The organism is Duganella fentianensis (assembly GCF_964031615.1).
GTDB classification, from domain to species: domain Bacteria; phylum Pseudomonadota; class Gammaproteobacteria; order Burkholderiales; family Burkholderiaceae_D; genus Rugamonas; species Rugamonas fentianensis_A.
In genome coordinates this window covers 114,156-171,212 of the sequence record NZ_CAXIQN010000006.1, presented here as the reverse complement: position 1 = coordinate 171,212, position 57,057 = coordinate 114,156, and the positions used below count along the sequence as shown (strand labels likewise).

General features: G+C 61.0%; 50 protein-coding genes and 2 tRNA genes (2 of these 52 running past the window's edge). 32 read left to right on the top strand and 20 right to left on the bottom strand.

All coding sequences use genetic code 11. From position 1 onward, the window contains the following. The 3 genes from ABNT42_RS04155 to ABNT42_RS04145 form a co-directional block, all read left to right on the top strand. Positions 1-608: the 3' end of a TonB-dependent receptor gene (locus ABNT42_RS04155; protein ID WP_348694389.1), read on the top strand. Its footprint begins 1,810 nt before the window's first position; the window shows 608 of its 2,418 coding nt (coding positions 1,811-2,418); its start codon lies beyond the left edge, outside the window; the stop codon is at positions 606-608. Between the two features lie 11 nt (positions 609-619). After that, on the top strand, positions 620-2,038 hold the full coding sequence (locus ABNT42_RS04150) for a sulfatase-like hydrolase/transferase (protein WP_348694387.1): 1,419 nt from the start codon (positions 620-622) through the stop codon (positions 2,036-2,038). Positions 2,039-2,314: 276 nt separating this feature from the next. After that, positions 2,315-5,161: a TonB-dependent receptor gene (locus ABNT42_RS04145; RefSeq protein ID WP_348694384.1), complete on the top strand. Its 2,847-nt coding sequence runs from the start codon at positions 2,315-2,317 to the stop codon at positions 5,159-5,161. A 285-nt stretch (positions 5,162-5,446) separates the two neighbouring features. Here the strand turns inward: ABNT42_RS04145 and ABNT42_RS04140 are convergent, their stop codons facing one another. The 3 genes from ABNT42_RS04140 to trxB all read right to left on the bottom strand — a co-directional run bounded on the left by ABNT42_RS04140 (position 5,447) and on the right by trxB (position 7,783). Next, positions 5,447-6,079, bottom strand: coding sequence for a trimeric intracellular cation channel family protein (locus ABNT42_RS04140; protein ID WP_348694457.1), 633 nt, complete (start codon positions 6,077-6,079; stop codon positions 5,447-5,449). Between the two features lie 79 nt (positions 6,080-6,158). Beyond that, positions 6,159-6,827: a Smr/MutS family protein gene (locus ABNT42_RS04135; RefSeq protein ID WP_348694381.1), complete on the bottom strand. Its 669-nt coding sequence runs from the start codon at positions 6,825-6,827 to the stop codon at positions 6,159-6,161. A gap of 2 nt (positions 6,828-6,829) precedes the next feature. Next, positions 6,830-7,783 (bottom strand): thioredoxin-disulfide reductase, encoded by a 954-nt coding sequence (gene trxB / locus ABNT42_RS04130; RefSeq protein ID WP_155433566.1) that lies wholly within the window; start codon positions 7,781-7,783, stop codon positions 6,830-6,832. A gap of 243 nt (positions 7,784-8,026) precedes the next feature. Between trxB and ABNT42_RS04125 the strand changes: the two genes are divergently transcribed. Genes ABNT42_RS04125 through ABNT42_RS04115 form a run of 3 tightly spaced genes read left to right on the top strand, consistent with a single transcriptional unit; the run spans position 8,027 to position 12,398 of the window. Next, a complete protein-coding gene (locus ABNT42_RS04125) occupies positions 8,027-10,399 on the top strand; it encodes a DNA translocase FtsK 4TM domain-containing protein (protein ID WP_348694378.1) in 2,373 nt (790 codons plus the stop codon). A gap of 20 nt (positions 10,400-10,419) precedes the next feature. Continuing rightward, positions 10,420-11,052 carry an outer membrane lipoprotein chaperone LolA gene (gene lolA, locus ABNT42_RS04120; RefSeq protein WP_348694375.1) on the top strand — a complete coding sequence of 211 codons (633 nt, stop codon included), beginning with the start codon at positions 10,420-10,422 and terminating at the stop codon, positions 11,050-11,052. A 41-nt stretch (positions 11,053-11,093) separates the two neighbouring features. Continuing rightward, positions 11,094-12,398: a replication-associated recombination protein A gene (locus ABNT42_RS04115; protein ID WP_348694372.1), complete on the top strand. Its 1,305-nt coding sequence runs from the start codon at positions 11,094-11,096 to the stop codon at positions 12,396-12,398. Between the two features lie 40 nt (positions 12,399-12,438). Here ABNT42_RS04115 and ABNT42_RS04110 read toward each other — a convergent pair whose 3' ends face one another. After that, complete coding sequence (locus tag ABNT42_RS04110) at positions 12,439-14,055, bottom strand: glycoside hydrolase family 32 protein (RefSeq protein WP_348694369.1); 1,617 nt, start codon at positions 14,053-14,055, stop codon at positions 12,439-12,441. A 205-nt stretch (positions 14,056-14,260) separates the two neighbouring features. On the opposite strand from ABNT42_RS04110, the gene ABNT42_RS04105 reads away from it, so the two are divergent. After that, positions 14,261-15,121, top strand: a complete 861-nt coding sequence (locus tag ABNT42_RS04105) for an alpha/beta hydrolase (protein ID WP_348694366.1) — start codon at positions 14,261-14,263, stop codon at positions 15,119-15,121. A 28-nt stretch (positions 15,122-15,149) separates the two neighbouring features. Here ABNT42_RS04105 and ABNT42_RS04100 read toward each other — a convergent pair whose 3' ends face one another. Beyond that, a complete protein-coding gene (locus ABNT42_RS04100; RefSeq protein ID WP_348694364.1) occupies positions 15,150-15,557 on the bottom strand; it encodes a hypothetical protein in 408 nt (135 codons plus the stop codon). Positions 15,558-15,728: 171 nt separating this feature from the next. Between ABNT42_RS04100 and serS the strand changes: the two genes are divergently transcribed. From serS to ABNT42_RS04075, 5 genes are all read left to right on the top strand, one after another. Next, positions 15,729-17,018, top strand: a complete 1,290-nt coding sequence (serS, locus tag ABNT42_RS04095) for a serine--tRNA ligase (protein WP_348694361.1) — start codon at positions 15,729-15,731, stop codon at positions 17,016-17,018. Positions 17,019-17,084: 66 nt separating this feature from the next. Then, positions 17,085-17,174: transfer RNA gene (locus ABNT42_RS04090), tRNA-Ser, on the top strand. A gap of 27 nt (positions 17,175-17,201) precedes the next feature. Continuing rightward, positions 17,202-17,291: transfer RNA gene (locus ABNT42_RS04085), tRNA-Ser, on the top strand. 115 nt (positions 17,292-17,406) lie between these two features. After that, the gene (locus tag ABNT42_RS04080) at positions 17,407-18,081 is read left to right on the top strand and encodes a DUF2238 domain-containing protein (protein ID WP_348694359.1); all 675 of its coding nucleotides are present in this window, start codon (positions 17,407-17,409) and stop codon (positions 18,079-18,081) included. 23 nt (positions 18,082-18,104) lie between these two features. Further along, complete coding sequence (locus tag ABNT42_RS04075) at positions 18,105-18,575, top strand: DUF3592 domain-containing protein (protein ID WP_348694356.1); 471 nt, start codon at positions 18,105-18,107, stop codon at positions 18,573-18,575. Positions 18,576-18,588: 13 nt separating this feature from the next. Here the strand turns inward: ABNT42_RS04075 and ABNT42_RS04070 are convergent, their stop codons facing one another. Continuing rightward, on the bottom strand, positions 18,589-19,101 hold the full coding sequence (locus tag ABNT42_RS04070; protein WP_348694353.1) for a UPF0149 family protein: 513 nt from the start codon (positions 19,099-19,101) through the stop codon (positions 18,589-18,591). 217 nt (positions 19,102-19,318) lie between these two features. On the opposite strand from ABNT42_RS04070, the gene ABNT42_RS04065 reads away from it, so the two are divergent. The 4 genes from ABNT42_RS04065 to ABNT42_RS04050 all read left to right on the top strand — a co-directional run bounded on the left by ABNT42_RS04065 (position 19,319) and on the right by ABNT42_RS04050 (position 23,804). Next, complete coding sequence (locus tag ABNT42_RS04065; protein WP_348694351.1) at positions 19,319-19,507, top strand: hypothetical protein; 189 nt, start codon at positions 19,319-19,321, stop codon at positions 19,505-19,507. Positions 19,508-19,621: 114 nt separating this feature from the next. Then, on the top strand, positions 19,622-19,759 hold the full coding sequence (locus tag ABNT42_RS04060) for a hypothetical protein (protein ID WP_348694348.1): 138 nt from the start codon (positions 19,622-19,624) through the stop codon (positions 19,757-19,759). Between the two features lie 99 nt (positions 19,760-19,858). Then, on the top strand, positions 19,859-20,224 hold the full coding sequence (locus ABNT42_RS04055) for a hypothetical protein (protein WP_348694455.1): 366 nt from the start codon (positions 19,859-19,861) through the stop codon (positions 20,222-20,224). A 73-nt stretch (positions 20,225-20,297) separates the two neighbouring features. Next, on the top strand, positions 20,298-23,804 hold the full coding sequence (locus ABNT42_RS04050; protein ID WP_348694345.1) for a response regulator: 3,507 nt from the start codon (positions 20,298-20,300) through the stop codon (positions 23,802-23,804). A gap of 51 nt (positions 23,805-23,855) precedes the next feature. Here ABNT42_RS04050 and ABNT42_RS04045 read toward each other — a convergent pair whose 3' ends face one another. After that, positions 23,856-25,286, bottom strand: a complete 1,431-nt coding sequence (locus tag ABNT42_RS04045; protein WP_348694342.1) for a pitrilysin family protein — start codon at positions 25,284-25,286, stop codon at positions 23,856-23,858. Beyond that, the gene (locus ABNT42_RS04040) at positions 25,287-26,600 is read right to left on the bottom strand and encodes a pitrilysin family protein (RefSeq protein ID WP_348694339.1); all 1,314 of its coding nucleotides are present in this window, start codon (positions 26,598-26,600) and stop codon (positions 25,287-25,289) included. It lies immediately after the preceding gene. A 143-nt stretch (positions 26,601-26,743) separates the two neighbouring features. On the opposite strand from ABNT42_RS04040, the gene ABNT42_RS04035 reads away from it, so the two are divergent. Continuing rightward, entirely contained in the window at positions 26,744-27,223 is a 480-nt protein-coding gene (locus ABNT42_RS04035; protein WP_229255925.1) for an acyl-CoA thioesterase, read from the top strand. 6 nt (positions 27,224-27,229) lie between these two features. On the opposite strand, the gene ABNT42_RS04030 is transcribed toward ABNT42_RS04035, so the two are convergent. Beyond that, a complete protein-coding gene (locus ABNT42_RS04030; protein WP_348694336.1) occupies positions 27,230-27,979 on the bottom strand; it encodes a methyltransferase domain-containing protein in 750 nt (249 codons plus the stop codon). A gap of 178 nt (positions 27,980-28,157) precedes the next feature. Between ABNT42_RS04030 and ABNT42_RS04025 the strand changes: the two genes are divergently transcribed. The 9 genes from ABNT42_RS04025 to fdhD all read left to right on the top strand — a co-directional run bounded on the left by ABNT42_RS04025 (position 28,158) and on the right by fdhD (position 37,465). Further along, complete coding sequence (locus ABNT42_RS04025) at positions 28,158-28,433, top strand: hypothetical protein (RefSeq protein ID WP_348694452.1); 276 nt, start codon at positions 28,158-28,160, stop codon at positions 28,431-28,433. Positions 28,434-28,455: 22 nt separating this feature from the next. After that, entirely contained in the window at positions 28,456-29,622 is a 1,167-nt protein-coding gene (locus ABNT42_RS04020; protein ID WP_348694333.1) for a diguanylate cyclase, read from the top strand. Between the two features lie 135 nt (positions 29,623-29,757). Next, on the top strand, positions 29,758-31,212 hold the full coding sequence (locus tag ABNT42_RS04015) for a Ppx/GppA phosphatase family protein (RefSeq protein ID WP_348694331.1): 1,455 nt from the start codon (positions 29,758-29,760) through the stop codon (positions 31,210-31,212). A 13-nt stretch (positions 31,213-31,225) separates the two neighbouring features. Continuing rightward, positions 31,226-32,008 (top strand): transporter substrate-binding domain-containing protein, encoded by a 783-nt coding sequence (locus ABNT42_RS04010; protein ID WP_348694328.1) that lies wholly within the window; start codon positions 31,226-31,228, stop codon positions 32,006-32,008. 37 nt (positions 32,009-32,045) lie between these two features. Next, a complete protein-coding gene (locus ABNT42_RS04005; protein ID WP_348694325.1) occupies positions 32,046-34,643 on the top strand; it encodes an ATP-binding protein in 2,598 nt (865 codons plus the stop codon). A 2-nt stretch (positions 34,644-34,645) separates the two neighbouring features. Continuing rightward, complete coding sequence (locus ABNT42_RS04000) at positions 34,646-35,023, top strand: response regulator (protein WP_348694322.1); 378 nt, start codon at positions 34,646-34,648, stop codon at positions 35,021-35,023. A 63-nt stretch (positions 35,024-35,086) separates the two neighbouring features. Then, a complete protein-coding gene (locus tag ABNT42_RS03995; protein WP_348694320.1) occupies positions 35,087-35,692 on the top strand; it encodes a hypothetical protein in 606 nt (201 codons plus the stop codon). 125 nt (positions 35,693-35,817) lie between these two features. After that, the gene (locus tag ABNT42_RS03990; RefSeq protein ID WP_348694317.1) at positions 35,818-36,582 is read left to right on the top strand and encodes a GNAT family N-acyltransferase; all 765 of its coding nucleotides are present in this window, start codon (positions 35,818-35,820) and stop codon (positions 36,580-36,582) included. 70 nt (positions 36,583-36,652) lie between these two features. Beyond that, positions 36,653-37,465 (top strand): formate dehydrogenase accessory sulfurtransferase FdhD, encoded by an 813-nt coding sequence (gene fdhD, locus ABNT42_RS03985; protein ID WP_348694314.1) that lies wholly within the window; start codon positions 36,653-36,655, stop codon positions 37,463-37,465. Between the two features lie 28 nt (positions 37,466-37,493). Here the strand turns inward: fdhD and ABNT42_RS03980 are convergent, their stop codons facing one another. Together ABNT42_RS03980 and ABNT42_RS03975 are read right to left on the bottom strand one after the other, a co-directional pair. Continuing rightward, positions 37,494-39,815 (bottom strand): FdhF/YdeP family oxidoreductase, encoded by a 2,322-nt coding sequence (locus ABNT42_RS03980; RefSeq protein ID WP_348694311.1) that lies wholly within the window; start codon positions 39,813-39,815, stop codon positions 37,494-37,496. A gap of 75 nt (positions 39,816-39,890) precedes the next feature. Beyond that, positions 39,891-40,682: a hypothetical protein gene (locus ABNT42_RS03975; RefSeq protein WP_348694308.1), complete on the bottom strand. Its 792-nt coding sequence runs from the start codon at positions 40,680-40,682 to the stop codon at positions 39,891-39,893. A gap of 91 nt (positions 40,683-40,773) precedes the next feature. On the opposite strand from ABNT42_RS03975, the gene ABNT42_RS03970 reads away from it, so the two are divergent. Continuing rightward, complete coding sequence (locus tag ABNT42_RS03970; protein WP_348694305.1) at positions 40,774-41,367, top strand: DUF1801 domain-containing protein; 594 nt, start codon at positions 40,774-40,776, stop codon at positions 41,365-41,367. A gap of 133 nt (positions 41,368-41,500) precedes the next feature. On the opposite strand, the gene ABNT42_RS03965 is transcribed toward ABNT42_RS03970, so the two are convergent. From ABNT42_RS03965 to ABNT42_RS03945, 5 genes are all read right to left on the bottom strand, one after another. Then, positions 41,501-41,788 carry a hypothetical protein gene (locus ABNT42_RS03965; protein ID WP_348694302.1) on the bottom strand — a complete coding sequence of 96 codons (288 nt, stop codon included), beginning with the start codon at positions 41,786-41,788 and terminating at the stop codon, positions 41,501-41,503. 157 nt (positions 41,789-41,945) lie between these two features. After that, complete coding sequence (locus ABNT42_RS03960) at positions 41,946-42,638, bottom strand: ABC transporter ATP-binding protein (RefSeq protein WP_348694299.1); 693 nt, start codon at positions 42,636-42,638, stop codon at positions 41,946-41,948. Positions 42,639-42,649: 11 nt separating this feature from the next. Beyond that, a complete protein-coding gene (gene phnE, locus ABNT42_RS03955; RefSeq protein ID WP_348694296.1) occupies positions 42,650-43,441 on the bottom strand; it encodes a phosphonate ABC transporter, permease protein PhnE in 792 nt (263 codons plus the stop codon). Further along, entirely contained in the window at positions 43,438-44,271 is an 834-nt protein-coding gene (locus ABNT42_RS03950; protein ID WP_348694293.1) for an ABC transporter permease, read from the bottom strand. Before ABNT42_RS03950 ends, phnE begins: the two co-directional genes overlap by 4 nt. A gap of 106 nt (positions 44,272-44,377) precedes the next feature. Continuing rightward, on the bottom strand, positions 44,378-45,934 hold the full coding sequence (locus ABNT42_RS03945) for a cytochrome C (RefSeq protein ID WP_348694290.1): 1,557 nt from the start codon (positions 45,932-45,934) through the stop codon (positions 44,378-44,380). A 193-nt stretch (positions 45,935-46,127) separates the two neighbouring features. Here ABNT42_RS03945 and ABNT42_RS03940 point away from each other — a divergent pair, with 193 nt between their 5' ends. After that, positions 46,128-47,651, top strand: coding sequence for an ATP-binding protein (locus tag ABNT42_RS03940; RefSeq protein ID WP_348694287.1), 1,524 nt, complete (start codon positions 46,128-46,130; stop codon positions 47,649-47,651). A 15-nt stretch (positions 47,652-47,666) separates the two neighbouring features. Beyond that, positions 47,667-48,413, top strand: a complete 747-nt coding sequence (locus ABNT42_RS03935; RefSeq protein WP_348694284.1) for a response regulator — start codon at positions 47,667-47,669, stop codon at positions 48,411-48,413. A 13-nt stretch (positions 48,414-48,426) separates the two neighbouring features. Here the strand turns inward: ABNT42_RS03935 and ABNT42_RS03930 are convergent, their stop codons facing one another. Together ABNT42_RS03930 and ABNT42_RS03925 are read right to left on the bottom strand one after the other, a co-directional pair. Then, positions 48,427-49,251, bottom strand: a complete 825-nt coding sequence (locus tag ABNT42_RS03930; protein ID WP_348694449.1) for an ATP-binding cassette domain-containing protein — start codon at positions 49,249-49,251, stop codon at positions 48,427-48,429. An 18-nt stretch (positions 49,252-49,269) separates the two neighbouring features. Beyond that, entirely contained in the window at positions 49,270-50,145 is an 876-nt protein-coding gene (locus ABNT42_RS03925) for a putative selenate ABC transporter substrate-binding protein (RefSeq protein WP_348694281.1), read from the bottom strand. A 203-nt stretch (positions 50,146-50,348) separates the two neighbouring features. On the opposite strand from ABNT42_RS03925, the gene egtD reads away from it, so the two are divergent. Both egtD and egtB read left to right on the top strand, forming a co-directional pair. Beyond that, positions 50,349-51,314: an L-histidine N(alpha)-methyltransferase gene (egtD, locus tag ABNT42_RS03920; protein WP_348694447.1), complete on the top strand. Its 966-nt coding sequence runs from the start codon at positions 50,349-50,351 to the stop codon at positions 51,312-51,314. Further along, positions 51,311-52,561, top strand: coding sequence for an ergothioneine biosynthesis protein EgtB (gene egtB, locus ABNT42_RS03915; protein WP_348694279.1), 1,251 nt, complete (start codon positions 51,311-51,313; stop codon positions 52,559-52,561). The genes egtD and egtB overlap by 4 nt, the downstream gene beginning before the upstream one ends. 48 nt (positions 52,562-52,609) lie before the next feature. On the opposite strand, the gene ABNT42_RS03910 is transcribed toward egtB, so the two are convergent. Then, complete coding sequence (locus ABNT42_RS03910) at positions 52,610-54,157, bottom strand: methyl-accepting chemotaxis protein (RefSeq protein WP_348694276.1); 1,548 nt, start codon at positions 54,155-54,157, stop codon at positions 52,610-52,612. 145 nt (positions 54,158-54,302) lie between these two features. Next, positions 54,303-56,000: a 2-isopropylmalate synthase gene (gene leuA, locus ABNT42_RS03905; RefSeq protein WP_348694273.1), complete on the bottom strand. Its 1,698-nt coding sequence runs from the start codon at positions 55,998-56,000 to the stop codon at positions 54,303-54,305. A 496-nt stretch (positions 56,001-56,496) separates the two neighbouring features. Between leuA and ABNT42_RS03900 the strand changes: the two genes are divergently transcribed. Next, positions 56,497-57,057, top strand: partial view of a rhodanese-like domain-containing protein gene (locus ABNT42_RS03900; protein WP_348694444.1) — the 5' portion only. 510 nt of this gene lie beyond the right edge of the window; the window shows 561 of its 1,071 coding nt (coding positions 1-561); it begins with the start codon at positions 56,497-56,499; the stop codon falls past the right edge of the window.

Below are 57,057 nucleotides of genomic sequence, written 5' to 3'. Positions count from 1 at the left end.
AGCTTAACGCCAGCCTGTTCTGGAACGATGTCTCGGGATACCAGAGCAATGCCTATGATCCCGTCAGTGCAACTTCGTATCTGACCAATGCGGGCACGGTGCGCAGCCGCGGGCTGGAACTCGATAGCAGCGTGGTGCTGGCGCGCGGCTTTACCGTCAGTGCCAATGGCTCGTTCAATGACGTCAAGTACAAGGAGTACAAGAACGCGCCATGCCCGCCCGAGCGCGCCGGTACGTTCTGCGATCTGTCCGGCCGTGCCGCACTGGTCAATGCGCCGCGCTGGATAGGCAATCTGGCGGCGCAATATGCCACCGCCGTGGCGGCCAACGTGGAAGCCTATGGCAACATCAACTACGCCTACCGTAGCAGTACCTACGGCACGCTCGATGCATCGGAATATGCGCGGATTCCCGCCTATAGCCTGACCAATCTGTCGGCCGGCGTGAAACTGCGCCAAGGCAGCACGCGCTGGGATGTGTCGCTGTGGGCCAAGAACCTGTTCGACAAGCAGTACTACACCAGTATGTGGAATACCAGCCCGGCCGCCTATAACACGGTGATCGGCACGCCGCGCCAGATCGGCCTGACTGCGCGCGCTGACTTCTAAGGAGCACCAGCATGACTAATACCCGTCGTCGCAATTTACTTAAATCCCTGCCTGCACTGGCGCTGGCCGGCGCGCTACCGCACGCGCTGGCAGCCCGGCAGAAGCAGCCCAACATTGTCTTCATTCTGGCCGACGACCTTGGCCACGCCGATCTGGGCGTGTATGGCCAGACGGAGATCCGTACGCCCCATCTGGACCGGCTGGCCGCGCAGGGCCTGCGCTTTACGCAGGCCTATGCCAATTCGGCGGTCTGTTCGGCTACCCGCTTTGCCTTGATCACAGGGCGCTACCAGTACCGCCTGCGTGGCGGACTGGAAGAACCGATTGCCGGTGCGTCCGATACCATCGGCCTGCCGCCTAGTCACCCGACCCTGCCGTCGCTGCTCAAGCAGCAGGGCTATGGCACGGCCTTGATCGGCAAATGGCATCTCGGTTATCTGCCCACTTTCGGTCCGCTGAAAAGCGGCTACGACAGCTTCTTCGGTAACTATGGCGGCGCGATTGATTACTTCACCCACAAGCCCGGCGTGGGGCCGCATGTGAAGGAAGACCTGTACGAAGGCGAAGTGCCGGTGCAGCAGATAGGCTATTACACCGATCTGCTGGGGGCACGTGCAGTCGAACACATCCGCGCCCAGTCGGCCGATAAACCGTTTCTGCTGTCGCTGCACTACACGGCGCCGCACTGGCCGTGGGAAGGACCGGGTGACGAAGCCGTATCGCGCCAGATCTATAACATCTTCCACTACGATGGGGGCGATCTGGCCACCTATGGCCGCATGGTGGAGGCGCTCGATGCATCCATCGGCCGCGTGCTGAAAGCGCTCGATGAAAAAGGGCTGGCCGAGAACACCATCGTGATTTTCACCAGTGATAACGGTGGCGAACGCTTTTCCAAGACGTGGCCGTTGACGGGGCAGAAAACCGAGCTGCTTGAAGGCGGCATCCGCGTACCGGCGATTGTGCGCTGGCCGGGCCGTATCGGCGCAGGGCAGGTGAGCGAACAGGTGGCCATCAGCATGGACTGGCTGCCGACGCTGCTGGCCGCGGCCGGCGGTGCGCCCGATCCGGCCTATCCGAGCGATGGCCAGAATCTGCTGCCGCAACTGCTGGGACAGGCGTCTGTGCAGACGCGTACGCTGCTGTGGCGCTACAAGGCCAATGCCCAGCGCGCGATTCGCTCCGGTGACTGGAAATATCTGCGCATCGCCGGCAACGAGTTTCTGTTCGATGTTGTAAAAGACCAACGCGAGCGCGCCAATCTGGCCAGACGTCACCCTGATGTCTTTAGACAGCTGAAGAGCCAGTGGGAACAGTGGAACCAGCAGATGCTGCCGATTACGGCGGATGTACGCACCCATGGTGTTTCAGGTCAAATACAGGCAGATCGATATGGGATCAAAGCGGTTAATGGAAAGATTGACGATTAGTTACTGTTTGTAACAAATGTATGCACTGTAATAGGTCAGGAAACTTATTTTTTAGGTAAGCAATTTTGTAACTGTTGTTTATTTGTGAAATTGATTCTGCCTTATTGACGATCCGTTCAGTGCCATGGTTCCATGCGCAGTTAGTAAATTGGCGGGCAGCGGAATACCCTTCCGTGATGCGCGTATCAAGTTGCTTACCATGCGGCCCCGCTAGCGCCTAACAGCGCAACTAGCGGTTATTGTTTAAAGAAGAATTTTGGGTCTGGGAGAAGTGCAATGAAGTTACGTATGAAATCCATGCCGCTTGCAATCCTGCAAGTCGTGGCAAGTGGTGCTCTGACGATGGCTGTAAGCCAGCCAGCGTTCGCGCAGCAAAAAGAAGAAGTCGTGCCACAACGCGTGGTCATTACCGGTTCGCTGATTAGCCGCGCTGATAAGGAAACCGCAAGCCCGGTGCAGGTACTGACCGCTGAAGACATCGCCAAATCCGGCTACACCTCCGTCGCTGAAGTGCTGAGCAACCTGTCGGCCAACGGCCAGGGCGCGCTGGGTAGTGGCTTCTCGGGGGCATTCGCTAACGGCGGCGCCGGCGTATCGCTGCGCGGTCTGACCGTGGGTCTGACCCTGGTGCTGATCGACGGCCACCGCATGGCTCCATATCCACTGTCGGACGACGCCCAGCGTCAGTTCGTCGACGTATCGGCGATTCCATTCGACGCGATCGACCACATCGAAGTGCTGAAAGACGGCGCTTCCTCGGTGTACGGTTCCGACGCTATTGCCGGCGTAATCAACATCATTCTGAAAAAATCGTTCAACGGCACCAGCATCAAGACCGATGCAGGTACCTCGCAGCACGGCGGCGGCACCACCTACAAAACCGCGATCACCCACGGTTTCGGTGACCTGGCGACCGACGGCTACAACGTGTTCGGCTCGCTGGAACTGCGTCACGCCGAAGCGATCAAACTGTCGCAGCGCGACAACCAGATCTGGGCCAACGGTAACTGGTCCGATCGTGGCGGTATGAACCTGACCCGCGGTGTGCCCAATGCACAGAACAGCCGTCTGGTAGCGACCAGCAGCCCGTTCTTCTACAACCCGGCCGGTACCGGCGGCGTGAACAATCCAGCCAACTTCCAGTTCCTGGATCCTAGCTGCAACTACAACAAATACATGGCTGGCGGCTGCGCCGTGCGTGACACCGTTTCGTTCCTGCAACCAGAAACCAAGAACGTCAACGCACTGGTAGGCTTCACCAAGAACCTGGGCGACGACTGGAAACTGGCGGTGAAAGCTTCCGTGTTCCAGCGTGAAAGCGAAAACAACCGCGGCGTGCCTGCGACCTTCTCGCCAACCAGCTTCACCGGTAACACTTCGCTGGTACCAGGCCAGAATCCTAAGATCGTCAACGTCTATGGTTCGACCGTATTCCCAGCTACCTACCCGCTGAACCAGCTGGGTGCACCAGCCCGTCTGTACGGCTACATCCCTGGTCTGGACCCATCGAATACCCAGCGTAACAAAGCCACTTCTAGCCGTCTGGTAGCTGACCTGAACGGTAGCTGGAATGGCTGGGATATCGGCGCTGCACTGGGTTACACCCGCGTGAAAACCAGCATTGACTACAGCGGCTACGTCAACCGTATCGCTCTGTATCAGGCGCTGACCCGCTCGACTAGCCCGTTCAGCCCGCTGGGTGGTAACAGCGCCGCTGACATGGCTGCGATCTCGCCGCACTTCAACAACGAAGCGACCGATACCCTGAGCTTCGCTGACGTGCACGGCGTGCATGAAGTAATGGAACTGCCAGGCGGTACCATGAACTTCGCAGCTGGTCTGAGCTATACCCACAAAAACCTGAACGCCCCGTCGGCCGATCTGCTGGCCCAAGGTACGGTAGGTAACGGTGGTGCTTATGTGTTCGGTAAAGAAACCAATACCGCTGCTTACGCCCAGTTGTCGGCACCTGTGCTGAAAAACCTGGAGCTGGAAGCTTCGGCACGTTACGACCACTACGACACCTACGGCCATTCGTTCACGCCTAAAGCTGGCTTCAAATACAAGCCAGTCGATATGCTGAGCCTGCGTGGTACCTACTCGCGTGGTTTCCGTGCACCGAACGCTGCTGAAAACGGCATCGCCGGTTCGTTCTTCTCGTTCCACTCGATCAACGACCCGATCCTGTGCAAAGACGGCAATCCTAAGACTGCCGGCAACGTACCTGCTGCATGTAACTTCACCCCAGCATTCGTACAGCAGACCACCAAGGATCTGTCGCCAGAGAAATCGAAATCGTACACCTTCGGTGCGATCTTCGAGCCTACCCGCAACTTCAGCACCACCTTCGACTACTACCGTATCGAAGTTAACAACCAGATCAACACCGCAGCCGGTCTGCCAGGCTTCGTACCTTCCTACGTGCGTAACGCGATCTTCCCAGTGGATATCGCTGACGGCAAAGGCGGTACTTATCAGGGCACCCCATCGGTGGGTACCATTGCTTACGGTACCTCGGGTTATGTGAACTCGGGTGGTACCACCACCAGCGGTATCGAACTGGACTTCCTGTACAAACAGAAGCTGGGCGATCTGGGCAATATCAAAGCTGATCTGACCTTCAACCACATGATTTCCTATGTGCTGAGCTCGAACGGCATTGATTACGAACTGGCAGGCACCCACGGTCCATCCGTGATCTCGGGCGACACCGGCAATCCGAAAAACCGTGCTCAGCTGACCCTGGGCTGGGACAAAGGTCCGCTGGCTGTAACTACCACATTCAACTGGGTTGGTTCGTTCTCGGCACTGGATCCATCGGTTGACGTGACCGAGTGCAAAGACGTAGCGTCGGTTTCGGGCCGTGCTTACTTCTACGGCAAAGACACGCCAGCTGGCTACTGCCACGTGCCATCGTTCATGTCGACCGACCTGAACGTGACCTACAAGATTGGTAAAAACTGGATGATCAAAGGTTCGATCCTGAACCTGTTCGACCGCAAACCACCAATCGACGTCGCCACCTACGGCAACGCCAACAACCTGACCTCGTACAATGCTACGCTGCATCAGGCTGGCGCAGTTGGTCGCTTCTTCTCGCTGGGCGCGAACTACACGTTCTAATCTAGCAAGCTAGACCAAGCAAAACGGCACACCCTCGGGTGTGCCGTTTTTTTATTCGGGGTCAGATCTGTCATTCGGACATTGAGGCAGTAACTTTGCGCTAGCTCAAGATGAAGTCGCCCAAAACAGATAGGTAGTGATCAGGCTGTAGCCTTAAAGCGTGCAAGGCAGTGCGCCCTTGCGCGAGCTCGGGCTGGCATCGGATAAGGTGCTGGATCGCAGATGTGTGGTGATTTAAATCAAAGGTGCGAGGTCAATGTCCGAATGACAGATCTGACCCCGAAGTTAATGTTTGCCGATGCGCAGGTCGAAAGACCAGGTCAGCAGGCGGATGATGGTGATGGCAGCCGCGCTGGACCATAGGGCGAAGTCGTCGGAGACGTCGGTGTACTGCAGGCCGATGTACATCCAGCAGCCGAAGAACGCGCAGATGGCGTAGGGTTTGCCATCGCGGAAGACCATCGGCACTTCGTTGCAGACGATGTCGCGCAGTACACCGCCAAAGATGCCGGTGATCACGCCCATCATGGCGGCAATGAATAGCGGCATGTGCGCGGCCTGCGCTTGTGATACGCCGGCCACGGCAAATAAGCCCAGTCCGATCGCGTCTGCAATCACAATTAATCGCTCGGAGAGAATCTGGCGCAGTGTGCGCATCAGCGGCGAGGCCACCAGCGCGAGGATGAAGATCAGAATCGCATATTCCTGATGCATCACCCAGAACAGCGGGCGCTTATCGAGCAGGATGTCGCGCAAGGTGCCACCGCCGAATGCCGTGATGAAGGCCACCGTGAAGATGCCGACGATGTCCATGCGCTTGCGCCGCGCTTCCACGAAGCCGGAAAACGCGCCTACCAGAATCGCGACGATTTCGATGACGGTGATCAGGGAGACGTGGGGAACGACAACGTGCTTCATCTGCGCAATGGACAAAGTGGTAATGTCCATAGGTTAACATGTCCTACACTTAGCGTGTAGGATTGTTTCTTACTGGGAATTAGTAGCGGGTCGGCTGCAGCGCGGCGCGCAACAGGACAATCAGGGCGCCTTCGCCACCTTCGTGGTTGCGCGCCTGACAGAAGGCGACGACGCCTTTCTGTACCAGCCAGCTATGCACCATGGATTTGAGCACGGGCTCCTGCCCGCGCGAACCGAAGCCGCGGCCATGGATCACACACACGCAGCGGTAGTTGCGCTGGCCGGCGCGGGTCAGGAATGCACCCAGCGCATCACGCGCCTGATCGCGGTTCATGCCGTGCAGGTCGAGTTCGTCCTGTACCGGCCAGTGACCTTTGCGCATTTTCTTCATGACATCGGGACCGACGCCCGGCGCGCTGTAGTTGAGCGCCGGGTCGTCTTCCAGATAGTGATCGACTTCGAACAGGTCGGACAGCGATTCGCGCAGCACGGCCGCATCGTCCTCGGCCTGGGTCAGCTTGCGCTTGGGCGCAGGGGCGGGCGCGACGGTCTTCGGTGCCTGCGGCACGTAGCGGTTCTGTTCCGGCATGCGCTGCACGCCGCCCAGACTGGATTGGAACAGATTGGCCTCGCGCGCTTGCTGCGCTTCCCGTTTGACGCGTTCGGCTTCGGCCGCCGCGCGCGTCTCGGCCTGTTCCTTGAGCTGTTTGCTCAGGGATTTCAGGTCAGCGAAGTCTTTCAGGGCCACGCTTACTCCTGTGCTTCCAGATAGCGCTGGGCGTCCAGTGCGGCCATGCAGCCCGTGCCGGCGCTGGTGATGGCCTGACGGTAGACGTGATCCTGCACGTCGCCAGCGGCAAACACGCCGGGCACGCTGGTGGCCGTGGCCATGCCTTCGTTGCCGGCGCGGGTCTTGATGTAGCCGTTGTTCATGTCCAGCTGGCCTTCGAAGATGCTGGTGTTCGGCTTGTGGCCGATCGCCACGAACAGGCCGTGCACGTTCAGCTCGGTCACGCTGTTGTCTTCGGTCGACTGGATCTTCAGACCGGTGACGCCGCCTTCGTTACCCACCACTTCCTGCAGCGTGTGGTTGTACTTGATGACGACTTTACCTTCGGCCACTTTGGCGTTCAGGCGGTCGATCAGGATGGCCTCGGCGCGGAACTTGTCGCGGCGGTGGATGATCGTCACTTTATTGGCGATATTCGACAGGTACAGCGCTTCTTCCACGGCGGTATTGCCGCCGCCGATTACGGCCACTTCCTGATTGCGGTAGAAGAAACCGTCGCAGGTGGCGCAGGCCGACACGCCGCGGCCCATGAATTCCTGCTCCGATGGCAGACCCAGGTACTGGGCCGATGCACCCGTAGCGATAATCAGGGTGTCGCAAGTGTATTCGTGGCTGTCGCCGATCAGACGGATCGGTTTTTCCTGCAGTTTGACGGTATGGATGTGGTCAAACACGATGTCAGTATTGAAACGTTCGGCATGCTGCAGGAAGCGCTGCATCAGGTCCGGACCCTGCACGCCCATCGGGTCGGCAGGCCAGTTTTCCACGTCGGTGGTGGTCATCAGCTGGCCGCCTTGCTCGACGCCCGTCACCAGCATAGGCTTCAGGTTGGCGCGGGCCGCATAAATGGCGGCGCTGTAACCGGCTGGGCCGGAACCGAGGATCAGTACGCGTGCGTGTTTAGGAGTGGTCATGGCAGGCTTCTTCTGTGTGTTGGATTAAACCGGATGTGGGGCCGGCAAGACGATACACAAGCGCGCCAGTGTTGTTGCGCAGCCTGCTTTCGTCCGGGCAAGGCTAGATTATAGTCCAAGCGGGGCTCCAGCATGAATCGTCAGTCCCGTTCGCCGCTGTATGGCTTAGAATAAGCGTATCCGAACATTTCTCGGCATATAAGATTGCCGGATTATTCTCTTTGCATTCTCTTCTTTCTATTTATGAGCAGTAAAAAAGTGCAGGAACGTACGCCTAAGGCCGTCGGTTCCGGCTATACCCGCACGCCTACCGAACGCCAGCCGCTGCCGAACCGGCTGGTGCGCTTGCTGTCCGAAGCGCGCTGGCTGGCACTGGCCGTGCTGGGGCTGTATTTCGTGCTGATCCTGGCCAGCTACGACAAGATGGACCCGGGCTGGTCGCACGGTACACTGGTGCCCAAGGTGCACAACCTCGGTGGTCGCGCAGGCGCGTGGCTGTCCGATCTGCTGCTGTATATCTTCGGCTTTTCCGCCTGGTGGTGGGCCTTTTATCTGCTGCGTCAGGTCTGGCTCGGTTATCGGGGGCTGACCCATAAATATGTGCTGGCCAAGACGCCGGAACCGGAACATGCGCAGGAACCCGTGATCCGCGCGATCGGCTTTGTGCTGCTGTTTGTCGGCTCGATCGGGATCGAATACCTGCGCATGTACACGCTGCGGGTGCAACTGCCGCGTGCGCCCGGCGGCGTGCTGGGTGAACTGGTCGGGCATTCGGCCCACGTGGCGCTGGGCTTTACCGGTGCTACCTTGCTGCTGTTGCTGATGTTCGGGCTGGGTCTGAGTCTGTTCTTCCATGTTTCGTGGCTGACGCTGGCCGAGAAAGTCGGCACTGGCATCGAACTGGGCATCGAATGGGTAGTGCTGCGCTACCAGTACCGCGAAGACCGCCGTCAGGGTGAAGTGGCGGCCGTGAAGCGGGAAGAAGTGGTGGTGACGGAACGCGCCAAGCATGTGGAGAAGCATGTGGTGGCGGCGCCCGTGAAGATCGAGCCGCAGGTGGTCACCGTAGTCAAATCCGAGCGGGTGGAAAAAGAACGTCAGGCCAGCTTGTTCTCGGATATGCCGACCGACAGTACCTTGCCTGCGCTGTCGCTGCTCGATGAAGCGGCGGAAGTGCAGGAAACCGTGTCGATCGAGACGCTGGAATTCACCAGCCGTCTGATCGAGAAAAAGCTGTCCGACTTCGGCGTGGAAGCCAAGGTGGTGGCGGCCTATCCGGGCCCGGTGGTAACGCGCTACGAGATCGAACCCGCCACAGGCGTGAAAGGCAGTCAGATTGTCGGTCTGGCGCGTGATCTGGCCCGTTCGCTGTCGCTGACGTCGATCCGCGTGGTGGAAACCATCCCAGGCAAGAACTACATGGCGCTGGAATTGCCGAATCCGAAACGCCAGATCGTGCGTCTGAGCGAGATTCTCGGCTCCAAGGTGTATCACGATAATGCGTCGCCGCTGACGGTGGCGCTGGGTAAGGATATTGCGGGCAAACCCGTGGTGGCCGATCTGGCCAAGATGCCGCACTTGCTGGTGGCCGGTACCACCGGCTCCGGTAAATCGGTGGGGATTAACGCCACCATTCTGTCGCTGCTGTACAAGGCCGATCCGGCCGATGTGCGCATGATACTGATCGATCCGAAGATGCTAGAGATGTCGGTGTACGAAGGTATTCCGCACCTGCTGGCACCCGTCGTGACGGATATGCGTCAGGCTGGTCACGCGCTGAACTGGGCGGTGAACGAGATGGAGCGCCGCTACAAGCTGATGTCCAAGCTTGGGGTGCGGAATCTGGCTGGTTATAACGCCAAGATTGCGGAAGCCAAGAAGCGCGAAGAACATATTCCGAATCCGTTCAGTCTGACGCCGGATTCGCCCGAGCCGCTGGAAAAACTGCCCACCATCGTCATCATCATCGACGAGCTGGCCGACCTGATGATGGTGGTCGGTAAGAAAGTGGAAGAGCTGATTGCGCGGATTGCGCAGAAAGCCCGTGCCGCCGGCCTGCACCTGATTCTGGCGACCCAGCGTCCGTCGGTGGATGTGATTACGGGCCTGATCAAGGCGAATATTCCTACCCGTATCGCGTTCCAGGTATCGTCCAAGATCGATTCGCGCACGATTCTCGACCAGATGGGCGCGGAAACGCTGCTCGGTATGGGCGACATGCTGTACATGCCGCCCGGCACCGGTCTGCCCGTGCGCGTGCACGGCGCCTTCGTTTCCGATGATGAAGTACACCGCGTGGTGAAACATCTGAAAAGCACGGGCGAGCCTAACTATATCGATGGCATCCTCGAAGGCGGTACGCTGGAAGGCGGCGAAGGTGGCGAGGGCGCTGCTGCGGGCGAGGGCGGCGGCGAAGCTGATCCCATGTACGATCAGGCCGTACAGGTGGTGCTGAAGAACCGCCGCGCTTCCATTTCGCTGGTGCAGCGCCATCTGCGCATCGGCTACAACCGCGCTGCCCGTCTGCTGGAGCAGATGGAGCAGAGCGGGGTGGTGTCGGCTATGCAGTCGAACGGCAACCGCGATATTCTGGTGCCTGCTGCCAGTGCCGAATAAACATTTACAGGATAAATCGTATGCATCGTTTTAAATATGTGGCGCTGGCACTGGCCGGCTGGCTGGCCGTAGCACAGGCGCAAGCCAGCGCACTGGAACAGTTCAAGTCCTTCGTCAGTTCGACCAAGGCCGCCCGTGGCGAGTTCAGCCAGCGGCAAGTGAAGAGCAGCACGGGCGAAGCGGCCAAGGTGTCGTCGGCGGCCAGTGGTACTTTCCTGTTTGCCCGTCCCGGCAAATTCATCTGGACTTACAGCAAGCCTTACGAGCAGGTGCTGCAGGCTGATGGCGAACAGCTGTTCATCTTTGACAAAGATCTGAATCAGGTCACGGTGAAGAAGCTCGGCGATGCGCTGGGTTCCTCGCCGGCTGCCATCCTGTTCGGCAGCAATGATCTGGAAAAGAATTTCACCCTGTCGGAAGCGGGCAGCAAGGATGGGCTGGAGTGGCTGAAAGCCGTGCCTAAAGCCAAGGACACCAGTTTCGAACTGATTACCATCGGCTTGCGTAACGGCTTGCCGGAAGCCATGGAGCTGAAAGACAGTTTCGGCCAGACTTCCGTGCTGGCGTTCCGCAAGATCGAAAAGAATCCGCCGTTGACTGCCACCACCTTTAAATTCGTCATGCCGAAAGGCGCGGATGTGTTCAATAATTAAGCTGGCTGCACCAGCTACCCGTTCCCGTATTCTGATTGCGCATGGCTGATCTTTTTTCCACCGAACCGCGCCCGCCTTTGGCCGAAGCACTGCGTCCGAAAACGCTGGACGAAGTGATCGGCCAGTCGCACCTGCTGGGAGCGGGCAAGCCTTTGCGCCTGGCATTCGAATCGGGCCAGCCCCATTCGATGATCTTGTGGGGCCCGCCCGGGGTGGGCAAGACCACGCTGGCGCGGCTCACCGCCACGGCCTACGATTGCGAGTTCATCGCCCTGTCTGCCGTGTTCTCGGGCGTGAAGGATATCCGCGCCGCCATGGAGCAGGCCCAGCACAATCTGGAGCGGGGCAAGCACACCATCCTGTTTGTCGACGAGATTCACCGCTTCAATAAGTCGCAGCAGGATGCCTTGCTGCCGTACGCGGAATCGGGGCTGGTCACGCTGATTGGTGCGACCACGGAAAACCCCTCGTTCGAAGTCAATTCGGCGCTGCTGTCGCGCTCGCAGGTATATGTGCTGCAATCGTTCACGCCGGAAGAACTGCGCCAGTTAGTCGATAAGGCCCGTGCCAGCCTGCTGGCCCATCTGCAGTTCGACGAAGCGGCCATCGACACACTGATCGGCTATGCCGATGGCGATGGCCGACGTCTGCTGAATCTGCTGGAGCAGACCAGTCTGGCGGCACAGGCGGCGCGGACCACGCAGATTACGGCGGAATTCATCCAGAATGCACTGACGCTGAACGCGCGCCGCTTCGATAAGGGCGGTGATAATTTCTATGACCAGATTTCGGCCCTGCACAAGTCGGTGCGCGGTTCGAATCCCGATGCGGCGCTGTACTGGTTGTGCCGCATGCTCGATGGCGGTGCCGATGCCAAATACCTGTCGCGCCGCATCGTGCGCATGGCGTGGGAAGATATCGGGCTGGCCGATCCCCGTGCCATCCAGCTGGCCAATGATGCCGCCAGTACGTTCGAGCGGCTCGGTTCGCCCGAAGGCGAGCTGGCGCTGGGGCAGGCCGTGATCTATCTGGCCATCGCGGCCAAGAGCAATGCCGGTTACAACGCTTTCAATCAGGCCATGGCCTTCGTGAAGAAAGATAAGTCGCGCGAAGTGCCGGTGCATCTGCGCAACGCGCCGACCAAGCTGATGAAGGAACTGGGCTACGGCCACGAATACCGCTATGCCCATGACGAACCACATGCCTACGCGGCTGGCGAAACCTATCTGCCGGACGGTATCGCCGAGCCGCACTGGTACCAGCCCGTGCCGCGTGGACTGGAAAGCAAGATCGCCGACAAGATGGCTTTCCTGCGCAAGCTCGATGACGATGCACGCGGGCAGTAAGCCCTAGCTGCGGTGGCCTTACTGCTGGCTTTCGGCGGTGTTATTGCGGTGCCGCGCTGACCGTGGGGCTAGCGCCGATTTCCGTTACTTTGAAGGTGATTAGCTGCAACGGCTGCCCTTCTACGCGGAAGTGTACGCTGGTATAGGGCGCTTTCGGGAACAGCAATTCCGTCATCTGGGTGGCGCCGTCATCGGCAAACAGTTCGGCCGAATGCCGGTCCAGATAGACCCGCATGCTGATCCGGGGTGCTTGTGACTGGCGCGGCGCCGTGTGCAGCTGCTGCGCAAACTGGTCGGAAAATTCCTTTTGCCCTGCGCGCCTGCGGTCGCTGAAGAACTGCTGCGTATGACCGTCTATGCCGACCCGATACAGCTCGCCCTGTGCATTAGAAAACTCCAGATAGGCTTTGCTGCTGTCATCAGGACGGGCGAATTCCACATAGGTTTCCGATAGTTGCAGTGTGGCGCCGGCTGGCGTCAGTTCGGCATGGCGGGTAGCGGCCTGCGCGGGGAACTCGGTGGTACGGCCCTTCAGCGCATCCAGTTCGCGCACGGGCTGGCCGCGCAGTACGTAGCCTTGCGCTTGCTGGTGCAGTTTCAATTCGCGCGGCAGCGTCATGCTGCTACGCCACGTGGCGGTGGGTAGTTTGGCGCCATAGTCCCAGTTACTCATCCAGCCCAGCAGCAGCACGCGCCCATCCGTTGCCGGTACATCGGACCACGTGACACCCGCGTAGTTGTCGCGTCCCCAGTCCAGCCACTGCGGCCCGTGCTGCTGGAGCTGGGCTGCAAATTTGGCATCGAGCGTAAAACGGCTGCCGTCGAAATCACCGATGAAGTACTGGGTGGCAGAACCGCCATTGGGGCCACCCGGATTAATGCTGAGCAGTAGCAGCCATTTCTTCTCGCCCGTTTCGGCGACTTCCATCGGCACCAGATCCGGACACTCCCACACGCCGCCGTGTGCACCGATATCCTTGCCGAATTCGCTGAGCAGTCGCCATTGCTTCAGATCGGGCGAGCCATAGAAAGCCACATGGTCGCCCACAGCCAGACTCATGATCCATGATTTGCTCGCTTCGTACCAGCGCACTTTCGGGTCGCGGAAATCACCCTGATCCGCAGCGGGCCGCAGTACGGGATTGCCGGCGTACTTGGTCCAGCTGGCGCCCTGATCGGTGCTGTAGGCCAGTGCCTGACTTTGCGGCGGGCGCTGGCCGGAACGCCAGTCTGCTTCGTTGTGGTAGGTGAAAATGGCGACCAGCGGCGGGTTGTCCGGTGTGCCAAAACCGCTGGTGTTGTGCCAGTCGATCACGGCGCTGCCGCTGAAGATGGCGCCGTGCTCGTCTGGCGCCAGTGCGATAGGCTGGTGGGTCCAGTGGATCATGTCGGGACTGGTGGCATGGCCCCAGTGCATCGGCCCCCATACGGTGCTGTGCGGGTGGTACTGGTAGAACAGGTGATACACGCCCTGGTAATACACCATGCCGTTAGGATCGTTCATCCACGCCCGTGCAGGGGTGAAATGGTAGGCCGGGCGATACGGTTCGTGCGGGGCCGGCCGCGCTGCATCAGACTGATTATCTGGCGTGGCAGCTGCTGTTATCAGCAGTGGCCCGGCCAGCCCTGCTGCCAGCAGATTCCGTATGAAAGTCATGTTTATGTCTGCGCCTGGTTGAGTTTTGCAATCGATTGCATTTTATTTTAGGTAGTTGAGTTGGGCTTGTAAAGCGGATTCTCTGAGGCCCCGCAAAGTGCTTAGTAACACTGTTGCGCTCTTGAATACACTGTCGATAGCCGGTACGAAAGCTCTGTAGTTACGGTAAGATATTGTTTTATTTGATAACAAGGCGAGGGGTGGCATGTCGCAGGTGAAGAAGGTGGATGGAATCGATATCCATATCGATGGCGAGGGTGAAGAAACCATCGTGATGATCCATGGCTGGCCTGATACTTACCGCATGTGGGATGCGCAGGTGGCTGACTTCAAGCATCGCTACCGCTGTGTGCGGTTTACCTTGCCCGGGTTTGATCCGGACTCGCCACGCCGGGTGTATTCGCTCGATGCCGTGGTGCGCAGCATTTCCTACGTGATCAATGCCGTCAGCCAGAACAAGAAGAAAGTCATTCTGATGCTGCACGACTGGGGCTGTGTGTTCGGCTACGAATACTACATGCGCAACAAGCAGCAAGTGTCGGCCATTATCGGGGTGGATATCGGCGATGCCAATTCCATCGAAACCAAGCGTTCGCGCAGTTTTAGCCAGAAGCTGGGAGTGAGTTCCTACCAGAATATGCTGTCGCTGGCCTGGGCGATCGGCGGGCCCATCGGTAATATGATTACACGCAGCATGGCTAACAAGCTGGGTGCGCCATCCGTACGCGAGTACATCGGCTCGCAGATGAACTACCCGTACTACATCCTGTCGGCCGGCGAAGCAGGCTCCTACCGCAATCTGCAGCCCTTCGTGCCGAAAGTCCCCATGCTGTACATCTACGGCGTGCGCAAACCGTTCATGTTCCATTCCAACTCGTGGCTGGAAAAGATCGAAGGCCGCAAGAGCAACAAGATCGTGCCGTTCAATACGGACCACTGGCCTATGGTGCGCCAGCCCGAACGCTTCAACAAGGTAGTGCAGGACTGGCTGCCGACGCCTTCGGCCCAGCCCGAACATGAAGGCGAGGGTGGCGCTGCGGCCGAAGACGAGGTGGCGGACGGCTGATCCGCGGGCGCTGCCCTTGTGGCTGCAGCTAGCGCAGCCGGATAGGCTTCTGGTAGGGCGCAAACGGTGGCGGCGGTAGTTGCACGGCCGCATAGGCCTGACGGAAGCATTCCGCCTTGGCGTTGATCACATCGGTGGTGCTGCCAATCACTTTGCCGCTGGCATCGAGTGTCAGCACGATTACGACGGGATATCTGGAACGCTGGTGGCAATTGCCCCGTTCATCGAGTTTCAGGTTGTTGTTGTAGTTGATAGACACTTCTTCGTAGCGGCTCGCCTGCTCATTCGGGAACTGGGCATTGAAGCGGGCCATGGCGCTGGCGAAGTCGGGATTGCTCGGTGGCGGTGCTTCGTCGCTGGCCGTGGGATGCAGGCTGGCACAACCGCTAAACAGCAGCAGGGTGACGCTGGCCAGCGCCAGAGTTCGGGTCATCATGTCGGTCTCCTCAAGCAATCGATGGTGTTGCCATGTTAGTCAGCATGGCGATGGCGTGGCGCACGATAGGTTGCGTAGGAGAAATCCTACAGTCGAGTCCGGTCAAAACTAGCGAACAAGTGGCTACCTCTTGGTACAATGGCTGTTTTCGATACAACGGCTCTTGTTCTCATGATTGATATCCAACTTCTCCGCAAAGATATAGCCACCGTTGCCGCGCGTCTGGCAACCCGCAAATTCCAGCTCGACGTCGACACTTTCAATGCACTGGAAGCTGAACGCAAAGCCATCCAGATGCGCACTGAAGAATTGCAGAGCAAGCGTAATTCGCAGTCCAAGCTGATCGGCATGATGAAGGGCAAGGGCGAAGATACCACCGCTGTGATGGCAGAAGTGGCCGGTCTGGGCGACGAGCTGAAAGCCAACGAAGTGGCGCTGGGTGAGGTGCAGGCTAAACTGAGCGACTTCATGCAGGCGATCCCGAATCTGCCGCACGAATCCGTACCTGTGGGCACCGATGAGTCGGGCAATGTGGAAGTGCGCAAAGTGGGCACGCCACGCAGCTTCGATTTCGAGGTCAAAGATCACGTCGATCTGGGCGCAGCGCTGGGGCTGGATTTCGACACCGCCACCAAGCTGACCGGTTCGCGCTTCTCCGTGATGAAAGGCGGCATCGCCCGTCTGCACCGCGCGCTGGCGCAGTTCATGCTGAACACCCACACCGACGAACACGGCTACACCGAGTGCTACACCCCGTATATGGTGAACGCTGATTCGCTGCGCGGCACGGGCCAGTTGCCGAAATTCGAAGCGGACCTGTTCTCCGTCAAAAAAGGCGGCGCGGAAGGCGAGGGCGAGAACTTCTATCTGATCCCGACTTCGGAAGTATCGCTGACCAATATCGTGCGCGACGAAATCATCGCTGCCGACAGCCTGCCGCTGAAGATGACGGCCCATACCCCTTGCTTCCGTTCGGAAGCAGGCAGCTATGGCCGCGATACGCGCGGCATGATCCGTCAGCACCAGTTCGATAAAGTCGAAATGGTACAGGTGGTGCATCCGGACCAGTCGTATGCCGTGCTGGACGAAATGGTCGGCCACGCCGAAACCATCCTGCAGCGTCTGGGCCTGCCATACCGCGTGATGGCGCTGTGCACGGGCGACATGGGCTTTGGCGCTACCAAGACCTTCGATCTGGAAGTCTGGCTGCCAGCCCAGAACACCTACCGTGAGATTTCTTCGCTGTCGAACTGCGAAGCTTTCCAGGCCCGTCGCATGCAGGCCCGCTTCCGCAATGCCCAAGGCAAACCGGAGCTGCTGCACACGCTGAATGGCTCCGGCCTGGCCGTGGGCCGTACGCTGGTGGCCGTGCTGGAAAACTACCAGCAAGCCGATGGCTCCATCGTGATTCCGGAAGTGCTGCAGCCCTACATGGGCGGCCTGAAAGTATTGCAGGCGTAAATAGTCCTTTTATTTTCCTGCAAGCCTGCTATAATCTTGCCTTCTCGCAGCAGCAGGTGGGAAAACGGAGAGGTGGCAGAGTGGTCGATTGTACTTGACTCGAAATCAAGCGTCGGGGCAACCCGACCGTGGGTTCGAATCCCACCCTCTCCGCCAAACGCTGCAGAGGGAAACGTAGTACCAGGAGAGGTGGCAGAGTGGTCGATTGTACTTGACTCGAAATCAAGCGTCGGGGCAACCCGACCGTGGGTTCGAATCCCACCCTCTCCGCCAGAACATGGCCTAGTCAGGCTTAAAAAAACCGCCGTCTCGCAAGAGGCAGGCGGTTTTTTTTATTTCCTGCAGGTTTGCATCGACGCTGCACGCTATGCTAAATTGGCAAGATTGAGTGACAACTACGCCCTTTGCCGTGCACACTAGCCCACTGAAACTGCATCGCTCACGTACCCAGCCACTGGTGGTTGCCATGCTGATGCTGCTGGCGCTGCTCGCCGCAAGTGCTATCCATCCCTACGACCGCGCCACTTGGGCCATGGAAGTCTGCCCTATCTTCATCGCGCTGCCTCTACTGCTGGCCAGCTATCGCCGCTACCCGCTGACGACGCTGCTATATATCTGTATATTCGCGCACGCGCTGGTGCTGATGCTGGGTGGGCTGTACACCTATGCCCGCGTGCCACTAGGTTTCCAGATTGCCGAAATGCTGGGATTGCAGCGCAACCCCTATGACAAGATAGGCCACTTCTTTCAAGGTTTTGTGCCTGCCCTCGTTGCCCGTGAAATCCTGCTACGCGGTAGTTATGTGCGCGGCAAAAAGATGCTGGCCTTCATTGTGGTCTGCATCGTGCTGGCGATTAGTGCCTGCTATGAATTCATCGAGTGGGGTGCGGCGCTGGCGCTGGGGCAGGGTGCCGACGAGTTCCTCGGTACTCAGGGTGATCCATGGGATACCCAGTCCGACATGTTCTTCGCACTGATAGGCAGTATGGTCGCGCTAGCCTTGTTCTCGCGCTGGCATGACCGGCAGCTCGCTGCTCTGCGGGATGCTGAAAAGTCAATCTAACTTCGCGTGAACGCGAGACTACAATGAAAAGTACTTTCCTGCGTCGCTATCGGGTGGTGCTCATGGCGCTGCCCCTATTATTTTTACCCGTGTGGGAATACACGATGCGCGCCAGCGAAGTCGAACAGTTTGTTGACGGCACCGGTGTGGTAGTGGACCACGTTAAATACACCATGCGTTCCGGTTTTAACATTTATGCCGCCGTGATCGAGTATCAGGATAGCGATGGGCGCAAGTATCGTCTGCAGGATCCCGTGAAAGACCAGATCAGGGAGGCGATCGGCAAGCAGGTGCCACTGCTAGTACATCCCCACAATCCGGCGCGCTTCGTACGTAATGAGCTGCTGGGGTTCTGGGCCCGACCGGTGGTGGTGAGCGTGATTTGTGTGGCGACTTTCCTGATGGCTTGCGGCATGACCTATCTCCATCTGAATGCGCTGGGGCGTCGCCGCCGCGGTCAACCCCGGCGTCCACGCTCCCCTACGCCGGCCTAGCCTTGCCCTTGCTTCAGGCGCCGCAGCACTTCTTGTATTTCTTACCGCTGCCGCAGGTGCAGGGATCGTTGCGGCCCACCTTGGCGCCTTTGGGCGGATGCCAGTGTGCATGGATGCCGATGATGGCTGCGGGGATCGTATCGTAGGCCACGTCTTCCGCCACATCTTCGGCCAGCGCGGCCAGCCATTCCGGATGGCTGGTGCGCAGACTGTCCCATGCGGGCGCATCCAGCGCCATGGCGGCCCGGAAGCCGGCCGCCCATTGCGTGGCCGTCCAGTTGCCGCCGCATTCGTAGATGGGTTCGAAACTGCCAGGGTCCTTGGCCATCCACGTCTGCATGTAGTGGTGGTGGCGCAGCGTCAGCGCTTCGGCGGCAGGATCTTTCAGGGCTGCGGGCAGCCACAGGTTCTGCGCTGGTGCCGTCGGGGTAATCACGATGGCCGTCAGAAAGCCTTCCAGCCATGCGACATCCTGCAGGGCGTCGAGAGCGGCGTATTCGTCATCATTGAGCGGGGTGGTGGACATGGCAGGCCTTGTTGTACTGGAAAGCCGGTATTGTATGTCAGCCGGAGGGCTAGCGACGATGAGCCCATGCAGCTTGATGGCAGTCCGATGGCTAGCGCCGGGCCGATAAATAGTTACCTGTGTGGGCTGGCGCACCATGTGGCCTACGTGCTGCTTGCCGTCCGCCCAGCGTGGGCCGATCTTGGAGGTCTATCCATGTCCGCAAGGGAGTAGTGCCATGTCCGATCTCCAGCCGAAACTGCATTCCGTGCACCATGCGCACAGTACGCCCGATCCTGAACAGCCGCCACCGCAGCCGGACGATGATCCCCAGCCCAACGAGCAGCCTTTGCCCCAGCATGCGCCCATCGAAGAGCCGCAACCCAAGCCCCATCCGGTACAGGCGCGGGACAGTGAGAATCCGTGAGAATTGTTGCCGAGCGGCTACATATTTTAAACTTTGTGTTCACCGTCACACAGTGGACATGAAACAGTTTCTATAATGAAGTCATAGCAGCCGTTTTCGTTCAAGGAGGAGACCATGGGCAATTCATTACACAATAAAATCTATCTCGGCCGTCGCAGTATTGCCCTGAGCAGTAAGCGTATTCAGGCGCTGTTGTGTATCGCAGCGTTTGCCTCTGTGGGCCTGATCTGGCTGGCCATCCGCGCATTCTGATGCGGCACTGACGCGCTGACAGGGCAGGACTTGCCTTGCCGTGGCAGCGCGCTACGCGTACCATGAGGGCCGCAGTGGTCTTTTATGGAACGAATGGCAATGAAGAACGAGAAATTAACGCAAGACGAATACGACGCCCTGAGTGAAGTCAAGCGCGGTATCAAGGGGGAGCGCGTCAGCGCTTGTGTCGGACGCAACACCAAACGTCTGGCGGGTCTAAAACTATTTACTATCGCCAAAAATGGCCGCATTTCCCTCAGCCCCAAAGGGGAGGAAGTGCTGTTCCTGCGCCGCTGCGTGCTGGCCATGCGTGCTTTGGCGGCCGATCCTGCGGCTGCGCCGGAAGCCGATGTCGCCCTGTTCCTCGGCAAAAAATCCCATATTACTGCCCTGCCGGAAGGCGGCTTTGCGCTCAGCGATAAAGGTCGCGAAGCACTGGCCGATATCGAACAGCTGGGTATCTGAGGCGCAAAAAGCTGTCACAGCAGCTTTTTTTCGCGGTAATGTAGCGCTATACCGATAAAAATCGCTGCTGACTATGAAATTACATACGCTGCAGAAGTTCCGCAAACTGTTTGGCATCCTCGCCGCCGCCGTGGCGCTGGTGCTGGTGGTAGTGGCTGTATTCGTAGCGCATGTGTTGCAGGAAAGCCGCGAGCGGTATTACGCCAATGCGGGGGCCACCGCGCACAATCTGGCTATTTCGCTGGAAAATTTTCTCCACTCTCATTTTGAAGAAGTCGATCTGGCCATGCGCCGGGCCGATGTCGAGTTCCGCACCATGCAGCTCGAACATCGCTACAGCGACGAGAAATTTAGCGCCTATCTGCGTACGCTGCGCGAGCGCATCCCCAACGCGCAGGCCGTGCGTGGTTCCAATGCCGAAGGCAAAGTAATCTTTGGCGAGCAGATCGATCTGGCGCACCCGCAGGATCTGACTATCCGCGAATTTTTCCAGCGCGCCAAGGCCGAGCATGAGCTGATCATTTCGGTGCCCGTCAAATCGCGTATCAGCGGCGAGTGGGTGCTGCCCATGGCCTATCCGCTGACGGCGGCCGATGGCAGTTTCGGCGGGACCGTGTATGCGCTGATGAATAGCGACCGTCTGACCGAGCTGTTCTCCTCGCTGAACGTGGGGCCGAATGGCTCCATCCTGCTGCTGGACGACCGCCGCCGCGTGCTGCACCGTTACCCGTTTGTCGACGATATGCAGTTCGGCGCCACCATACCCGTGGCGCCGCAGACCCGCGCCATCCTCGAAGGCAAGCAGCGCGGCACCACCTACAACGTGGTCAGCCCCCATGACGGACGGGAACGGGCCCTCAGCATCGAGCGGGTGGGCAGCTATCCCATCGCCATCCTGGTGGGGCTGGCCAGCGAAGATTTCTTGCAGCCGTGGCATAGGGAAGTGCGCAATGCCGTGCTATTCCTCGGCGTGGTGGCAGGCATTGTGGTGCTGCTGCTGGCCAGTGTGTGGTACTCGATGCAGCGCCACTACCAGTCGCTGTCGAAACTGGTGGATACCGATCTGGCCCTGCAGGGTTCGCTGACCCAGTTGCAGGCCTCGGAAGCGCGCTGGCGTTCGCTGGCCGAAGGCTTGCCGCAAATGGTCTGGACCGTGACGCCGGAACTGCGCGTCGATTTCATGAGCCAGCACTGGGAACGCTTCAGCGCCGTGCCATCGGCCCAGCTGATCGCGGCTGGCAGCTGGGCGCCCGTGCTGCATCCGGATGACCGCGCTGCACTGCTGACCGAGTGGCAGCGCGCCGCTGCGGCCGGCGACGAGTTCCGTTGCGATTGCCGCTTGCGCCGCCATGATGGCGAGTGGCGCATCTTTGATAACCATGCGCTGCCGCGCAAGAATGCGCAAGGGGTGATACTGGGCTGGGTGGGGAGTAGCACCGACTGTACGGAAGCACGGGCGGCGCACGTGGCGCTGCTGCAGGCCAAAGAAGAAGCCGTGCAGGCGGGGCGCGCCAAATCCGACTTCGTGGCCAATATGAGCCACGAAATCCGTTCGCCCATGAATGCGGTGCTGGGCATGCTGCAGCTGCTGCAGCAGACGGAAATGAGCGAGCGCCAGTGCGACTATGTGGCCAAAGCCCATGCGGCGGCCAGTGCCTTACTGGGTCTGCTGAACGATGTGCTGGACTTTTCCAAGGTGGAAGCGGGCAAGCTGGAACTCGATCCGCACCCGTTCCGTCTCGATAAGCTGTGGCGCGATCTGGCCGTAATCCTGTCGGCCAATGTGGGTAACAAGGATATCGAAGTACTGTTCCGTATCGATCCGGCACTGCCGCAGGTGGTGGTGGCCGATGCGCTGCGTCTGCAGCAGATTCTGCTGAATCTGGCCGGGAATGCCATCAAGTTCACTGCCCATGGCGAAGTGGTGCTGGCTGCCACGCTGAAGGAGCGTAGTGGGCAGGGGCTGACCATTGCCTTCTCCATCCGCGATAGCGGCATCGGCATTTCGGCGGAACAGTGCCAGTATATTTTTGAAGGCTTCGCCCAGGCCGAAGCGTCCACTGCACGGCGCTACGGCGGTACAGGGCTGGGACTGGCCATCAGTCAGCGGCTGGTGCAGCTGATGGGGGGCAGCCTGCGTGTCGAGAGTACGCTGGGGCAGGGTAGTCTGTTTGAATTCGACTTGCCAGTGCAGGTGCTGCAGCAGGAAGCGGTGTCGCTGGCCGAGGCGCCGCCGGCCAGCCTGCCGCTGCAGGATATGCACTGTCTGGTGGTCGATGATAACGAAGTGGCGCGCATGGTGCTGAGCGAAATGGCGCGCTCGTTCGGCTGGCAAGTCGAGGTGGCGGCCAGTGGCCAGCAGGCACTGGCGGCGATCGAAGCGCGGCTGGCGCAGCAGCGTCGCTATGATGTGGTATTCATCGACTGGCGCATGCCGGGGCTGGATGGCTGGGAAACCAGTTGCGCCATCCGCCAGCTGGCCGCACCGGGCAAGATGCCGCTGATCGTGATGGTGACAGCGCATGACCGCGAACTGCTGGCGCAGCGCCACCAGAGTCTGGCGCCGGTACTCGATGGCTTTGTGGTCAAGCCGGTGACGGCTTCGATGCTGTTCGATGCCGTGGCCGATGCGCGCTTAGGGCGGCGCACGCCGCTGGCCGCCGTGGCCGTGCCGGCCATGCACCGGCTGCAGGGCCTGCGCCTGCTGCTGGTGGACGATAATCCGGCCAACCAGCAGGTGGCCAGCGAACTACTGAGCAACGATGGCGCGCATGTGGTAGTCGCCAGTTCGGGGCCGATGGCCATCGCGGCGGTTACCGATGGCAGTCCGCTGCCCGATCTGATACTGATGGATATACAGATGCCCGAGATGGATGGCTATCAGGCTACGCGGGCGATACAGGCGTGGCTGGGCGCGGCAGCGCCGCCTATCGTGGCGATGACGGCGAATGCCATGGCGGCTGACCGCCAGGCTGCGCTGGCGGCCGGCATGGTCGACCACGTGGGGAAACCGTTCGATCTGGCGCAGCTGATTTCCGTGATACTCAGCCACACCCGCCCGCAGAGTGCCGCGCTGGCAGGCTTGCTGGCCAGTGAACCGGGCGTGCTTGCGGCGACGAATGCAGGGGCAGTATCCGCCGAGGGCGGCATGGCCGTGCTGGCGCCAGCGGGCGCCTATGGTGCTGCGCTCGCACAGGGCGAACATGCGGTGGTACCGGCGCCGGGCATACGCTACGAATCGGCCATCAAGCGGCTGGGTGGCATGCAGGCGGTCTACGTGGCCACGCTGCGCGGCTTTATCACGGAAGGGCCGCGCCTGGCCGCGCTGCTGCGCACAGCTTCGGCGGCGGCCGATATGGCGGCTGCTACGCCGGCGCTGCATACGCTCAAGGGGCTGGCCGGTACGGTGGGGGCGGAGCGCCTGCAGGCGCTGGCGCAGACGGCCGAACTGCTGTTGCATGAAGAGGCCAGCACACCGTTCTGGGCCCAGCTGGAGCGGGTGCTGGAAGCGACTGCGCCAGTGCTGGGGGAAGTGGAAGAACTGCTGGCTAGGCTGGAGAACAGCGCTACACAAGCCTAGAAAAAACGGCGCCACGCAGGCGCCGTTTTAGTCTGTCGCCGCTGGCGCAGCTCAGGGCTGGAAGCCGTCGGCGCTGATCTGCAGTTCCGTGACTTCACCATAGCTGGCTGCCGTGGCGCGGATCGCATCGGCTTTGCCGATTAAGAGCGTTTGCAGCTTCAGGCGCGGGAAATGGGCATCCACCAGCTGCTTGGCGCGCTGCGGCGTCAGGCTGTCGACATCGCGGGTAAAGTTGTCGATCTGTTCGCGTCCCACATTCGAGGCATACATATCGCCCAGCAGGTTGGCCAGCTGTTCGCTGGTTTCGTAACGGGGCGGGAACTGGCCTTTGACGTAGGCCTTGGCCGATTCCAGCGTAGCCGCATCGATGCCCTTGGTCCACAGCCGCTGATAGGTTTTATGCGCCAGTTCCAGTGCTGCAGCAGTCTTGGGCAGCGCGGTGAAGCTGGAGATGGCGAAGGTGCCCGTCTGCGACAGGGTAGCAAATTCGCTGCGCGCGCCATAGGTCAGGCCGGAGTTGACGCGCAGTTCATCGTTCAGCCACGAGGTGAAGCGGCCGCCGATGATGGTGTTGAGCACCTGCAGCGGCACGTAATCGGGATCGTTACGGGCGATGCCTACGCCGCCTATCATGAAGGTGGTCTCGATCGCATCGGGCTTGTTCACCAGCCAGACGCGGGCACGGTCGGCCTGCACTTTGCCGTAGTCGGGCGTCGGCAGGGCCGGGCCGCTGGCCTGCCAGTTGCCGAACAGGCTTTCCAGCTGGCTGCGCATAGCCGCCGTATCGAAATCGCCCACCACGATGATGGCGGCGTTGTCAGGGCGGTAGTAGCGCTGGTAATACTGCTGCACGTCCTGCGGCGTCAGCGCGGCCACGCTCTGCACCGTGCCGCTGGCTGGCTGGCCGTAAGGGGTGGCGCCGAACAGCATGGCACGGTAGTAGTGGTTGACCACATTGCGCGGCGATTCCTTGGCCTGTTTCAGACCGTTGACTTTGCGCGTACGCAGCTTGGCCAGCTCGGCGGCATCGAAGCCCGGCTGCTGGAGAATCTCGGCAAACAGGGGCAGCAGAGTGGCGCTATCCTGTTTGGCGAAGTTGGCCTGCACGGTACTGGCTTCGCTGCCGGCTCCGCCAGCCAGACGGGCGCCGCGGAAGTCGAAAGCCTGATCGATTTCGGCCTTGCTATGGCTGCGGCTGCCCAGTAGCAGCGCGTCGCCCGTCAGGTTGGACAGGCCGGCCTGGGCGCCATCCTGCACGGCGCCGGCCTTGATCACGGCGCGCACGGAAATCAGCGGTACTTCGTGGCGCTCCATCAGATACAGCGTCAGGCCGCTGGGCAGCTTGACGGTTTCGAACTGGGGCAGGCGGAATTCTGCGCCGGTTGCGCTGGCGTTGAAACTGGCGCCGGCCATGCCGAGTGCCAGTGCGCCTGCCAGTGCGGCCAGTGCCGGGCGCAGCGTTTGCTTGGTGGTGTGTTGCATTTAGTCCTCCCGGGCGGCCAGTACTCCGACCGTACGTTGTGATTTTTTCAGATAGCGTGCGGCCACGGCCTGGATCTCGGCCGGCGTCAGGCGCGCATAGGCAGCGGGGACATCGAACAGTTTTTTGTAATCGCCGAACAGCACTTCGTAATTGCCTAGTTGCTGGGCCTTGCCGTTGATGGTTTCCAGTGCGCGGTAGTAGTTGAGCAGCTTCTGGTTCTTCACCTTCTGCAGTTCTTCTTCTGTCACGCCGTTCTGTACCAGATCGCTGATGGCGGCCAGCAGCGCCTGTTCCAGCTGGGCCGGCGTGACATTGGCTGCCGCCACGGCCGACACGTACAGCAGGCCGGGATCGAAACCTTCCATGCTGCTGGCGCCCACCTGCGTGGCCAGCTGCTGCTCCACCAGCGCGCGGTAGAGGCGCGAAGTCTTGCCTTCGCCCAGCAGGCTTTGCAGCACTTCCAGTGCGTAGTAATCGGCATGGTTAGCCTGCGGGATCTTGTAGGCCACTGTCAGATTGGCAGACGTGGCCGATTCCTTGGCAACGAAGACGCGCCGCTCGCCTTTCTGCTCCGGCTCTACCGTGCGCACAGCGGGTGGCAGCGGACGGTTAGGGATGGCGCCGAAATAGCGCGTGGCCAGCTTTTTCACGGCGTCGGCCTTGACGTCGCCGACGATGACGGCCACGGCATTATTTGGCGCATAGTAGGTAGTGAAGTAGCGCTGCAGATCTTCCTGTGTCCACGCCTTGATGTCCGATTCGTTGCCGATTACCGACCACGAATACGGGTGGGCGCGGAAAGCCACGCCGTTGATCTCTTCCTGCAGCATGCGCATATTCGAGTTTTCCAGCCCCGTGCTGCGTTCGGATAGCACCACACCGCGCTCGCTGGCCACCATTTTCGGATCGATGTTGAGGTGGGCAATGCGGTCGCTCTCCAGCGTGAAGATGGTTTCCAGCGAACTGGCCGGGAACCAGTCCTGGTACACCGTCAGGTCATTGCTGGTATAGGCGTTGTTGGAGCCGCCCTTGGCCTCCATGGTGCGGTCGAAGGCTTTCGGGCCGAAGTTCTTCGAGCCGTTGAACATCATGTGTTCGAAGAAGTGCGACAGTCCGGTGATGCCGGGCGCTTCGTTGCGCGAGCCGACTTTCCAGAAGGTGTACATATTCGCATTGGGGATGGTGTGCGATTCCAGCACGATGAACTTCATGCCGTTGGCCAGCGTGAAGGTCTGCACTTCAGCGGGGCTAACGGCGTGCGCCAGCGTGGATAGGCCCAGCGTGACGCTGGCGGCCAGAACTTTCCATTTCATACAGGACTCCTGAAAGCGTGAAGCGCAAAGCATACGATAAAACTTAAAGTATTTGATAACGAATTTTGATAACGAATCTTGATAACTAATTGCCGCGCCGGCGTTTAGCCGTTAGCATGGCGCAAACAACTACGGAGCTGGGAATGGAAAAACCGATGAGCTGGAGTGCCCATGAACTCACCATGACGGTGCTGATGACACCCGATATGGCCAATTTTTCCGGCAATGTCCACGGCGGTACCATCCTTAAATTCCTCGATAGCGTGGCCTATGCCTGCGCCAGCCGTTATTCGGGCAGTTACGTGGTGACGCTGTCGGTGGATCAGGTGATGTTCTTGCAGCCCATTCATGTGGGCGAACTGGTGACCTTCCTTGCCTCGATCAACTATACGGGCCGCACCTCGATGGAAGTGGGGATACGGGTAGTGACGGAGAATATCCAGCAGCGGCTGGTGCGGCATGCAAACAGCTGTTACTTCACCATGGTGGCGGTGGATGAACAGCGCAAGCCGGTAGAGGTGCCGGTGCTGGTGCCGGAAACGGAAGTGCAGAAAGCCCGCTGGGATCAGGCCCTGCTGCGCAAGCAGGCGCGCCAGATGGTGCACGGCGCGCGCAAAAAATAAAGCCCGCTACAGCCGCACGGGGCGGCCACGCCGCAGCCGCTGCACTACCCAGTGCGCCAGCAGGCGGTTGGCCCAGCTGAAGGCAAACAGTGCGCTGCGCTGGACGCGGCGCAGCATGTCCAGTGCCGGCGTGGCTTGCTTGCCGGCCACGGCAAACAGCAGATGGTTGTTACCGGCGATGCCATGGAAACGGCATAGCTGGCCGTCGAAGGCGGCGTTCAGACGCATGCGCATATCGGGATAGGCGGGATCGTAGCTGAAGATATTCGCCACCAGCACGCCGCCGGGGCGCAGCAGGCGCCGGCAGTGGCGGTAGAAGCTGCTGCTGCCCAGCGCAGGTGGCAGCCCCAGTTCGTCGAAGCCGTCGATCAGCAGTACATCGGCCATCTCATCGCAGCGCTTCAGATATTCGGCCGCATCGGCCTGAATGATGCGCAGGCGCGCATCGTCGGGCGGCACGGCAAACTGCTCGCGCAGGGCGATCACGTCGGCGCGCAGTTCCAGCACGGTGATGCGGCTGTGCGGTAGATAGCGGTGGCAGAATTTGACCAGCGAGCCCCCGCCCAGCCCTACCATCAGAATGTGCGCGGGCTGTGGCTGGAACAGTACAAAGCACATCATGGCCCGGGGATAGGCCAGCACCAGCTGGTCTGGATCGGATAGCCGCATTTCGCTCTGTATCATGCCGGGCACGAATTCCAGCGTGCGGGTGTTGCCGCAGGTGCGTACCAGCGGCGGATCAGGAGGCAGATTCAAGGTCGTCAGGCGCGCATCCGGGGAGAAAATTCTGCCACGACAGGGCAGTCATCGCGGAACAAAGAGTGTCGCTTGGCGTCTAGTGTAGACGACATTGCATTTACAGATGGAAAAATTGTATGTACATTGACGTTAGATTAAGCCAGCCCTCAGGGCGGCACTACTGGAGAGTATGACGATGTTTCTCGATCACCCTACACTGACCGCCACCAACAGCTTTACCGAACCGGATCGTCTGGAGCGCCTGACCCGTGTCTATGGTTATGTGGTAGCGCTGGCCGACATGGCCGGCAAACAGGCTTTTATCGAAAAGGTCAGCCAGTTGCATGACCACAAAGGGACGCTGATCGTGTTCTGGCACGACTCGCCGACGGAAGATGAAAAAGCCTTCTTCGGTCAGGCCTGGGCCAGCAAAGTGGGTGATGGCACCCAGAGCGTGGAACACGAAGTCTGATCCGGGTCTTAACCGGTAGTTCATGGATATTAAAACTCTGGTGCTGGCGCTAGCGCTGGGCAATTTCAGCCTGTGCGCAGCGCTGTTCTTTTATCAGCAGCAGGAAGGTCGCGGCGCACCGCCGGCCAGCCTGCGTAGCTGGCGCATCGCGCGCCAGTTGCAGGCAGTAGCCTGGGGGCTGCTGTATCTGCGCGGCGCACTGCCTGATTTCCTCACCATTCCGTTTGCCTATGCAGTGCTGTTCAGCGGCTTTGCCTTCGACGCCTCGGCGTGGTGGGAGCTGGCGGGACGGCGCGTGTGGCGCCGCTATCTGCTGCCGGCGCTAGGCGTTTCCATCGGTCTGTTCACGGGGGCCTGGCTGCTGGATATGCCGGCCGGCGACCGCATCGGCATCGCCGCTCTGGTAGCGGGCTTCTTCGCGCTGGCCAGTGCCGGCGCGCTGGGACGGGGCTGGCGCCGTGGCACGCTGCTGCGCCGCTATCTGGTGCTGTCGACGCTGGCACTGACGCTGGTGGTGCTGCTGCGCGGCGTGCTCAGCGTGCTACTGCCCGATGGCGCCGAATGGCTCAGCCCTGCGGTGATACAGACGGCCGGCATCGTGGCGCTGTATCTGCTCACCTTCGGCAACGTGTTCGGCTATCTGCTGCTCAGCCGCGAACAGCAGGAGAGCGAACTGGCGCGGCTGGAAGTGGCCGATGCGCTGACGGACGTACCGAACCGGCGCGGTTTCTATCAGGCGCTGGCGCCGTGGATCGCGCTGGCACGCCGGCCCGGTCAGCCCACCTCGCTGATTCTGCTGAAGTTCGACGATTTCAAGCGCATCAATGAACACTACGGTCATCCGGTGGGCGATCTGGTGCTCAAGGCACTGGTGGCCGAGTGCCAGAAACAGCTGCGCGACAGCGATCTGATGGGCCGCATGGGCGGTGCCGAATTCGCCATCCAGCTGCCGCGCACGGGGCAGGACGATGCCTGCATGGTGGCCGAACGGATCCGGCTGGCGATCGCCGCGCTGCCCGTCAAGGCCGGCAAGGCGGTGATCAATATGACGGCCAGCCTGGGCGTGACCACGATCCGGCCCGACGACGTGGCCGTGAGCCTGTTCAAACGTGCCGATGAAGCGCTACAGCAGGCCAAGCGGGAAGGGCGTAACCGTGTGGTGGCGGCGGACAGCCCGCAGGAAGTCTGAAGCACTCTTATCAATTTGTCATTACGGCGTCACAAACTGGGCTTATCGTGATCTATAATCATGTAAATCGTTTAGTTTGAATTTCGCCAGATCCGGCATAAATCTGATACCCAGTCGCAGGAGAGACTTCCGAATATGTATGCAGCAGTAGATCTGGGTTCGAATAGCTTCCGTCTTCACATCGGTAAACACGATGGTGAAGCCATACGGGTGCTGAAAAGTGTGCGCGAGCCTATCCGGCTGGCTGCCGGTCTGGACGAGCAGGGCAACCTGACGCCGGCCGCCATGCAGACTGCGCTGAATTGCCTGAAAAACTTCCGTATCGTGCTGGCCGCCTACAAGCTCGATGCTGTGCGCGTGGTGGCCACTTCTGCCATGCGGGTGGCGCGCAATAGTGCGGCCTTTCTGCCGCAGGCCGAGCAGGCCATAGGCTATCCCATCGAGATCATTTCGGGCGAAGAAGAAGGGCGCCTGATCTATATGGGCGTGTCCAACGCGCTGGCCACGCCGGGCGAGCGCCGGCTGGTGATCGATATCGGCGGCGGTTCCACCGAACTGATACTGGGACGCGGGCAGGAAATCGAGAAAGTCGAATCATTCAGCGTCGGTACGGTGAAACAGAGCCTGTCGTTCTTCATTGGCGGGCGGGTCGATGCCGCTTCCTTTGAAGCCGCCATCCTGTCGGCGCGCAGCCACTTCGAGGATGCCGCGCCACCGTATCACCCGCAATTCTGGAAGCAGTGTTACGGTTCTTCCGGTACGGCGCGCACGATTGCCGACATCATTATCAAGAACGGCATCGGCAAGGAAGTCAACGGCACTACGCTGAGTGCGCTGAAACAACGCTTTATCGAATTCGGCCATGTCAGCAAGATCGATATGCCGGGCCTGCGGCCCGACCGCGCCGGCACCATTATCGGCGGGCTGGCGATTCTGATCGGGCTGGTGCGCGAGCTGGAGATCCCTGTGGTGCAGCCTATCGAAGCGGGCCTGCGCATGGGGGTGATGTGGGATTTGCACCTGCGTTCCACCAAGCGTGACCGGCGCGAGCAGTCGGTGCTCGATTGCGTGCAGCGCTTCCACTGCGACGAGCGGCGCGCCAACCGTGTGGCCGATGATGCGCTGGCACTGTACGCCCAGACCAAACCGGCCAGCGAGCAGTACACCCGCCACCTGTACTGGAGCGCGCTGCTGCATGAAATGGGCATGGTGGTATCGCATACGGGGTATCACAAGCATGCCGCCTACATGATAGAAAATGCCGACCTGCCCGGATTTACCGCGCGCGAGCAGAAGACCATGGCGCGCCTGATCGTGGCGCACAAGGGCAATCTGCGCAAGGTGGCCGAGGCGCTGGGCGAGCCGGATTTCGTCAAGGCGGTGGTGGCCTTGCGGCTGGCCGTGCTGTTCATGCACTCGCGCATGGACATCGACTTTAGCCAGATCAAGCTGCGCGTCAAAAACCGCATCGAACTGGAATTGCGGCGTAGCTGGATCAGCGAGCATCCCACGCTGTCCTACTGGCTGGAGAAGGAACAGGAGCAGTGGGACGAAGTTGGAGTAGACTTCAGCTTGCGCAGTACTACTTGACGCGGGGACGCAGATGAATCGCACCGGCCTGTATCGTTTTGTCATCGGCTTGCTGATGGCCCAGTTGCTGGCTCCTGCCACAGCGGCGGAGCGGCGCGAGCCATTGCGCCTGTGCTTCGAGCAGACCAACGTCGTGCCATGGCGGACCGAATCGGGCGCCGGGCTGAATTTTGCGCTGCTCAAAATGGTCGAGCAGCGGCTCAATCTGCGCTTCGAATACCAGAGCATTCCGTGGAAGCGCTGTCTGGCATCGCTCAAGGCCAATGCGGTCGATGGTGCCTTCGCTGTCAGCTACAAGCCGGACCGGCGCGAACTGGGTGAATACCCGGGCGGGCAGGTGGTGGATGCCAGCAAGCGCATGCATATCGATAGCTACATGGTGCTACGCCGTAAAGGCAGCAAAGTGGAGTGGGATGGCAAGAGCTTCCGCAATCTGGAAGGCACGGTAGGTTTCCAGCTGGGCTATTCGGTGGGCGATGTGCTGCGCGGACTGAACGTGGAAGTGGATGAAGGCAGCCAGCGCGCCGACGAACTGGCGCGCAAGCTGATTGCCGGCCGCGTGGCCGCTGCGGCCGTGGGCGGCAGCGATGCGTATAGCCTGATGCACGGGCCACTGGCGGCGCAACTGGAGCAGCTGCCGATACCCATCATCGAGAAACCGTATTTTCTGATACTCTCGCACGGACTGGTGGCGGCCGACCCGCAACTGGCCGAACGCATCTGGCGTGCGATCGAGGAGATGCGTAACAGCCCCGCTTATCGCAAGCTGGAGGCGGCAGAAGGAGCCCGTCATTGATGCTCTGAACCAGGCGGACAGCGGTCTGCTGGCACGTGTGCAGCGCCTGTGGCGGCGCGATATCCTGTTGCGTCTAGGCTGCGGGATTTTTCTGGCGGTGGCCCTGTCCACGGCAGTCTATACCACCTACATCATGCGCTCGCTCAGCGCCGAGGCCGAGCAGAATCTGCAGGAACGGGCCGAGCGGCTCGCCGCCGTGCTGTCGCAGGCGCTGGCGCGGCCCCTGTTCGATATCAATAGCGCGGCCATCAACAGCGTGGTCGATGCTTCCGGTGCCACGCCGGAAGTACTGGTGCTGCGCGTGCTGGCGCCCAACGGTACGGAAGTGGCCAGCTATGTTTCGCCTACCGCCGTGCCGGTGGCCGCCATCAAGGTGCACCGCGATATCAGCTTCAGCGACGCGCGCCGCAGCTATGCGGTCGGTTCGATCGATCTGGCGTTTTCGCGCGAACAGATAGACCGCGATCTGCGCCGCCAGATCTTCAATACGGTGGCGGCCAATCTGCTGCTGGCGCTGGCCATCGTGGTGTCGATTTTCGTGGTGGGGCGGCGTGCCGCACGGCCCTTTGCCGATATCCAGACCAGTCTGGAAAAGCTGACGCGGGGCGAGACCGACATCAAGCTGTCCGGCATCGACCGGGAAGATCAGGTGGGGCGGCTGTCCGGTGCCGTGCTGCGTTTCCGCGATGCGCTGACGCGCGTGCGTGACGCCGAACGCGAACTGCGCGATCTGAATAGCGCGCTGGAACAGCGCATCGCCACCCGCACCCATGAGCTGACCGAGTCCATGCAGCGGCTGGGTGACAGTCAGGCCAAGTTGCAGACCATCGTCGATACGGCGCTCGATGCCGTAGTGCGGATGGACCTGAGCGGGAATATCGTCGGCTGGAATACCCAGGCCGAACGCACTTTCGGCTGGAGCCGCGAAGAAGTGATGGGGATGTCGCTCGACCAGACCATCATTCCCCAGCGCTTCCGTTACGAGCACCGGCGCGGCATGCAGCGCCTGGCCGCCGGTAACGAGGTCACGCGGGTCCTTGATTCGCGTATCGAGGTGGTGGCCCTGCGCCGCAATGGCGACGAATTCCCTATCGAACTGGCGATTACCAAAGTGAAGTCGGAAGGGCAGCACAGCTACGAGTTCTGCGCCTTTATTCGCGATATCAGCGACCGGCGCGAGCGCGAACAGAAGCTGTTGAATGCGAATGTGATGGCAGAAGCGGCAAATATCGCCAAATCCGAATTCCTCGCCAATATGAGTCACGAAATCCGCACGCCCATGAGTGCCGTGATCGGCATGGCCTATCTGGCGCTGCGTACGGAAATGACGCCCAAGCAGCACGACTACATCACCAAGATTCACCGTGCCGCGCTGTCGCTGCTGGGCATCATCAATGACATACTGGACTTCTCCAAGATCGAAGCAGGGCGGCTGGAAGTGGAGCAGATTCCCTTCCTGCTCGATGATGTGCTGAGCAATGTCTCCAGCGTGACCACCCAGCGTGCCAGTGATAAGGGGCTGCGCTATCTGGTCACCAGTGCCGAAGATGTGCCGCGCTATCTGGTAGGCGATCCGCTGCGACTGGGGCAGGTGCTGATCAATCTGGCCAATAATGCCGTCAAATTTACCGAACAGGGCGAACTGGAACTGCGCTGCCAGCTAGCGCCCGGCGCTACGCCGGACGGTATGGTGCGGCTGCGCTTCTCGGTGCGGGATACGGGCATAGGCATGACGGCGCAGCAGAAAGGCCGTCTATTCCGTGCTTTCAGTCAGGCCAATGGTTCGACCACGCGCAACTATGGCGGCACGGGGCTGGGGCTATCCATCTCGCAGCAACTGGTGCGCCTGATGGGCGGGAATATCGAAGTGGAGAGCCGGCCCGGCTTTGGTTCTACCTTCTATTTTGATTTGCAACTGGCGCGCTCCGATGCGGCAGCGCTGTCGGTGCAGGCGGTGCTGCATCAGGGCACGGTGGCCGATCTGCCGCTGCAGGCCAGTGAACGGCGCAGTGCGCGGGTACTGCTGGCCGAGGATAGTCCCGTCAACCAGTATGTCACGCGCGAATTGCTGGAGCTGCAGGGGCTGCAGGTCGATACGGTGGGTAACGGGCAGGAAGCGCTCGACCGTCTCAAGGCGGTGGGGCCACAGGGCTACGATCTGGTGCTGATGGATCTGGCCATGCCGGTGATGGATGGCCATGAGGCGACCCGTTTGCTGCGGCAGGATAAGCGGTTTGACGATCTGCCGCTGATCGCCGTCACTTCGCGGGCGCTGGCCGGCATGCAGGCGCGCTGCATCGAAGAGGGCATGCAGGACTACATCACCAAGCCGATCGATCCGCAGCGGCTGTATAGCGTGCTGTCGCGCTGGCTGGGTATGTCGATCCGCGTGATACCGCCAGTGCCGCCCCGTAGCGAACACGCGGCCGAGGCTGGCGATGCCCGTCAGGCAGTGGCGGGGCTGCGCAAGCTGCTGGCCGAATTCAGTGGTGAAAGTGGTGACTATTTCGAGCGGGTGCGGCCCGCGCTGGCGACTTTGCTAACGCCCGTGCAAATGAGCCGGCTGGCCGACTACATGGAGCATTATCAATTTGAAGCTGCGGCAAAACTGCTGGCAGCAATAGAACAGGAGTGATCATGAGCACAGTCCCGCAGCGCAAAACGGTACTAATCGTCGACGACACACCGGACAATATTACGCTGCTGGCGGGCCTGCTCAAGGATAAGTACAACACCAAGGTGGCCACTGGTGGCGCGACGGCGCTGCAGATTGTCGCCAGTTCGCAGGTGGATCTGATCCTGCTCGATATCATGATGCCTGAAATGGACGGCTATGAAACCTGTCGCCGCCTCAAGGCTAACCCGGCCTCCAGTGCGATACCGGTGATCTTCCTGACTGCCAAGAGCCAGCCCGAGGACGAGGCCATGGGCTTGAGCGTGGGTGCGGTGGAATTCCTGCGCAAGCCGGTCAGTCCGCCCGTGCTGTTTGCCCATGTGGCGGAACATTTGCGTTAATTCAAGCAACAATGACATAAATAGTATATATTGTTTATAGTATTCACATCATCTGGAGCTTCAATGAACAAGTCCGTGAGTGGCAAAGCCCCTGTTGCAGCCAAAAAAACTGCTGCAAAAGTAGTTGCCAAGGCAGTAGTCAAACCCGCTGCCAAAGCCGCAGTCAAGCCGGTCGCCAAGCCCGTAGTCAAGCCGGCCGCTAAGCCTGCAAGCGCCAAAGCTGTGGCCAAGCCAGTCAGCAAGGCAGCACCTAAAGTGGTAGCAAAGGCGCCAGTCAAGGCGGTCGTCAAGTCCGCCAAGCCGGTGAGCAAAGTCGCAACCAAGGTAGCACCGAAGGCTACGCCGAAACCAGTAACGAAGGCGCCGGCCAAGGCGGTGGTGAAGAAGCCGGTAGCAAAGCCCGTCGCCGCAGCAGCGCCAGTGGTGGCACCGGCGGCCGAAAAAGCCCGCAAGGAAAAGCTGGTGCGTGACAGTTTCACCATGCCGGAACAGGAATATGCGGTACTTGGTCAGGTCAAGAAAGCCTGCCTGAAGGCCGGCTTCGAGATCAAGAAAAGCGAACTGCTGCGCATCGGCGTGGCACTGATCAGCCAGATCGATCTTGCTACACTGCAAAATGTATTGGCCAGCCTGCCGCAACTGAAAACCGGCCGTCCGAAGAAGGTCTGATGCGCCAGCGGGGAATGCTGAACTAGCCACAGTTTGATGCATGTCATGCAACTGACATGGCGCTGTCATGTTCCTGAAGTATTCCCCCGTTACGCTTGCTTCGTCTTCCACAGAAAGGATGAAGCATGCAAACTTCGATCATACAAGCCGACGTCCGAGCAGCGTCCGGCAAGCTGGTACTCAGTATGGCAAGCACGCCGGAGGAGCTGCGCGAGGTGCAGCGCCTGCGCTACAAGGTATTCATCGAAACGCTGGGTCTGACTTCGCTGATGCGTGAGGATGGCCTTGATTCCGACGAGTTCGACGAGCATTGCGATCATCTCATCGTGCGCGATAGCGCCAGCCTGAAAGTGGTCGGTACCTACCGCCTGCTCAGCGCTGCCCGCGCACGCAAACTGGGCCGCGTGTACTCGGAAGGCGAATTCGATCTGGGCCGCCTGAATCACCTGCGTGGCCGCATGGTGGAAGCTGGCCGCGCCTGCATCCATCCCGACTACCGCGGCGGCAGCGTGATCATGCTGCTGTGGTCCGGTCTGGCCGAATACATGCGGCGCGAGAATTGCGACTATCTGATCGGTTGCGCCAGCATCAGTCTGGCCGATGGCGGTCACAATGCCGTCGCCGTCTACCAGCAGCTGGCCGCCAGCTATATGGCGCCGTCGGAATACCGCGTGACGCCGCACCTGCCATTCCCGTTCTCCAAGCTGGAAGCCGCCCAGAAGCCGCAAGTGCCTGCGCTGCTGAAAGGCTATATGCGTTCGGGCGCATGGATCTGCGGCGAGCCGGCATGGGACCCTGATTTCGAAAGCGCCGACCTGTTCCTGCTGCTGCCGCTGGCCAATCTGGACAACCGCTATGCGCGCCACTATGGCGTGAATGACGTAGCCTGAGCCGCGCCAGACTGACGTAGTATGCCGCCCCGTGTAGAATAAGCCACAGGGCTTATCGAGCGGAGCGGCAATGAAGTTTGAAACAGAGGTAGACCAGACTGGCGCGCAGCTGCGCGCCGTGCGTCGTCATAGACTGGCGCAGGCGCCGCAGGCGCTGGATGACAGCGTGGCCGAAGAGGCGCCCGTGGCACTGGTCTTCAATGGTGTTTCCCATGCCGTGATGATGGCGACGCCGCGCCAGCTGGAAGCTTTCGCACTGGGCTTCGCGCTCACCGAAGGCCTGATCGGTCAGGCCGCCGATGTCTACGATATCGAACTCACTTCCCACGCTGGCAGCCACGAGGTCGCGCTCACCGTGGCCCAGCAAGCCTTCCATGAGCTGAAGCTGCAGCGCCGTTCGATGGCGGGGCGTAGCGGTTGTGGCGTGTGCGGTCTGGAGAGTCTGGAACAGATCGATCTGCATCCTGATCCGATCACCACGCCGCCGCTGCATGACGACGCGGCGCTGGTGGCCGCCGTGGCCAATGCCGTGGCGCAGTTCGGCCAGCACCAGCAGCTGATGCGTGCCTCTGGCGGCGTGCATGCTGCCGGCTGGTGCGACGTGGCCGGCAATGTACTGCAAGTGTGCGAGGATGTGGGGCGCCACAATGCGCTGGATAAGCTGATCGGCGTGCTGGCTGCAAACGGCGTGGATCTGCGGCGCGGTTTCGTGTTCATGTCCAGCCGCGCCAGCTATGAACTGGTGCGTAAAGTGGCGCGCATGCAGATCCCGTTACTGGCCACCATTTCGGCACCGAGTACGCTAGCCATCGATGTGGCCAGCCGCGCGGGCGTCAAACTGGTCAGCTTCTGCCGTCAGGACGCCTGCGTCGAATACACCTGAGTGCGGCGCGTTACTTGGTCTGTGCGGCTTATTCGGCCGACTCCTGTCGCAGCGAGCGTTGTAGCAGCACGGGGATGGATTTGGCAGTGGGCGTGCCGGCGCCGTCGGCCGTGCTATGCAGCGGCAGCAGGGCATTGGTTTCGGGGAAGTAGGCGCCCAGACAGCCGCGCGGAATAGCGTATTCCACCAGCAGGAAGCGTTCGGCACGACGTTCCACGCCATCTTCCCACACACTTTGCAGATCGACCCACTCGCCACGCTGGAAGCCCAGCATGGCCAGATCGTCACGGTGGATGAATAGCACGCGGCGCAGGCCGAACACACCGCGATAGCGGTCATCGAGGCCGTAGATGGTGGTGTTGTACTGATCGTGCGAACGGGCCGTCATCAGTACCATCAGGCGCTCGCCATGGATGGCGCGGGCGCGGTGGATGGGGGTATCCAGATCAAGCGGGTGCACCACAAACTGGGCTTTGCCGCTGGCCGTGCACCATTCGCGCTGGCGCGAAGCGACTTTCAGGTGGAAGCCGCCCGGCTGGGCCACCCGTGCATTGAAGTCATGGAAATCGTCGAACACTTGTGCGATAGCGTCGCGGATACGGGCGTAGTCGCTGGCATAGCCTAGCCAGTCCACTTTGCTACTGCCCAGCGTGGCATGGGCCAGCTGCGCCACGATCATGGTCTCCGACAGCAGTTCGCTCGACGCGGGTGTGTTCTGGCCATACGACAGGTGCACCATGCTCATCGAATCTTCCACCGTCACGCCTTGCGGCACGCCGTTCTGCAGATCGACTTCCGTGCGCCCCAGCGTAGGCAGCAGCAGGGCAGCCTTGCCATGTACCAGATGGCTGCGATTGAGTTTGGTGGCAATGTGCACGGTGAGGTCACAGGCGCGCAGGGCGGCCAAGGTCAGCGGCGTATCGGGCGTGGCCATGGCGAAGTTGCCGCCCAGTGCGATGAAGACTTTGACTTTACCGTCCAGCATGGCCTGTATGCTGTCCACCGTGTCGTAGCCGTGGCGCCGCGGCGGGGCAAAATCGAATACCTGCTGCAGGCGGTCGAGGAAGGCGGCCGCGGGCTTGTCTTCGATGCCCATGGTGCGGTCGCCCTGCACATTCGAGTGGCCGCGCACGGGGCACAGGCCGGCGCCACGCCGGCCGATATTCCCGCGCATCATCATCAGGTTGGACAGCAACTGGATGGTGGCCACGGCACCTTTGTGCTGGGTCAGACCCATGCCCCAGGTGCTGATCACATTCGCGCTGCGGCAGTAGATATCGGTCAGCTGGTCGATCTGCGCGCGCGGCACGCCTGATTCCTCCAGCAGCGCTGCCCATGACTGGTCGCGCAGATCCTGTGCAAACGCGGCGAAACCGCTGGTATGTTCGGCGATGAAGGCGTGGTCAAGCAGGCTGGCTGCGCCGCAAGCCTGCGCGGCATCATCGAGTTCCAGCAGGCGCTTGGCCACGCCTTTGATCAGGGCGAAATCGCCACCGAGGCGGGGCTGGATGAACAGCGAGCTGATGACAGTGCTGCCATTGCCCAGCATTTCGCTGGGGTGGGTGGGGCTGGTGAAGCGTTCCAGCCCCCGTTCGCGCAGGGGATTGATGGAGACGATGGTGGCGCCCCGTCTGGCGCAGGCGCGCAGTTCGCCCAGCATGCGCGGGTGGTTGGTGGCGGGATTCTGACCGAAGATGAAGAGCGCATCGGCGTGCTCGAAGTCGTCCAGCGTCACCGTGCCTTTACCCACGCCCACGGTGCCGGGCAGGCCGCGGCTGGTGGGTTCGTGGCATAGATTGGAGCAGTCGGGGAAGTTGTTGGTGCCATACATGCGCACGAACAGCTGGAAGAGAAAAGCGGCTTCGTTGGCGGTGCGGCCCGAGGTATAGAAAGTGGCCTGATCGGGATCGGGCAGGGCGCGCAAATGTTGCGCTACGATGGCAAAGGCGCGTTCCCAGCTAACGGGGCGGTAATGATCGCTGGCGCTATCGTATTCCATCGGCGCGGTCAGACGGCCATGCTGTTCCAGCTGGAAGTCGGTCTGCTGCAGTAGCGCGCTGACGCTATGCTGGGCGAAGAATTCGGCCCGTACACGCTTGCTGGTGGCTTCCGCCGCTACGGCTTTGACGCCGTTCTCGCAGAAGGCAAAGCTGGCACCGTTAGCCCGGTCTGGCCAGGCGCAGCCGGGGCAGTCGAAGCCACCGGGCTGGTTCTGGCTGAGTAGCGCGCGGCTGTGGCCGGCGCTGACTTTTTCGCGCACCAGATTGACGGCTACCTGTTTTACTGCCCCCCATCCTGCCGCAGCGTGCGGGTAAGGCTGTATGTGTCCGGGCGCTTTGTGCTTGGGCATCGGCGAGTTCCATAGTTTCCGTTGTGCGGAGTATAGAGCAGAATGCCGTGCTTGCGGCGCGCTACCGGCCGGTCGCTAGGGTTTGAGCAGATCGTCCATGGCCTTGCGCTGCTGCGCCAGGTAGGCCGGGCTGCGGCGCACGCGGCTGATGGTGTCCCACAGCTTTTCTACCAGCTGGGCATGGGCGTCGTAAAAGGCCGGCGAGAACACCAGATAGTAGTGTTCGTCGATGAATGGTATGGGCAGCATTTCGATCTTGCCGGCAAACTGGGGCAGCGTGAGTAACTGTGCGCCGTGGGTTTCCAGCGCGACGCTGAGATCGGAGCGGCCGGCCAGCATTTTCTGGAAATTGGCCTGCATGGAGCGGCCATTGGGGTCTATCGCTACGTTCAGCGCCTGCAGTCTTTCCCGTGGCATCACCATACCGAACGGCACCAGTACTGGCGTGCTCAGATGGCTGAAGCGCACGCCGTCCCACTCCACATTGCTGCCCACGCGGCGGAACACCATGCTGCGGCCGTTGATGATGGTGTGGCTGGTGTCGATCTCGCCATGCTGGAGCGGATAGCGGAATTCTACCGCCAGCGTGGGTATGTATGGTGAGGCGGGGAAGGCATCAGCGGCGCCCGTGCGCAGCATTTCGCGGCAGCGCGCCAGCGGTGCCGGCAGATAGACCAGCGTGATATCGAGTTCCTGCGCGGCCATGCGTACCAGCAGATCGGCAGTGCCCTGACCATCGGGGGTAATGTAGGGCAGGATTGCGCTGTCCGAGGTGCACAGTCGGAGCGTAATGGCATGTGCCGGCAGCAGCATGGTGCAGCCTAGCGTCAGGGCCAGAAGCGTTGCAAGCAGGCGGGAACGATACATAGGCTACTCCGCGTAGTGATATACACATTCTACCGTTGCCGTTGCGGGATTTGGTATATTGGCGCTTCCCGCCACTTAGACAGTCGCTTTTATGCCCACGCTCGATCCTCGCGTAGATGCCTATATCGCCCAGGCGGCGCCGTTCGCCCAGGCCATTTTGACCCACCTGCGTGCAGTGGTGCACCAGACCTGTCCCGCAGTGGAAGAAACCATGAAGTGGAGTTTCCCGCACTTTATGTACAAGGGCATGTTGTGCAGCATGGCCGCATTCAAGGCGCACTGCGCGCTGAATTTCTGGAAGGCCGAGCTGCTGATGGGCGACGCGGCCCAGCGCGACGCCATGGGCCAGTTCGGCCGCATCACGGCGCTGGAGGATCTGCCGCCTGTGGCGCAATTGCAGTCCTATCTGCAGCAGGCGATGCAGCTTAACGATGACGGCGTGGCACAGCCGCGCGCCCGCACGCCGCGCAGCACTAGCGTGACACTGCCGGATGATCTGCGCGAGGCGCTAGCGCAGCAGGCAGCCGCACAGCAGCATTTTGCCGCCTTCAGTCCCAGCAAGCAGCGCGATTACATCGAGTGGCTGGAGGAGGCCAAGACGGAGACTACCCGTACGCGCAGGCGCGAACAGGCCGTGGCGTGGATAGCCGAAGGCAAAGCACGTAACTGGAAATACGAAAAATAAGCGAGGAAGCTGGCGCAGCGTTGCTAGTGCGGGGAGCGGTGTCGTTCAGCAGGGTTTGGGCTGTACGCGGTTATTTCTGAGGGCGCCGGTTGGCGCATGCCGGCGCCTGGCATGGCACTAGCGGTCGGGCTGCTCAATGCATCGAGGCAGTCGATAGTTCTTTCAGTTCCCGTATGCTGATGTCCGACTTTTCATGCATACGCAGCAAAATGGTCGCGCCTACGGTGAGTTTGCGATGACGAATTTTGCTGATAATCGGAGGTTGTACCTCCAAAACTCGGCAGAGTTCTGCGTCGTTTTTCAGGTTCATCTTTTCGATCAAAGTGTCAAGCAGCTTGTTCGGGACGAAACTGGATGGTTCCAGAGCCCGAGCACGATTCATGGCTTCGATCAGTTCCAGCTTTTTTTGCCGTACGTTCATGATTGCTCCTCCTTTGCTCAAAACGTAAATCAAAGATGACGTTTCCTGGCAGGGCTAGCGCCCACACTCTTATCGGAATGCGGAGCGCTACTCAACATTCTTGATAACCATGCAAGTTAGGTAAATCATACTACGACGCTACGTTTTGACAAATGAATTAGCTTGTTTTTTGGTCAAACAGCTTGACGTTTGTTGTTTCTTGTATGCCAATCTTTGATAAATGAAGGACTTTGTCGCTCATTGCTGCAGCAGAAGTGGCGTGCGTCACCATGATGGCGCAGGCACCGCTGGCTTTGATCTCGCGCACCAGCAGTTCGAGGATGCTGTGTGCCGTGTCGGGATCGAGATTGCCGGTAGGTTCATCGGCCAGCACCAGCGCGGGACGGTGTACCAGCGCGCGGGCGATGGCAACGCGCTGCATTTCGCCACCCGATAACTGGTGCGGGAAATCGTGATCGCGTCCGCCCAGTCCCACCGCGGCCAGCATTTCGCTGGCGCGTGCCGTGGGCAGGCCGTTAAGCAGCAGTGGCAGGGCCACATTCTGCGCCAGCGTCAGGTGGGGCAGTACATGGAAGGCCTGAAAAATGAAGCCCATGCGCTGGCGCCGCAGACGGGTGGCCGCATCGTCATCGAGGCTGGCCAGCGCCACACCATCGACCATGATGGCATCGGCAGGGCAGCTGGCATCGGGCGTATCGAGGCCGGCGATCAGGTTCAGCAGGGTGGATTTACCGACTCCCGAATCACCCATGATGGCGACGAATTCGCCGGCCTTGAAATGCCAGTTCACATCGTTCAGCACCGTGCGGCCATTGCCGTAGGTTTTACTTAGGTGACGCAGTTCTAGCATGGGGTGTTCCATCAGCGGGTGAGGGCGCGGCGCAGAGCAAAGCTGATGCCATCGACCATGGCTACCAGCAGCAGCATGGCGAGTATCACCGTGGCTGCCGACTGCATCTGGAATAGCGACAGGTGGTATTTCAGCATCTGGCCCAGACCGCCGGCACCCACGACGCCGAGGATGGCGGCAGCGCGGATATTGTTCTCCCAGCGGTACAGCGTGTAGGACAGCATCTGCGGCAGGGTCTGTGGCAGGGTAGCGTAGAAGAAGGCTGCCGTGGCGCTGGCGCCGTTGGTGCGCAGGGTCTGCTCCGGCAGGGGCGCAGCATTTTCCAGCGCGTCGGCAAACAGCCGGCCCAGCACACCGGCCGTGTGGGCGGCCAGTGCCAGCGTGCCGCCGAATGGGCCCAGACCAGCGGCGATCAGCAAAATGGCCGCCCATACCAGTTCCGGTATCGAGCGCAGCACGTTGAGCAGGCTGCGCATGGCCACCCGCGCCGTGCCGCCCATGCGGCCGGAGGCGGGCAGCGAAAATAGCAGCGCGGCCGCCACGGCTAGCAAAGTGCCCAGTGCCGACATGGCCATGGTTTCGATGGCAGCCCAGCCGGTCTTGATCAGGAACGGCGTGGCCAGTTCCGGCGGGGCGAAGCCGGCCAGTAGTTCCAGCACGCTGCGCACAGCATCGAGGGTAAAGAATTCGCGCCACTTGAGCGGCAGCGTTGCAAAACTGGCGACGATGAGCAGCAGTACCAGCAGCATCAGGCTGATCACGGTCCAGTCGCGTGCTGGCGGCGAGGGCAGGCGGGGCTTCATCCTAGTCGGCGGCGTAAGGTTTTGGAGAACAGGTCGGCCAGTGCTACCAGTGCCACGAACACCAGTAGCATGGAACTGACTTCGGCACCGGCCAGCATTTTCATCGATTCATCCATGCGCTGGCCCAGCCCACCGGCGCCGACGAAACCCATGACGACCGAGCCGCGAATTGCGCACTCCCAGCGGTACACAGTGTAGGACATCAGTTCGGCCGCCGCTTCCGGCAGGGCGCCATACAGCAGCGCAGCCAGCCGCCCGCTGCCATTGGCCAGCAGGGCATTGCTGGCGCGCGCGTCGGACGATTCGAGTATCTCTGCATACACCTTGCCCAGCATGCCGCAGTAGGTGAGGGCAATCGCCAGCACGCCGGCTGTGGGGCCGAGGCCGATGATGCGCACGAATAGCAGCGCCCATACCAGTTCCGGCACGCTGCGCAGCACCACCATTTTCCAGCGCACCAGCTGGCGTATGGCGCGCGCCAGCGGTTGCATGCGTCCCGTGCCCAGCCGCGAAATCGACAGCTGTTCGTTGATGATCAGGGTGGCAGGGATGGCGCCGATCAGCGCGAGGGTCAGGCCGGCGGTGGCGATGGCCACGGTCTGCCAGGTCTGCTCGGCCAGCATCAGGAGGAATTCGCTACCGTGTGCCGGCACCAGAAAATCGGCCAGGAAACGGCCGGTGGCGCTCAGGCTCTGCCAGTCCAGCAGCAGCCATGGTTTGAACTCCGTTACCACCAGCATGGGCCACAGCAGGATCAGCGCCACGGCGCTGGCGGCGAGGCGGCCGCGCCATGCAGGATCGGGGTGGGTGCTGGTCAGCGTGGAGGTCATCGGGCGGAGCGGGCAGTCGGTCTGTGGAGCAGCCGCTATGATAGCAAAGATAGCAGTACCACAGCAGCTCATGCTGTCGCCCGGCTATGCCCCGCCCCCCCGCCCGCTACAGGGCTTTCAGGAAGGCTGCCAGATCGGCCGCTTCCTGCGCCGTGTAGCCGATATTGAAGCGGGTGTCGTAGAACTGCACCAGTTGTTCGATGGTCGCGGCCGAGCCGTCGTGGAAATACGGCGAGCGCGATTCCAGTCCGCGCAGGCTGGGCACTTTGAAACGGCCGATGTCCTTCCATTTACCACTGAGCATGGCGGCGCCCGGATCGCTCACGCTGATAGTTTCGCCGCTGGCGTTATTGCGCAGGGTGTACAGGGGCAGATCGGCGCTACGCCGGCTGGCCGCCGCTACGCCCGTATTGAACATGCGTGGCACGGATTGCGAACCTATGCCCGGTGCATCGTGGCAGCTGGTGCAACTGCCCCGGGTCAGCGGACGGCGCAGCTCGTCGTTGAAGCCGGCCACGCCGGTAATGGCAAAGCCCTTGTTGTTGAAAATCTGTTCGCCGCGGGCGATGGCGGCGCGCGCCACATCGGTAGGCGTGGCGGGCACGGGCGGGCGGCCGCGCTGGGCCGGTGCCTGCGGCCGGTCCAGATTGCGCCATGCGCCGAACAGGCTGATGACATCGCGGTTGAAGGGCGTGCCGGTCTGGTAGTCGCCCGCGTCGAGATCGTTGATGCCGAAATAGTAGGCCGTCTGCGACAGTGGCAGCGGGCCGCCGAAGGCGCCGGCGCTATTCAGGCTGCCCGCAGTGCTGGAACTGATCTGGGCGGTGAACAGGGTGCGTTCGAAATCGACGATGGCGCGCTGCTGGGCGGCACTCAGATCGCTGGCGGCTTCGGCGTGGCCCCGTACGGCGTCATTGGCCTGATGCAGCAGACTGTTATCGATGCTGTCGAAGCATAGCGCCGGCCGCACATTGCGCAGGCAGTTTGCGCCGCTGCTGGCGCTGGCAGTTTCGCGGCTATCCCACATTACGCTGCTGAGGAATTTCAGATTGGTGGTGGGCAGCGGGCGGCGGAACAGCGACAGTTCACGCGCGCTGGCGTAATGGTAGGGGTCATCCACGCTGCTCAGGGTGAATTCGGCTGCGGCGGGCAGGGGCAGGCCCACCCGTATCAGCCCCTTGCCCAGCAGCAGAGCGTAGGCCAGCCGCTTCTGTTCCAGTGTGCCGGTGGGCGCCAGTGGCGAAACGGCACCATCGACGCTGCGGAAGACGGGATCTAGGCCGGCGCTGCTATTGAAGCGGGCGGCCAGCTTGTCCGGTCCTATGCTCCAGCCATTATCGGGCTGGTGGCAGCTGGCGCAGCTGCGCCCGTTGCCCATGGCCAGAAAGAAGGGATTGGCCGTATCGATGCTGCCCGTGCTGCTCAGCGTGAGTGCACTGCCGGCAGCGTTGCTGACCGGCTGCAGGGGATCGGGCGCCACGGCCAGCACGCTGACGGGCGAGGTGGCGCCTTGCACCACGCGCGCGCTGGCGCCTTGCACTACCCGTGTCTCGGCGCTGCTGCTGGCCGTGTCAGTGCCGCCGCCACCACAGCCGCCCAGCAGGGTGGTGGCGAACATGGTCATGGCCAGAGGTGCCGGAGCGAGGTAACGAAGTTGGCGCATGGTAGTCTCCCTGAGTGTGCTGTTGATGACGCCAGCTTGGCGGGCAAATGTGCAGGAAAAATGCAGAATGCAATTTCTGTTGCTCAAAAACAGCAATTCGCTGGCGCCCGCCGGCCGTCCACATGTCGTTCACATTTGGTGCACATTCGGCAGGTATGATGAGAACCGGTGCAATAGCAATCACAGGAAGCTCATGCTCAACCGTTGGCGTTTGACGATCGCTCGCAAACTGGCGCTGGCCATTACGGCCATTGTGCTGCTGTGTCTGGGCACCATGGCATGGGTCACCAATCTGAGCCTGCAGCGGGGCTTTGTTTCCTACCTGAACCAGTTGCAGACACAGGATATGGACCAGCTGCGGGTATTGCTGGAGCAGCACTACCGGCGTGAAGGGGATTTCGAATGGCTGCGCGGCCGGCCCCGCGTGCTGGGCGATCTGCTGGCGGAAATGCAGCCGCAACTGCAGGCCGATGGCGCTGGCGACCGGCCTCACCGTCGCCGCCATGAAGGGCGCCACCGTCCGCCGCGCGAAGAGGAACCGTCCGGCGATGGCCGTCCGGCGCCGCCACCGCGGCCGCGTGCCGATCCGCCGCCCAACCGGCACGATCCGGTGGGCTTCCTGTCGCGCATATCCATTGTCGATGCAGCTGGCCGTACGCTGATCGGTCCGGCCGATTTCCCGCCCGGGATAGAACGCGAGATCAAGGTGGACGGGCAGGTGGTTGGTCGCATGCGGCTGCTGCCGCTGCGTCAGGCCAGCGGCTCCGATGCCAGTGCGGCACTGTTCCTGAGCGACCAGTTGCGCAACATCGTGCTGCTGGCCTGTGCTTTACTCGGGCTGGCCGTACTGGCCGCGATCTGGCTGGCGCGCCACTTGCTGCGCCCCGTGGCGGCGCTGCGCGATGTGACGGCGCAGCTGGCGCGCGGTGAATTCTCGGCCCGTGCACCGCTGCTGTCGCGCGACGAACTGGCTGAACTGGCGCTGCATGTGAACGCCATGGCAGAAGCTTTGCAGGCGAGCGAACAGCAGCGCCGCCAGCAGCTGGCCGATGTGTCGCACGAACTGCGCACGCCGCTGTCGGTGATACGGGGCGAAATCGAGGCGCTGCAGGATGGTATCCGTCAGGCCGATGCGCAGGCGCTGGCCTCGCTGCACGCGGAAGTGCTGCGCCTGAACCAGCTGGTAGACGATCTGCACCAGCTCACCATGGCCGATGCGGGCGATCTGCAGTACGACTGGCAGGTGCTGGAGCTGGCGCCTTTGCTGCTGCCCTTGCTGATGCGCTATCAGGTGCGGGCGCGCGAGCACGGGCTGGACCTGAGCTGGCAGCTGACGTCCCAGCCGCAGCCCTTGTGCGTGCGCGCCGATGCGGGCCGTCTGACGCAGGTGCTGATCAATCTGCTGGAAAACAGTCTGCGCTATACCGATAGCGGCGGGCAGATCGTGCTGACCCTGCATGCTCTGGCGGGACAGGCGGAAATTACGCTGGAAGATACGGCGCCCGGTGTGCCGGCCGGCGCGCATGGCCAGTTGTTCGAGCGGCTATATCGGGTCGATGCGGCGCGTACGCGCGAGCGCGGCGGCAGCGGGCTGGGACTGGCCATCTGCCGCGCGCTGGTACAGGCGCATGGCGGCACGATCAGTGCAAGTGCGTCGGTACTGGGGGGTGTGCGCATGCAGTTACGCCTGCCGCTGCATACCGCGGGCATTCACTAGAAAATGAAAGCGACGATGGAACCGCAGCGTCACATACTGATTGTGGAAGATGACAGCAAGATTGCAGCCCTGCTCAACGACTATTTCGTGGCAGCGGGCTACCGCTGCAGCCATGTGGCCGATGGTCTGAGTGCGCTGGCGCAGGTGCGTAACGGTGGGGTGGATCTGATGCTGCTCGATCTGATGCTGCCGCAAATGGATGGCATCAGCGTATGCCGCGCGGTGCGCGAATTTTCCGATCTGCCCATCATCATGCTGACCGCCAGGGTAACGGAAATCGATCGGCTGCTCGGGCTGGAGACAGGCGCCGACGATTATGTGTGCAAGCCCTTCAGCCCGCGTGAGGTGGTGGCGCGGGCGCGCGTGCATCTGCGCCGCAGCGGGGCAGTGACAGTATCCGCAGCGGCACCGTCCAGCGTTGCCAGCACAGTTGTCGGTGCTAATGGGCACGTGGCCAGCCTGCAAGCGGCCAGTGCGGCGGCGCGACTGGTGGTGCAGCGCGAGCAGATGCGCATTATGCTGGACGGTCAGGCGCTGGTGCTCACGCCGGTGGAGTTCCGCCTGCTGGCGGAACTGATCGCCCACCCCCAGCGGGTGTATTCGCGCCAGCAGCTGCTTGACCTATCACACGAAGACCAGCGCGACACCAGTGACCGCACGGTAGATTCACATATCCGTAATCTGCGTCGCAAACTGGGCGAACATGCCGAATGCCTGCAATCTGTTTACGGTGTGGGCTACCGCTACGAGGCGGAGCGCTGAAGCGCCCGCCGGATTACAGGCAGGCGCCGGCGCCGGGAATGACGGCCAGCGGGTCGATCACAGGCACTGGCGGCACCACTGCATCGGGCACTTCGCCCTGGTACAGCGTGGCGATCATGGCTGGTGTAACCTGTTCGCGCGGCAGATCGAACGCTATACGGCCATTGCGTAGCGCGATGATGCGGGGGAAGTGGGCCAGTGCCAGTTCCACCTGATGCAGGCTGCAGATCAGGGTGGCGTTGCGCTGGTGTGCTTCCTCGCGCAGGGTGTTCAGCGTGAGGCTGGACAGCGCCGGATCGAGTGCCGATAGCGGTTCGTCCACCAGCAGCGCCTGTGCCGGCGACAGCAGCAGCCGCGCCAGTGCGCAGCGCTGGCGTTCGCCGCCGGACAGACGGTCTACCCGCGAGTACAGCTTGTCGCCCAGATTGAAGCGCGACAGCGCCTGCCATGCCGCCTCGGGATCGGCCGGTTTGAATAGCGAGGCCAGTGCACGCCACAAGCTCCACTGCGGCAGGTTGGCGGCCAGCACCGCCGTCACCACGCGCTGGCGCGGTGGTAGCGGCGGTGTTTGCGGTGCCAGAAACAGCTTGGCGCGCAGGCGGTGGCGTTCGCCATGCGATAGCTGCCATGGTGATACGCCGAAGGCCTGCATGCTGCCGCTGGCCGGTTGCTGGGCCAGTGCCAGCGTGGCCAGCAGGGTAGTCTTGCCGGCGCCCGAAGGGCCGATCAGGGCGATCTGCTCGCCCTGCGCAACACTCAGGTTCAGGCTATGCAGCGCGGCCTGCTGCGCTGCGCCGGGATGGCGCACCGTCAGTTCCTGCAGTTGATAAGTCAGCATCATCTACTTCTTCAGCAATTACTTCTTCAGCAGACCGGCATTCTGGGCAGCGGCTTCGATGGCGCCGTAGTTTTCTGCCTTGGTAGGAATGAACTTGGAAGCACGCTGCAGATCCATGATGACCTTGTCCTGTGGGTTTTTCGGATCCAGTGCGAGGAAGGCGTCGGTCAGCTTTTTCTTCAGATCGGCGTTCATGTCGCTACGTACGCTCCAGTTGTAATCGTAGTAGCCGGGGGTGGTGTAGAACACCCGCACCACGGCCGGATCAACCTTCTTCTCGCCCACCAGCTTTTCCCACACGGAGATATTCAGTGCACCAGCGTCGACCTTGCCGCCCGCAACGGCGGCCACGGTGGCGTCATGCGCGCCGGAGAAGGCGATGCGTTTCAGATCGGTGTCCGGATTGATTTTGGCGGCCAGCAGGAAGGAGCGCGGCATCAGGTGGCCCGAAGTCGACGACTCGGAACCGAAGCTCAGGGTGCGGCCTTTCAGGTCTTCCAGCTTGCTGATGTCCTTGTTGGTGGTGATGAACACGGAGCGGAATTTTTCATCTTCGGCACGCTGCACCAGCGGGGTAATCTGGTTCTTGCTGCGGTCTTTGGCCTGTACGAAGGTGAAGCCGCCGAACCAGACCATGTCCACTTTCTTGTTGATCAGGGCTTCCACCGAAGCGGCGTAGTCGGTCACGGGGGTGAATTCCACCTTCATGCCGATTTTCTTCTCCAGATATTCGCCCAGTGGCTTGAACTTGCGCTGCAATTCGGTCGGTGCTTCGTCAGGGATGGCCGACACACGGAAGACGTGATCGGCCGACTGGGCCTGAGCAAAGGCGGTAGCGGCCAGCAGCGAGGCGGCGAACAGGGATTTGAGCGTGTTCATAGGGGAAAACTTCATGGCGGTGACCTTATCCTTGTGGTGGTTGATTGATGGTCTGGGTGAGACGCCGCACTGTCATACTGGCGTCACACGGGAAAATACGACTTCAGCTATCATAGCAAACATCCGCAGCCGGGATCATCACCTTGAAAGGGTTAGTAATGATGCAGATGACGGAAAGTTGCAGCACCCGGCCACTGGCTCCCATCGCCAGCAGCGGCATGGAAGCGGAGCCTTGCGGCGAAGCGCCACTAGCACATGGCAACCCTGCCGTACTGGCCGAAATTGGCGCCGGTCTGCTGGCACGCCGGCCCCATATCTCGCCCAAATACCTGTATGACACGCTCGGTTCGCGCCTGTTCGAAGCCATCTGCGAGCTCGATGAATACTATCCCACCCGTACCGAGGCGGCGATTTTTGCACAGCACGGCGAAGCGATTGCTGCCTGCGTGGGGCAGGGCGTCAGTCTGATTGATCTGGGCGCCGGCAATTGCGCCAAGGCGGCCAGTCTGTTCCCGCTATTGCAACCGCAGCAGTATGTGCCGCTGGATATCTCGGTCGATTTTCTGAGCGCGGCCGTGGCCGGATTGCAGCAGCGCTTTCCTGCCATCGCCATGACGCCGCTGGGGGTGGATTTTTCCGCCGGTTTTCAGCTTCCCGAACACGTGCATCCGCAGCGGCGGGTGTTCTTCTATCCCGGCTCCTCGATTGGTAACTTCTCGCCGCCGCAGGCGGTGGCACTGCTGCGTAATCTGCGCGACAACCTCGGGGCCGATGGCGGTTTGCTGATCGGTATCGATCTGGTCAAGCAGAGCAGCGTGCTCGATGCTGCCTATAACGATGCGCTGGGCGTGACGGCCGCCTTCAATCTTAACCTGCTGCGCCATGTGAACCGGCTGGCCGGTGCCAACTTCGAACTGCGCCAGTGGCAGCATTGCGCCTACTTCGACGAGGCGGCCAGCCGCATCGAAATGCACCTGCAGGCGCAGTGCGACGTCAGCGTACGCTGGCAGGGCGGTGAGCGGCAGTTCGCCCGTGGTGAACGCATTCACACGGAAGACAGCTACAAGTACACCCGCAGCGGCTTCCGCCAGTTACTCGGCAGTGCAGGCTTCGAAGAAGTGCAGTGCTGGACTGATACGTCCTGCTGGTTTGCCGTGCTGTATGCGCGGGCGGTGAACCGGTGAGCGCCCTGCAGCAGCAATACCGGCAGGTGCGGCGCCATACGCTGGCGCTGGCCGAACCTTTGTCCGACGAGGATTGCAGCGCCCAGTCGATGACGGATGCCAGCCCCGTGAAATGGCATCTGGCGCACACCACGTGGTTTTTCGAGACCTTTATTCTGGAACGCATGGAGCGCAATTTCACGCCTTTCCATGCGGCCTTCCGCGTACTGTTCAATTCCTACTACAACGGCATAGGCGAGAAGCACCCGCGTGCCCAGCGCGGCCTGCTGACACGGCCCTCCATGGCCGAAGTACGTGCCTACCGCAGCAACGTGGATGAGCGTATGTTGCGCCTGCTGGCTGAGAGCAGCGATGCTGATGGCGCGGCACAGCGGGAACAACTGGCCACGCTGGCTAGCCTGGTAACGCTGGGACTGCAGCATGAACAGCAGCATCAGGAGTTGCTGCTGACAGATGTGAAGCATCTGCTGGCACAGAACCCGCTGCTGCCTGCCTATCTGGCGCAGCCTGTGTCGCCCGCGCAGGCCGCCACGGCGCAACAATGGCTGCCGTTTGACGGCGGACTCTGCGAGATCGGCTATGCAGGGACTGGCTTCTGCTTCGATAACGAACTGCCACGCCACCGCCAGTATCTGGCACCGTTTGAACTGGCTGCACGGCTGGTGACGAATGGCGAATATCTGGCCTTCATCGATGCGGGCGGCTACCGCAACGCCAGCCTGTGGCTGGCCGAGGGCTGGGACTGGGTACGTAGCCAGCAACTGGCGGCACCGATCTACTGGCGGCAGGATAGTGCAGGGCAGTGGCACGAATTCACGCTGTCTGGCGAACAGCCGCTCGATCTGGCGCGGCCAGCCTGCCACCTGTCGCTGTTTGAAGCCGATGCCTATGCGCGCTGGGCCGATGCACGTCTGCCCACGGAGGCCGAATGGGAATGTGCCGCGCAGAATGCTGCGCAAAATGTTGCGCCGAGTGCTGCGCAGCAGAGCGGCGCTGGATTACAGCAGATGTTCGAACATGGCTGGCAGTGGACCAGCAGCAGCTATGCTGCCTATCCCGGATTCCGCGCGGCGGCTGGTGCACTGGGTGAATACAATGGCAAATTCATGCTGAACCAGTATGTGCTGCGCGGTTCTTCCAGCGCCACGCCGGCCGGACACGCGCGCAGCAGCTATCGCAACTTTTTCCCCGCTGGCGCCCGCTGGCAATTCACCGCGCTGCGACTGGCGCGCGACGCTGCGCGCTAATTGTGTAAGCCCGCAGGCGCGCCAGCCTAGGCTGCTGGCACGGCGGGTTTAGCCGGCAATACGGAACTGGCTGACCATCTGGCTCAGTTCATCGGCCTGATCCTGCATGGCCGCTGCTGCAGCAGCAGCCTGTTCGACCAGTGCCGCGTTCTGCTGGGTCACTTCATCCATCTGGCTGATGGCAATGTTGATCTGCTCGATGCCGCCTAGTTGCTCGGTATCGGCACGGGTGATATCGCCCACGATGGAGGTGACGCGGCGTATGCTTTCCTGCACCTCGTCCATGGTACTGCCAGCCAGTTCCACCTGCTTGGCGCCGGCCGAGACTTTGTCCACCGAGTCGTCGATGAGCTCTTTGATCTCTTTGGCCGCTGCCGCCGAGCGCTGGGCCAGATTGCGCACTTCCGTCGCCACCACGGCAAAGCCGCGCCCCTGTTCGCCCGCGCGTGCCGCTTCGACGGCGGCGTTCAGCGCCAGAATATTGGTCTGGAAGGCGATGCCGTCGATCACCGCGATGATGTCGACGATTTTGCGCGAGGAGTCATTGATGGAGTTCATCGTGCCCACGACCTGACCCACCACTTCGCCGCCACGGCGTGCCACTTCATTGGCGGCGCGCGCCAGTTCATTGGCTTCGATGGCATGGCCGGCGTTGTTCTTGACGGTGCTGGTCAGCTCTTCCATCGAGGCGGCGGTTTCTTCCAGCGAACTGGCCTGTTCTTCCGTGCGCGAGGACAGATCCATATTGCCGCTGGCGATTTCGCTCGAGGCGGTGCGGATCGCCATCGTGCCGCCGCGTACCCTTCCCACGATGTCGGACAGATTGTCTGTCATCTGGCGCAGCGCCGTCAGCAGCTGACCCATTTCATCGGTATGCTCATGGCTGATGCGGCAGGTCAGATCGCCTTTGGCGACGGCTTCTGCGGCGGCCACGGCCACAGCGATCGGCGCCGTGATTGACTGGGTCACGCGCCATGCGGCAAAGGCGCCGAAAGCCAGCGCGGCCAGCCCCACCCAGATCATCAGCTGGGTGGCTACTTTGATGTTGTGCTCGATGTTGGCGCCGTGTTCGGTTACCAGCGCGCGCTGCAGGTCATTCAGTTTGCGGACGGATTCCTGCAGGGTAGACAGTTTGGGCATCATGTCGTTACGCAGGGCGGCCTGCGCTTCGTCGCGCTGGCCGGCACCCAGCAGTTTGCCTACCTGCGTGAACGACACCACATAGGCTTTGCGCTGTTCGCGGATATCGCGCAGCAGCGCCTTGCCTTCTTCGCGGTAGACCAGTTTGTCCAGCGTTTCCAGTGCGGCCGTAATAGCTTTCTTGTTGCTATCGATTTCCTTGTAGATGGCGGCGACTCTGCCCGCATCGTCGGTAGTGAACAGTTCCAGTGTGAGCGCGGAATTGGCCCGCGTGGTGCTGCTGACCAGTGCTGCCGCATCGGCCTTGACCCAGTCCTGATCGATGATGGCGCTGCTCAGTGTGCCGATGCCGTTAAGCCGTTGCAGGCTGACGCCGATCACGATGGCCATGAGTAGTAGTACGGCACCAAAGGCAGCGCCCAGACGCGCGCCGATTTTCAGGTTGGAGATGAACATGATCGCATTTCCTAGGCGGGTGGATTTAGATCGAGTATATCCACATTGTTAGAATGGAGAATTTAGGATGTTGCAACACAACAACGAAAAGGCCCCGTATTTCTACGCGGCCTTTCATTATTTATTTACTATTAAATAAATGCTATCAAACAGGTGCGGTTGTCTTGCTTTCCGGCATCGTTTCGCTGCGTTTCAGCTGGCGGTTGACGGCGCTCAGCACCGCTTTGAATGACGCCGTGACGATATTGCTGTCGATCGCTGCGCCGAACAGGGTAGGCCCGTTGGCCAGACGCAGTTCCACGTAGCAGGCCGCTTTGGCATTGGCACCCGAACCGATCGAATGCTCGTGGTAGTCCATCAGTTTGATGTCCAGTCCCAGTGCATTGACGAAGGCATCGATCGGGCCGTTGCCGCCGCCTTGCAGCGCCAGTGGCGCATGCTGATGCAGCAGGGCGATATCGATCTGCACTGGCTCGTCGCTGGTGGTGTCTTCGGTCAGTTTGTGGGCGCTGTAGGCATACGGCGTGACAGGCTCGAAGTATTCTTTGCTGAAGATGTCGTATATGCCTTGCGCGGTGATCTCCAGACCGGTGGCATCGGCCACAGCCTGCACGGCGCGGCTAAATTCGATCTGCAGACGGCGTGGCAGCACCAAGCCGTAATCCTGTTCGAGCAGATAGGCCATGCCGCCTTTGCCGGACTGGCTGTTGACGCGAATTACGGCGTCATAGCTGCGGCCCAGATCCTGCGGGTCGATCGGCAGATAGGGGATTTCCCACAGCGCGCCTTCCTGCTGCTGGGCGAAGCCTTTCTTGATGGCGTCCTGATGCGAGCCGGAGAAGGCGGTGAATACCAGATCGCCCACATACGGATGGCGCGGATGCACAGGCAGCTGGTTGCACTCTTCCACCACCTTGCGCACTTCGTCGATGTCGGAGAAGTCCAGCCCCGGATGCACGCCCTGGGTGTACAGATTGAGCGCCAGCGTGACCAGATCGACGTTGCCGGTGCGCTCGCCGTTACCGAACAAGCAGCCTTCCACGCGGTCGGCGCCAGCCATCACAGCCAGTTCTGCCGAGGCCACGGCAGTGCCGCGGTCATTGTGCGGGTGCACGCTGATGATCAGCGAATCACGTCGCGCCAGCTTGCGCGACATCCATTCGATCTGGTCGGCGTACACATTCGGCGTGCTGCATTCCACCGTTGATGGCAGGTTGATGATCATTTTTTTCGACGGCGTCGGTTCCCAGATGGCCGTGACGGCGTCGCAGATGTGCTTGGAGAAGTCCAGTTCCGTAGTGGAGAACGACTCCGGCGTATATTCGAAGCCCCAGTCGGTCTGCGGGTGCTGCTTGACCAGTTCCTTGACCAGTTTGGTGCCGGTGGTGGCGATATTGGTGATCTGTTCGCGCGACATGCCGAACACCACTTTGCGGAATACTGGCGCCACCGAGTTATACAGGTGGACGATGGCGCGCTTGGCGCCCGCCGCCGATTCCACTGTGCGGCGGATCAGTTCTTCGCGCGACTGGGTCAGCACGATGATGGTCACGTCGTCGGGAATGCGGTTTTCCTCGATCAGCATGCGCACGAAGTCGAAATCGGTTTGCGACGCGGACGGGAAGCCCACTTCGATTTCCTTCAGGCCGATTTTTACCAGCAGTTCGAAGAAACGCAGCTTTTTCTCGGTGCTCATAGGCTCGATCAGCGCCTGATTGCCATCACGCAGATCGGTGCTCATCCAGATCGGTGGACGGCTGATGATCTGGTTAGGCCACTGGCGATCGGTCAGTTGAACGGCGGGGAAGGCGCGGTATTTCGCTGCCGGATTTTGCAACATCATGGGGTGCTCCTGAGTCTTGAAAAAGAAAAGTGCTGGATGCCGGCCTAGGCTGGCGCTCTGCTGTGGCAACTGGCTGCCGGGCGGCCACGGGACACTAGGCCAGGCAACCGATCGGTAGCATTAGCAGTAGCGGCAGAGCGCATGCGTGCACAGGCAGCGCGCGATAAGCCGCGGTGCAGGCGCTGGTGCAAACGCTGGTGCTAACTTGAGCATGGGTAGCCGGGTGGAACATCGGTGCAAACTTTCCTGGGTTTTTGAAGACTGGAGGGGCTTGTGGCCGCCGCCGGGGGTACAGCTGGAACGCGATTTAGGCGCGTGCTAGTAGACGCGCTGCTAGCGATAGGGCGCTGGCAGGCGATAGCAGGAAAGCGGATAGTTGCAGATGCGAGGTCATGGCCTTAAATGTACGAGAAAGCCGGCGCAAGTGTCAAGCAAAATTGCTTGAAGGATCACGGGAGTCTGGTATCGTGAGGTTTTTTTGCCGGATACTGCCATGTTGATCTTCCGCCAGCTGTACGATGCCGCGTCCTCCACCTACACCTATCTTCTGGGCGACCGCGCCAGTGGCGAGGCGCTACTGATCGATCCCGTCTACGAGCAGGTGCCGCGCGATCTGGCCTTGCTGGAAGAACTGGGCTTGCGGCTGGTGGCCACACTCGATACCCACGTCCATGCCGACCATGTGACGGGTGCATGGCGTTTGAGCCAGCGCTGCGGTAGCCGCATTGCGGTGGCAGCGGTGGCCGGTGCGCAGGGTGTGCAGCGCGCGCTCAAGCACATGGATACGGTGAGCTTCGGCAGCCGTCACGTGGCCGTGCGCGCCACGCCGGGCCACACCAATGGCTGCCTGACGTTTGTGCTGGATGACCAGACCATGGCCTTTACGGGAGATTGTCTGCTGATCCGTGGCTGCGGCCGCACCGACTTCCAGCAGGGCAGTCCGCGCCATCTGTTTGCTTCCGTGCGTGGACAGATTCTGACCCTGCCCGATGACTGTCTGCTGTATCCGGGCCACGATTACCGCGGCATTACCGTGACCACCGTGGCGGAGGAGCGT

What these genes read in the sequence shown, in the direction of transcription:
- lolA (WP_348694375.1), top strand. Translation starts at nt 10,420, where the DNA reads ATGCATCGTTTTAAATATGTGGCGCTGGCACTGGCCGGCTGGCTGGCC.
- ABNT42_RS03910 (WP_348694276.1), bottom strand. Translation starts at nt 54,157, where the DNA reads ATGTTCATCTCCAACCTGAAAATCGGCGCGCGTCTGGGCGCTGCCTTT.
- ABNT42_RS04065 (WP_348694351.1), top strand. Translation starts at nt 19,319, where the DNA reads ATGTCCGATCTCCAGCCGAAACTGCATTCCGTGCACCATGCGCACAGT.
- ABNT42_RS03950 (WP_348694293.1), bottom strand. Translation starts at nt 44,271, where the DNA reads ATGACCTCCACGCTGACCAGCACCCACCCCGATCCTGCATGGCGCGGC.
- ABNT42_RS04035 (WP_229255925.1), top strand. Translation starts at nt 26,744, where the DNA reads ATGGAAAAACCGATGAGCTGGAGTGCCCATGAACTCACCATGACGGTG.
- ABNT42_RS04145 (WP_348694384.1), top strand. Translation starts at nt 2,315, where the DNA reads ATGAAGTTACGTATGAAATCCATGCCGCTTGCAATCCTGCAAGTCGTG.
- ABNT42_RS04060 (WP_348694348.1), top strand. Translation starts at nt 19,622, where the DNA reads ATGGGCAATTCATTACACAATAAAATCTATCTCGGCCGTCGCAGTATT.
- ABNT42_RS04020 (WP_348694333.1), top strand. Translation starts at nt 28,456, where the DNA reads ATGGATATTAAAACTCTGGTGCTGGCGCTAGCGCTGGGCAATTTCAGC.
- ABNT42_RS03960 (WP_348694299.1), bottom strand. Translation starts at nt 42,638, where the DNA reads ATGCTAGAACTGCGTCACCTAAGTAAAACCTACGGCAATGGCCGCACG.
- ABNT42_RS04150 (WP_348694387.1), top strand. Translation starts at nt 620, where the DNA reads ATGACTAATACCCGTCGTCGCAATTTACTTAAATCCCTGCCTGCACTG.
- ABNT42_RS04025 (WP_348694452.1), top strand. Translation starts at nt 28,158, where the DNA reads ATGTTTCTCGATCACCCTACACTGACCGCCACCAACAGCTTTACCGAA.
- ABNT42_RS03995 (WP_348694320.1), top strand. Translation starts at nt 35,087, where the DNA reads ATGAACAAGTCCGTGAGTGGCAAAGCCCCTGTTGCAGCCAAAAAAACT.
- ABNT42_RS03945 (WP_348694290.1), bottom strand. Translation starts at nt 45,934, where the DNA reads ATGCGCCAACTTCGTTACCTCGCTCCGGCACCTCTGGCCATGACCATG.
- ABNT42_RS04045 (WP_348694342.1), bottom strand. Translation starts at nt 25,286, where the DNA reads ATGCAACACACCACCAAGCAAACGCTGCGCCCGGCACTGGCCGCACTG.
- ABNT42_RS04055 (WP_348694455.1), top strand. Translation starts at nt 19,859, where the DNA reads ATGAAGAACGAGAAATTAACGCAAGACGAATACGACGCCCTGAGTGAA.
- ABNT42_RS04115 (WP_348694372.1), top strand. Translation starts at nt 11,094, where the DNA reads ATGGCTGATCTTTTTTCCACCGAACCGCGCCCGCCTTTGGCCGAAGCA.
- ABNT42_RS03930 (WP_348694449.1), bottom strand. Translation starts at nt 49,251, where the DNA reads ATGCTGACTTATCAACTGCAGGAACTGACGGTGCGCCATCCCGGCGCA.
- ABNT42_RS03935 (WP_348694284.1), top strand. Translation starts at nt 47,667, where the DNA reads ATGGAACCGCAGCGTCACATACTGATTGTGGAAGATGACAGCAAGATT.
- trxB (WP_155433566.1), bottom strand. Translation starts at nt 7,783, where the DNA reads ATGACCACTCCTAAACACGCACGCGTACTGATCCTCGGTTCCGGCCCA.
- ABNT42_RS03980 (WP_348694311.1), bottom strand. Translation starts at nt 39,815, where the DNA reads ATGCCCAAGCACAAAGCGCCCGGACACATACAGCCTTACCCGCACGCT.
- ABNT42_RS03965 (WP_348694302.1), bottom strand. Translation starts at nt 41,788, where the DNA reads ATGAACGTACGGCAAAAAAAGCTGGAACTGATCGAAGCCATGAATCGT.
- ABNT42_RS04105 (WP_348694366.1), top strand. Translation starts at nt 14,261, where the DNA reads ATGTCGCAGGTGAAGAAGGTGGATGGAATCGATATCCATATCGATGGC.
- egtD (WP_348694447.1), top strand. Translation starts at nt 50,349, where the DNA reads ATGGAAGCGGAGCCTTGCGGCGAAGCGCCACTAGCACATGGCAACCCT.
- ABNT42_RS04075 (WP_348694356.1), top strand. Translation starts at nt 18,105, where the DNA reads ATGAAAAGTACTTTCCTGCGTCGCTATCGGGTGGTGCTCATGGCGCTG.
- ABNT42_RS04010 (WP_348694328.1), top strand. Translation starts at nt 31,226, where the DNA reads ATGAATCGCACCGGCCTGTATCGTTTTGTCATCGGCTTGCTGATGGCC.
- ABNT42_RS04100 (WP_348694364.1), bottom strand. Translation starts at nt 15,557, where the DNA reads ATGATGACCCGAACTCTGGCGCTGGCCAGCGTCACCCTGCTGCTGTTT.
- ABNT42_RS03925 (WP_348694281.1), bottom strand. Translation starts at nt 50,145, where the DNA reads ATGAAGTTTTCCCCTATGAACACGCTCAAATCCCTGTTCGCCGCCTCG.
- fdhD (WP_348694314.1), top strand. Translation starts at nt 36,653, where the DNA reads ATGAAGTTTGAAACAGAGGTAGACCAGACTGGCGCGCAGCTGCGCGCC.
- serS (WP_348694361.1), top strand. Translation starts at nt 15,729, where the DNA reads ATGATTGATATCCAACTTCTCCGCAAAGATATAGCCACCGTTGCCGCG.
- ABNT42_RS04050 (WP_348694345.1), top strand. Translation starts at nt 20,298, where the DNA reads ATGAAATTACATACGCTGCAGAAGTTCCGCAAACTGTTTGGCATCCTC.
- leuA (WP_348694273.1), bottom strand. Translation starts at nt 56,000, where the DNA reads ATGATGTTGCAAAATCCGGCAGCGAAATACCGCGCCTTCCCCGCCGTT.
- ABNT42_RS04140 (WP_348694457.1), bottom strand. Translation starts at nt 6,079, where the DNA reads ATGAAGCACGTTGTCGTTCCCCACGTCTCCCTGATCACCGTCATCGAA.
- ABNT42_RS03975 (WP_348694308.1), bottom strand. Translation starts at nt 40,682, where the DNA reads ATGTATCGTTCCCGCCTGCTTGCAACGCTTCTGGCCCTGACGCTAGGC.
- ABNT42_RS04125 (WP_348694378.1), top strand. Translation starts at nt 8,027, where the DNA reads ATGAGCAGTAAAAAAGTGCAGGAACGTACGCCTAAGGCCGTCGGTTCC.
- phnE (WP_348694296.1), bottom strand. Translation starts at nt 43,441, where the DNA reads ATGAAGCCCCGCCTGCCCTCGCCGCCAGCACGCGACTGGACCGTGATC.
- ABNT42_RS03970 (WP_348694305.1), top strand. Translation starts at nt 40,774, where the DNA reads ATGCCCACGCTCGATCCTCGCGTAGATGCCTATATCGCCCAGGCGGCG.
- ABNT42_RS04040 (WP_348694339.1), bottom strand. Translation starts at nt 26,600, where the DNA reads ATGAAATGGAAAGTTCTGGCCGCCAGCGTCACGCTGGGCCTATCCACG.
- ABNT42_RS04000 (WP_348694322.1), top strand. Translation starts at nt 34,646, where the DNA reads ATGAGCACAGTCCCGCAGCGCAAAACGGTACTAATCGTCGACGACACA.
- ABNT42_RS04110 (WP_348694369.1), bottom strand. Translation starts at nt 14,055, where the DNA reads ATGACTTTCATACGGAATCTGCTGGCAGCAGGGCTGGCCGGGCCACTG.
- ABNT42_RS04015 (WP_348694331.1), top strand. Translation starts at nt 29,758, where the DNA reads ATGTATGCAGCAGTAGATCTGGGTTCGAATAGCTTCCGTCTTCACATC.
- ABNT42_RS04070 (WP_348694353.1), bottom strand. Translation starts at nt 19,101, where the DNA reads ATGTCCACCACCCCGCTCAATGATGACGAATACGCCGCTCTCGACGCC.
- ABNT42_RS03940 (WP_348694287.1), top strand. Translation starts at nt 46,128, where the DNA reads ATGCTCAACCGTTGGCGTTTGACGATCGCTCGCAAACTGGCGCTGGCC.
- ABNT42_RS03990 (WP_348694317.1), top strand. Translation starts at nt 35,818, where the DNA reads ATGCAAACTTCGATCATACAAGCCGACGTCCGAGCAGCGTCCGGCAAG.